We start from the raw sequence: 57,671 nt of genomic DNA on the forward strand, positions 1-57,671 counted from the left end.
CCGCCGACGACAAGCCCAAGCTCGACGCTCCCACTACCGAAGACGCGGCCACACCACCCTCTAAACGCCGTTGCAGTACTAGGCCCCGCGAAGGCCCGGTCTATATCGGTGACAACGAGACCGGGCTGCCGGCGGGGCGGGCCGGTGATTCGGCGGGCGCAAGACCTCCTCACCGATTACCTACGGGTGCCGACCACCTCGCCCCTCGAACGGGTCGCGCGGCATCAGACACCCGGTGCTGGAGATTCGCCTATCTCCAGACGCGGCCAGTCGGCGAGGTCGCGCAGCAGCTGCCGGTCGTGCGTGGCGACGACGACGGCGGCGCTCGTGTCGCGGATCGCGTCGGTCAGCTCGTCGACCAGCGCCGACGACAGGTGATTGGTCGGCTCGTCGAGCAGGATCAGCCCGGGCCGCCCGGCCAGCGCCAGCGCCAGGTCGAGGCGCCGCCGCTGCCCCTGCGACATCCGCCCGAACGGCGTGCGCATCGCATCGGAGTCCAGCAGCCCAAGCGCCCCGAGCGGGACGGCGTCGGCGTCGCGCAGCGCCCCGCGGGCCACCAGCCGTCCCACATGGCGGGCATACACCTCGCGGGCGGTGAGTGCGGGGTCCTGCTCGGCGGTCTCCTGGGTGACCCGGGCGATCCGTGCCCCCTGCGCCGTCCGGACGTGCCCGTCGGTGGGCTCGAGCGAACCGGCCAGCACCGCGAGCAGTGTGGACTTCCCGCCGCCGTTCGGTCCGGTGATGAGCAGCCGGTCGCCTCCGTCGAGGGTGAGGTCGACCGGACCGGCCAGCCGCCCGTCGACGGCGACGCCGTGCGCGCGCAACTGCGGCGCCCCCGGCCGGACGCCCAGGTCCGGCCACCGCAACGCCGGCGGCGGCTCCGGCACGTCGATCCGGTGCGCCCGCAGGGCCTCCTGCTGCCGGTTCAGGGCCTGCACGACGCCCGGTGCGCGGGACTGGCGCTGGTGCTTGCCGGTCCCCTTGTCCGGCCGCCAGCCGGTGGAGAGCCGGTCGCGGGCCTTCGACACCGCCTCCCGCAGCCGCCGGTGCTCGGCCTGCTGCTGCTCGTGGTCCTGCTCCCAGCGCTCGCGCTCGCGACGCCGGGCGTCCTGCCAGGCGTCATAGCCGCCGGCGTACAGCCGCGGCTTGCCGTCGCGGGTCGGGTCGAGGTCGAGGAAGCGGTCCGCGACGTCGCGCAGCAGCGCCCGGTCGTGGCTGACGACGGCGAGGCCGCCATCGTGCTCGCGCAGCCTGCGGGTCAGGAAGTCCAGCCCGCCGGCGTCAAGGTGGTTGGTCGGCTCATCGAGCAGCAGCACGTCGTGCCGCGCGCCGAGCAGGCACGCCAGCCGCACCCGGTAGCGCTGCCCGACCGACAGCGTCACCAATGGACGGTCGCGGTCGGTGCAGGCGCCGAGGGCCTCGAGGGCGACGTCGACGCGGCGTTCGGCGTCCCACGCGTCGAGCCGGGTGGCGGCGTCGAGCGCGGCGGCGTAGCGGTCGTCGGCAGTGGGATCGCCCTCGGTCATGGCGAGGGTCGCCTCCTCCAGCGCGCCGAGGGCCGCGAGCGACGCGGCCAGCGCCTCGGACGTCAGGGTGGCGACGGTCTCACCGTCTCGCCCCGACAGCTCCTGGCGGGCCAGGCCGATCGCGCCGGCCCGGTGCGCGGTGCCTTCGTCCGGCGTGATCAGTCCGGCCAGGACGTGCAGCAGCGTCGTCTTGCCACGGCCGTTCTCGCCGACGACGGCGACCCGCGACCGGGCGGAGACGGTGATCGAGACGTCGTTCAGGACACGCCGGGACCCGCGGGTGACGGTGACGCTCGTGGCGCGGACGTGCGCGCTATCGCCCGCCTCGACGGGCAGGGACATGGTTTCGGGGCTCGGGGTGAGGTTCAACGGTGCTCCGCAGCTCGCAGTGGAGCCGGGCAGCGGCAATCGGCCGCCCGGCGGGAACCGGGACGGCGAGCGCGGATTCAGCAGAAAGAAGGCGCCGCCGTCAGCGGGCGGAGCGGATCTTCTGCGACCAGATACCTCGTGCCATGACGGTCACGTTAGCAGCCCCTATGCCCCCGGCTCCTCTGGATTTCGCCCGCTCGTAGCGACACGGGGGGACCGTGGAGCGACACAGATGGACCGATGGATCGCGAAGTTCCTGACGCTTCATGATCTCAAAAAGGGTGCCGTGCCTGTCCTGACTCATCGCCTGCCCGCGCGCCAGGGCGGAGGCGCCGGCGACGTCGAGCGCGCCGGGAGAGCGGATGGAGCCGGGCGCGTGACGCGGTTCGGTGGCCGTGGCCCGCTCGACTCCGCGACGGTGCGTCGAAGGGGAGAGTTTGACCGCACGCGCGGCCGCCCGCGTTTTCGCCCGCCGGTCAGCCGCGCAGCCGAGCCCTGCTTCGCCCCCGGCCGTGGCCATGGAAGTCCTGGGCCGCGGCCGGTATGTCACTTGTACCGGTTATCACGAAATCGTATAGTCCGATATCGTGATACTTGACCCCGTACCATCCGGGTGGTCGGCACTGCTCGCACTGCAACGCGCCACCCATGCCACCATGCAGGTGCTCGCCGCGGAGCTCGTCGACCTGGACCTGACCGCCTCCGAGATCAACGCGCTGGCCAACCTCGCCGACGGCCACGGCCGAACGGTGTCCGAGCTGGGCGCGGCCGTGGGCGCCCGCCCCACCACGCTGACCAGCGTGCTGGACCGTCTGGAACGGCGCGGCCACATCACCCGTGGCACCCGCCCGGGAGATCGCCGGGCGGTGCTCGTCGAGCTCACCCCCTCCGGCCGCCTGACCGCCACCACGATCCGGCGGGCCGTCACCGACCTGGAGCGCCGCGCGCTCGGCGACCTGCCCGCCGACGCGATCGCGGGTCTGCGCGCCGCCCTGCGAGCCCTGACGGAGGTGTCCTCGTGACTCCCCATCCCCAGGAGGCGTGGGACGGCGACACGACCCGCCCCCAGAAGGCGCGAAACGATGACACGACTCACTCCCAAGAGGCGCAGGACAGCGACACGACCCGCCCCCAGGAGGCGCGGGACGGCGACACGACCGCCTTCGAGGCGTTGATGGCCGAGGTGATGGGGACCGCCGAGCGGTTCGGTCACCGGGAACACGTCCACCTGACGTGGCTGGCCGTGCGGCGGTACGGCGTGTCCCCGGCGGTCGACCTGATCTGCGACGGCATCCGGCGCACCGCCCGCTACGCGGGCGCACCGCGGAAATACCACGTGACCGTCAGCCGCGCCTGGGTGGAACTCGTCGGGCACCACGCGGGCGAATCCGGCGAGGACGACTTCGCCGAATTCGCCGGTCGCCACCCCGCGCTGCTCGACAAGCGCCTGCTGACCCGCTTCTATCGTCCGGCGACGCTGGCCGGCCCGCGGGCGAGGACCGGCTGGGTCGAGCCCGACCTCACCCCCTTCCCCTGGCAGGAAGGCGACCGGCGTCTCACCGTGAAGCCATGAAGCCATGAAGCCGTGGAGCTATAAGCCATGAAGTGGGAGGTGGGAGGTGAGGGGTCACGGTGACCTCGGAGGTCACCGTGACGGCCCCGTGACGGCTCCGTGAGCCCCTCGCTCACAGGGAGGGTTCCGCCCCCGGTGCCGGGGTGACGGCCTTGGGCTCGCGGCGCAGCAGGGCCCGCAGCCTCTTCTCGATCGGATACTCGTACAGCCGGTACAGCCCCCACGACAGCAGCACGCTGACGACCAGGCCGGCCAGCGCGTACGGCAGGTGCGCCCAGGTGGGCTGCGGGAAGTCGTAGAGCGACTGCCGCCCGAACGCGTGCTTGGCGATGGGGAAGAGCACCAGGAAGTGGATCAGGTAGAAGGCGTAGGACCACTGGCCGAGCGCCACCAGGGGGCGGGAGCTCAGCAGGCTGCGCCGGCCGGCCAGGTCGTTGGTCGCCGCCGCCGCGATGAGCAGCGCGAACACCACGATGCTGCCCCGGTTGGCGGCCTCGGCCAGCGCGGTTTGCCACATGCCCGACCAGGACCACGCCCACAGCAGCGCGAAGTAGCCGACCGTGACCGCGGTCGCCGCGCGCAGCCCGACCGGGCTGCGCCAGCCCTGGCGCACGGCGGCGGCGATCACGATGCCCAGCACGAACTCGCTGACCCTGGCGATCGGCGAGTGGGTGGCGAAGTAGTACAGGTCGGAGGTGAACCAGTTCTCCGCGGTGAGCTGCGGGTTGGCCAGCCAGAGCCACACGCGCGTGCCGATGCTGATCGCGATGAGCACGGCGGCGATCATCACCATCTGGCGCAGCGTGCGCCGCACGATCGGGCGCACCACGAACGGGAAGACCGCGTAGAAGAACGCCTCGCACGACAGCGACCAGGAGACGGTGTGCGGCACGGTGTCGCTCTGGAACGACGACGGGAACCACGCCTGCACCATGAGCAGCGTCGCGACCGTCCACCACACCAGCGACGTGCCGCCCTCGGTGGGCCAGAGCTGGCCGCCGACGAGCAGCGCGACCGCCGCGACGGTGGTGATGAGCAGTGACGGCCAGATCCTGGCGAAGCGGCGCCAGTAGAACTTCGGCGCGGTGTCCCTGTCGAAGAACGTCCAGGTGAGAACGTAGCCGGACAGCACGAAGAAGAACGTCACCCCGGCGGTGCCGAGGACGAACAGCTCGTTGAGGTAGGGCAGGGGCAGCAGGATCGCGACGTGGCTGAAGAACACGCCGAACGCGGCGAACCACCGCAGCCCGGTCAGCGACTCCAGCCGCGTCCTCGGCGGTCCCTCGATCATGCCCGGTGACGGCGTGGCGGCCAGCGAGGTCATGACGCCGCCTCCTCTCCTGTGAGGCCGGCTTGCGCGCGGCGCTCGTCGATGAGCACCGCCTGTTCGCGAACGGTCGCGTGACGCAGCAGGTCGGGCAGTTCCACCTCGACGCCGAACGCCACCTCGTAGCGCAGGCTCAGCCGGGCCAGGGTGAGCGAGTGTCCGCCGAGGTCGAGGAAGCCGTCGGAGGCCCCGATCTCCTCCACGCCGAGCAGCTCGCGCCAGATCCCGGCGACGGCCTCCTCGGTGCCGCCCTCGATCGGCACGTGCCCGCCCTCGTCGCCGGGGGCTTCCGGGCTGGGCAGCTCCTCGTGGGCGAGGTGGCCCTCGACGGTCCTGGGCAGGGAGTCGAGGACGGTGACGGAGCCGGGTACCTGGTACTCGGGCAGGTGGGCGGTGAGCTCCTTGAGGTCGATCCCCTCCCCCACCACGTACGCGGCGAGCCGGTCGTGGCGCACGTCCACGGCGGCCTCGGTCACGCCGGGGCGGCCGGCCAGGGAGCGGGCCAGCTCGTCGGTGTCCACGCGGAACCCGCCGACGGTGAACATCCGGTCGAAGCGGCCGAGCAGCTCCACCGAGCCGTCGGGGAGGGTACGGCCGCGGTCGCCGGTGGCGGCGTGCCCGACGTGGATCTCCCCGGGCACGCCGGTGGCGCCTGGGCGCCCGGCCCGGTCGGCGACCTCGATCGACCTACCGGCCAGGGGTTCTCCGACGGGGACGCCCCTGCGGGGTTCGGCGAGCGGGTCGACCCGGTGGGCCGCGGCCCAGCGCTCCCCGTACAGGGTCCAGGTGGGGATCGCGGCGGCCAGTTCCCGCGCGAGGCCGGGCGGGGTGGCGGCCGCGTCGCAGAGCGCGGTGAACGGGCGGTCGGCGGGCAGGCCGTCCCGGAGCAGCAACCGCCACGCGGCGGGCGGGGCGTGCACGACGGTGGCGTCCGCGACCAGGGCCCTCAGCCGTCCGGCGTCGCGGGCGGCCTCCGGGGGCGCGGTCACCAGGTGCGCGCCGTGCAGGAGGGCCAGCAGCATGGCGTCGGCGAACGCGCCGGACGCGGGCGGGGCGAAGGTGAGCACGGTGTCGGCGACGCCCAGGCCGATCCGCGAGGCCAGGTCGGCGATCGGCGCGGCGCCCGCGCTCGTCGTACGGCCGTCGAGGACGTCCGCCTTGAGGTGGGCGTAGCGCCAGACGGCGGGGTCGGGGCTGTCGGCGGCCGGGGCCTCGGCTCCCCTGCGCACGGCGGGCACGAGGGACTCGGCGCGCGCGTCGAGCTCGGCGTACGTCAGCGTGACGGCGGAGGAGGCGCTCGCGGAAGACGTGCCCGGAGAGGACGTGCCCGGGTGGGCGGTGACGGCGGGCGAGCCGGGGGCGAGCCGGACCCGCTCGGCCAGGACGGCGGCCGGTCCCTCGGCGCCGCCGGTCCCGGCCTCCGGGAGCCCGGGGGCGGGGGGCAGGGAGAGGTCGCCGACCGGCCGGTCCGGGTGGACGCAGGCCTCGGCGACCAGGAGCGCGAACTGCTCGGCGAGGACCTCGACGGTGGCGGGGTCGAACAGGTCGTCGTTGTAGCCCCAAAGGCCCGCCATGCCGTCGCCGTCGACGCTGAAGTCCACCATCAGGTCGAAGTGCGAGACCTCGACGTCGGGAACGAACTCCGAGGCCCGCACGCCCGGCAGGTTCAGGAAGACCCCGTCGTTGTCGCGCACCCCGAGCCCGGCCTGGAACAGCGGCGTGTGGCTCTGGGGCCGCTGCGGGTGCAGCTCGCGCACCAGCTCCTCGAAGGGCATCTCCTCGTGGTCGTGTCCCTCGACGGAGGCGTGGCGCACGCGGCGCAGCAGCTCGCGGAAGGTGGGCTCCCCGCGCAGGTCGAGACGGAGGCAGATGATGTTGATGAAGCACCCGACGAGCGCTTCGAGCTCGGGCCGGATGCGCCCGGCGGCGGGTACGGCGGTGACGATGTCGGCCTGGCCCGCGTAGCGCGACAGCAGCACGCCGTAGGCGGCCAGCAGCACGGTGAACGGGGTGGTGCCCTCGTCACGCGCCACCGCGCGCACGGCGGCGACGACGTCGCCGGACAGCCGGGAGCGGTGGAAGCGGCCCGCGCGGCGCCGGTGCGGCGGCCGGGGCCGGTCGGAGGGCAGGTCGAGCAGGCGGGGGACGCCGTCCAGGGTCCGCCGCCAGTAGTCGACCAGGCGCGAGCGCACATCCTCGGTGCGCAGCCGCTCGCGCTGCCACACGGAGAAGTCGGTGTACTGCAGGTCCAGGTCCGGCAGGCCCGCCCGCCCGTCACCGGCCTCGCCGCCGGCCTCGGTGTAGAGGGCCTCGACCTCGCGCCCGACGATGCCGAAGGACGGGTCGTCGAAAACGATGTGGTGGAAGGTCAGCACGAGCACGTGGTCGTCGGGCCCCAGCCGGAGCAGCAGTGCCCGCCAGAGCGGCCCGTGGCGCAGGTCGAACGGGGCCAGGATGTCGTCGGCGGCCATCCGCGCGGCCTCGGCCTCGGCGTCGGGTTCGTCGCCCAGGTCGACGGAGCGCAGCACGCTCGCGGGCGCGTCGCCGACGCGCTGCACGGGCATGCCGTCGACCTCCTCGACGGTGGAGCGCAGGATCTCGTGCCGCCTGATCACCTCGCACAGCGCCCGGTCGAGGGCTCCGGCGTCAAGGGGGCCGCGCAGCCGCAGCGTGGCCGGCACGTGGTAGAACCCGAAACCCGGATTGAACATCTCGCCGAACCAGATGCGCTCCTGGGTGGAGGAGACCGGCACCCCCGAATCGGGCACGGCGTGTCGCGGGATGCGATCTCGCTCGCGCCGCCGCCGGGCGATCAGGTCGTGCACATTGTCCGCGCTCTTGGAAATCGTCATGTGAATGGTGTCCTCACGTCTGTGGGGGTGCAGCGTGAATGCAGAATTTTGCGTCAGGATATGTCTTGATAAGCGAGAGCATTTACCCTCTATTGCGAAAAGGCGGCGAAACGGATATGGAGCTGCAGGGTGTGACGGCGCTGGTCTCGGGGGCCGGCGGAGGGCTGGGCGCCGCCACCGCGCGCGAGCTCGCCAAGGCCGGCGCGCACGTGGTCGTGGCCGACCTGGACACCGGTACGGGAGGCCCGGTGGCCGACGAGGTGGGCGGCACGTTCGTGGAGACCGACGTGACCGACGCGCGGTCGGTCGAGCGCGCCGTACAGGTGGCCGCCGGGGTCGCGGGGCCGCTGCGCGTGGCGGTGAGCTGCGCGGGAGTCGCGCCCGCCGCCCGTACGGTCGGCCTCGACGGCAGGCCGCACGACCTGGAGACCTTCGAACGGGCGCTGGCGGTCAACGTGGTCGGCACCTTCAACGTGATGCGCCTGGCCGCCGCCGCGATGGCCGCGACCGAGCCGCTGGAGGACGGCGAGCGGGGCGTGGTCGTCAACACCTCCTCGGCCGCCGCCGAGGACGGTCAGGCGGGCCAGGTCGCCTACGCCGCCTCCAAGGGCGCGGTCGCGGCGCTGACCCTGCCGGCCGCCCGCGACCTCGCCTCGGTCGGCGTGCGGGTGTGCGCGCTGTCACCGGGCCTGTTCGACACCCCGCTGTTCGCGGCGATCCCGCCGGAGTTCCAGCGCCCGCTGGTACGTCAGATCGTCTTCCCGCCCCGGCTGGGAACGCCCGAGGAGTTCGCGCGGGCGGTCCGCGCCGTGTGCGAGCTGGGCTATCTCAACGCGGCGGTCGTCCGCCTGGACGGCGGCCTGCGCCTGCCGAACACCTGAGGTCCGAGTACGGAATCTCCGAGCAGATCATCGAACCCGTGAACGCCGGGACGTCTCGCCGGCGGGATGCGGGGTAGCGTTCCCGTACGTTTCCATGGTCACCGATCGAGGGAGATGAAGAAATTGCTCACCCCACCCGACGGAATGCCGAGAATCACCCCCGTCATCTTCTACTCCGACGTCGAGAAAGCCATCGAATGGCTCATCGAGGCGTACGGATTCGAAAAGCGCAAGGTGCTGAACGACGACGACGGCTCCGTCGTCCACGCCGAGCTGTCGTTCGGCGAGGGTGTCGTGCAGCTCGCCGGGACGGGCGACGGCCGCAAGCACGAGCCGCAGGGCGAGGGTGAGCTGCGCCAGAGCCTGTACGTTTTCGTGGACGACGTGGACGAGCACTACAAGCGCGCGAAGGCGGCCGGAGCGGTGATCCGCGACAAGCCGGACACGCGCTTCTACGGCGACCGCAACTACACCAGCGAGGACCTGGAGGGTCACCACTGGGTCTTCGCGCGCCGGGTCAAGGAGATCCCGTACGAGGAGATCGACGCCCCATGAGCGCCGTCGAGCAGGTCAGGGAGCTGTACGAACGCTACCCGTGCCCGTCGCTGACCGTCGGCGACGACCTGATCCTGGACCTGGCGCTCGGCATCGGCATGGTCGCCAGGGACAAGACCCTGGCGGGCAAGCGGGTGCTGGACGCCGGGTGCGGCACCGGGCACCAGCTTCTCGGGCTCGCCTCGCAGTATCCCAAGGCGCACTTCACCGGCATGGACCTGTCGCAGTCGTCGCTCGACGTGGCCGAGGAGCTGCGCGAGCGCAACGGGCTGGCCAACGTGGAGCTGGTGCGCGGCGCCATCGGCGGGGACGGCTTCGAGGGGCCCTACGACCTGATCGTGATGACCGGGGTGCTGCACTGTCTCGACGACCCTCGCGCGGGCCTGGCCTGGCTGGCCGAGCGGCTGTCGCCCGGCGGGCTGATGTACCTGTGGCTGTTCCACAGCTTCGGCGAGCACCAGCGGCTGATCGACCGCGAGCTGGTGCGGCTGCTGTCGGGCGGCGACACCGGCGAGGAGGGCCTGTCGGTGGTGCACCGGCTGGGGTTCGGCCGCTCCGCGGGCCGCTACGGCACGGGCACGTCGCCCGGGGCCGACCCGCGCGACCAGGACGTGCTGGACGCCGACGCCTACCTGCACCCGGTCATGCGCACCCACCGCTTCGGCGACGCGGCCCGCCTGTTCGAGGACATCGACGGGATCGGCTGGGTCGCGCTGAACGGCGTCAACTGGGACGGCGGCGGCAAGATCCTGGATCTGGGCCGCCGCCACCCCGCCTCTCCGGTGTTCCTGTCGGACGCCGACCTGTTCGACGACGAGGAGCTGCTGGCGCGCTACGCCGGGCTGCCCGTCGCCGAGCGGGCGGCGGTGATGGAGCTGCGGCTGGCGCCGACCGGCTTCACCGTCGTGGCCGGGGCCCCGGAGGCGGAGAGGCTGTGCGAGTCCAGGATCTCGGGCAACGTGCTGCTGCGGAACCGGGCGGCCACGCCCGGCGGGATCGGAGGGTGACCGCCACACACCACACCGCTCCCGGAAGCGAGACCGGAGACGAAAGGGGAACGCCCGCTCACCGGACAGGCCGGAGCGGGCGTTCCCCGATCCGTCACCCGGCCAGGCCCCCGAGATCGGCCGGCCGAGTTCAGGAGTGGCGCGTCTCGGATCCGGCCGTGGCCCTTCCGCCGAGCCGGAGCAGGATCACGCCGAGCACCTGATCCGTCCGGACGGCACCGAAGTGCCGGGAGTCCCTGCTCGCCTCGGGGTTGTCGCCGAGGAGCACGACATGCCGGGGCGGGACGACACCGGCGGGCCACCGGGCCCAGGAGGGCAGGCAGGCGGGCTCCGGATCGCCCGGCACCGCGGCGACCCGCTTGACCACCCACCGGGAGCCCCGGGCCCCGGTCGGATCGCCCGGCCGGCAGGGGCCCGTCTCCTCGACGACCGCGATGTCACCGTTGCGCAGCCGCTCCCCCGGCGTCCGGCGGACCAGCACCCGGTCGCCGGGGCGTAGCGCCGGCGCCATGCTCAGCCCGCTGACCGACAGCACCACGAGGTGCCCGCGGAGCAGGACGGCCGCCATGGTCACGGCCACGACGGCGAGCGTGAGCCCCAGCGCCACGCCGGCGCCGGTCAGAACGGCGCTCACCCGACCCCCTCCGGCGCCGAGGAGCGGTAACCGGCCGCCTGCAGCTCGAAGAGCCTGGCGTACGCGCCGCCGCCCGCCAGCAGCTCGTCGTGCGTGCCCCGTTCGGCGATCCGCCCGCCGGACAGCACGACGATCAGATCGGCTTCGCGCACGACGCCCAGCCGGTGGGAGACCAGCACGCTCGCCAGCCCGCGCCGGTGCTCGCGGAGCCGGGCGTGCACCTCGTGCTCGGCCTCGGCGTCCAGGGCGGAGCTCGGCTCGTCGAGGACGAGCAGGTCGGGCCGGTCGAGGACGAGGCCCCGGGCTATCGACAGCCGCTGCCACTGCCCGCCGGAGAGGACGACCCCGGTGTCGGGGTCGGCGCGGTCGGCCTCGGAGAAGAAGATCCGGGTCAGCAGCGTCTCGTACCCGCGCGGGAGGGCGGCCAGGACGTCGTGCACACCGGCGCGATCCGCCGCGCCCTCGATCCGGCCGTCGTCTCGCAGGGCGGTCAGGTCGCCGATGGCGATGTTCTCTCGCGCCGTGAGGTCGTAGCAGGTCGCGTCCTGGAAGACGGCACGAATCCGGCGTCTCAGCTCCGCGGGGTCGAGGTCGCGCAGGTCGACGCCGTCCCAGAGCACCGCCCCGCGCGTCGGGTCGTAGAGCCGGCACAGCAGCTTCACCAGCGTGCTCTTCCCGGCCCCGTTGAGCCCGACCAGGGCGGTCGAGCGCCCCGCGGGGAGCGTCAGGTTCACCCCGCGCAACACCCACGGCTGGTCATCGGCGTAACGGAACCACACGTCGCGCAGCTCGATCCCCTCTCGCAGGGACGTCACCGGCAGGGGCCTGTCGCGGACGGGCAGCTCCGGCCCGGCGTCGACGACGGCCAGGTAGTGGCCGAAGAGCAGCAGCGCCTGGTGCACGGACACGACCTCGGTCACCAGGGCGGCGAGGGCGCCCTGCACCGAGCCGGTCGCGGCGACGACGAGCACCACGTCACCGACGGTGAGGGTGCCCTCGGCCGCGGCGCGTACCGTCCACAGCAGCAGACCGGCCGCCACCGCGGCGCCGAGCACCGCCAGCCCGCCCTGGATCCTCAGCTCCCGCCGGTCGATCCGGCGGTGCGCGCCCTGGATCGTGCGGATCTCCGTGGCCATGCGCTGCCACAGGTATGGTCCGGCGCCGAACAGGCGCAGTTCCTTGGCCGCCTGCGGGCTGGTCAGCAGGCCGGAGTAGAACAGCTCCCGCCGCTCGGCCTGCCCGGTCTCGACCATCATCGCCGCCCGGCGCCTGCTCAGCGCCAGCTCGGCCAGCAGGGCCGGTACGGCGGCGAGCAGGACCGCCACCGCCACCCAGGGCCCGAGCAGGAGGAGGGAGCCGGCGAAGGCGGTGATCGTGAGCGCCGCCTGGACGACCCCCAGCCCGCCGTCCACCACCATTCCCGGGCTGTTGACCCCGCTGGACCGGGCGACCTGGAGGCGGTCCAGGAAGACAGGGTCCTCGAAGCGGCGCAATCCCACGAAGCGGTCCACCGAGGCGTACAGGCGCGAGGTGGCGAGCAGGTACACCCGCCGCTCGCTCTCGGCCCGCAGGTAGCGGGTGGCGTGCGGTGTCAGCGCGGCGGCCACCCCGACGGCACCGAGCGCGACGGCCGGTCCCAGCAGGCCGGACCACCGTACCGGCCCGGCCGCCAGCCGGTCGATCACGATTTTGGTCAGCCAGGCGACCGAGGGCGGCGCGAGCCCGCCCAGCAGCGTCACCGCCAGATAGACGGCGATCTGCGCCGGGGCGGCGTGCCGGGCCAGCGTGAGGGCGCGCCCGGCGGCGCGGAGCGACATCGGCGCGGCGGGTCAGCCGGCGGCCGGGAGGGCCACGGCATCGCGGTCGACGACGGGAGCGAGGTCGAAGCCGGACGCGGACACCACGCCCTCCTCGACGAGGACGAACGCGGGGAAGCCGCTCACCCCGAACGCCCGCTGCACCGGGCCCTGGTCGGATTCCACCACGACGGTGGCCACCGGCCCCAGAAGCTCGGCCAGCGCCGCGGTCTCCTCACGGGTGCCAATGGTCACGGCCAGCACGGCGTCGCGTCCTTGGGGCCGGGTCGCGGCGTACTCGACGAAGGAGGGCAGCTTCTCCTTGCACGGCTGGCAGTTCGGGGAGAAGAAGCCGACCAGCGGGCGCTCACCGAGCGTCGCGAGGCTGACCGGCAGATCCGCCACGCTGGTGGCGTCGAATCCGCCCACCGGCGTTCCCGCGGGCATCGCGACGTCGACGTCGAGGCCGCCGGAGCCGCCGCCGCGCAGGGCCGCCAGTTCGGCGGTGTGCTCACGGAGCCGGCGTACGACGCCGACGGTCAGGATCAGGTTGGTCACGACCAGCAGTCCGAGCAGGACCGCGGCCGCGGCTACGTACGCCATCAGGTCTCCTCAGGGAGGTGGGGGTGGGTGCGAAGAGCGCGACGAGGTCGTCCAGCACGGTGACCAGCAGGCCTGCGAGGCCTCCCGCGAGCAGGACGGCGATGGACCACGGCGACGGGTGCCGGTCGTCCGGCCCGACGAGCCCGGCCAGCGCGACGGCGGTGAGCAGGAGGTTGCGGACCAGGTGCCGGCCCGACAGCGGGGTGGACGAGGCGCCGAAGCAGCGGCACGGTTGCGCGCCGCCCCGGGCGAGCACCACCGCCACCCCCGAGGTGAGGACGACGAGCAGCGCGGTGGCCGCGGCGAAGCCGGCGTCCCGGGTGGGCGGGACCACCAGCAGCAGCACCACGACCGCCTCCGCCGCGGCGACCGCGACCGCCACTGGCAGGGCACGTTCGCCGCGGATCGGGAGCATCGAGGCCAGGGAGGTCGCGAAGGCGCGCAGGGCCCGCCCGCCACGCAGTTTGCTCGCCGCGGAGGCGAGGAAAACCACCACGAGCAGGCCCTGACACGCCGGTACCAGATACGTCATTCAGCACGCACGGCTGTGGTACCTGCAGGGGCCGCAGGCCTCGAAGTCACAGCAGGTCTTCTTGTACAGCTCTATGCCCCTGCAGTAGCAGGAGACGCTGTAGCAGGCCGCGGCGGCGTGCGCGGTCGCCTTGGGAACGAGGCCGTCGACCATGCGGTCGGCGAGGGCGGTGAGTGTGCGGGTCATGGCGTCCTCCTCCGTGCCGGCCGCCGGATGCGGGCCGACGAACCCATCGAAACCTGGAGTTGACCAACCGACCAGGATCTTGCACCGGACGTTGGACCGGACGTCCGGTACCCTGCCGAGGGGATCAAGGGGGGCCGCTCTTGGGAAACGTGTTCGGAACGCTGCTCCGTCGTCATCGGCTACACCGTCAGCTCACCCAGGAGACGCTCGCCGAGCGGTCCGGCCTCAGCTCCCGCTCGATCCGCGAGATGGAACGCGGCCCCGGGCGCAGCCCCCGGCCGCAGACGGTCGAGCGGCTCGCGACGGCGCTGGAGCTGACCGGAGACGAGCGGGCGGAGTTCACCGGCGCCGGGCACGCGCTCTTCTGGGCCAACCGCGCCGGACGGTCCGGCGGGAACATCCCGCCGGGCGAAAGCGTCCGCGCCGTCGATCCGCCCTGGCAGCTGCCCGCCGATCTCCCCGACTTCGTCGGCCGCTGCGAGGAACTCGCCCTGGCCCACAAGGTGCTCGACCCGGCCGTCGGCGGCGCGAGGCTGGTGGTGGCCTCCGGTCCGCCGGGCGTCGGCAAGACGGCACTGGCGATACACGCCGGCCACCGGCTCGCGCCGCTGTTTCCCGACGGGCAGCTGTACGCGAGGCTGCGCGGCGCCACCGGCGACCCCGCCGATCCGGCCGAGACGCTGGCCCAGCTGCTGCGGATGCTCGGTGTGGACGGATCGGCCCTGCCCGCCGGAGTGGACGCCCGGGCGAGCCTGCTCCGGATCCGGCTGGCGGGACGGCGGGTGCTCATCGTCCTCGACGACGCCGGCGGATACCGTCAGGTGGAACCGCTGCTGCCCGTCGAGGGCGTCGCGATGATCGTGACAAGCCGTCTGCCGCTGACCGGGCTCCCCGGGGTGACGGCCATCGACCTGCGCCCGCTGCCCGACACGGCGGCCGTCGACCTGCTCGCCCGGGTGGCCGGCGCGGAACGGGTGCGCGCCGAGCCCGCGGCCGCCATCGAACTGGTCACGGTGTGCGGCGGACTGCCGCTGGCGGTCCGGATCGTCGCGGCCCGGCTGGCCGCGCGGCCGCACTGGGCGGTCGGCGCGCTCACGGAACGGCTGACCGACGAGCGCCATCGGCTCGACGAGCTGCGGCACGGTGACCTCGCGGTGCGTCCTGGACTGCAGCTCGCCTACCGGGGGCTCACCCCGGCCACCGCCCGGGTGTTCGCGCTGCTCGGCGGCCTGGACGTCCCCTCGTTTCCGGAGTGGCCGGTGGCCGCGTTGCTGGACGCCGGGCCGGCCGCGGGGGCCACCGCGCTGGAGGAGCTGCTCGACGCCCGGCTGCTGGACGACCTCGGCCCCGACCGGGCGGGCCAGTCGCGCTACCGGTTCCACGCGGTCACCCAGTTGTACGCGCGCGAGCGCCGGGAGGCCGAGATCGACCGGTCCGAATGGGTCGCCGCGCTGGCCAGGACCGCCGGCGGCTGGCTGGCCCTCGCCCGGCAGGCCCAGGACCGCCTGCACAGCGACCGGTTCTACCTCGACGGCAGGAGCGCTCCGGCGGCCGTCGCCGACCCGCGCGCGGCCGCCGTCGCCGCCCAGCGGCCCATCGAATGGTTCGAGGCCGAACGGGAGAGCATCGCGGTGCTGGTCCGGGCGTGCGCCGAGACGGGCCTGGCGGCCACGGCGCGCGGCCTGGCCGGCTGCGGCGCCGACTTCTACGACTTCCAGGGGTACTACGACGACCTGCGGCGAATCCTGGAGACGGCGCTGGCCGCCTGCCGGCAGGCCGGCGACCGCCTCGGCGAGGCGGCGATGCTCCGGGGGCTCGGCAACTGCCTGGTCGAGCTCGACGACATGGACGAGGGCCTGTCCATGCTGCACGCCGCGCGCGTGCTGGCCGAAAGGGTCGGCGATCCCTCCGGGGCCGCGCTGACCCGCCGGTACATCGGTTTCACCCTGGGGCTGATCGGCCGGCTCGACGAGGCCGAGGCGGAGATACGCGCCGCGATACGGGAGCTGCGGCTCACCGGGCAGCGGTCCGCCGAGGCCGTCGCCCTCTCCAACCTCGGGTTCGTGCTGCGGCAGCGCGGTGACGGCGCCGAGGCCGTCGACGCCCTTCGCGCGGCGTCGCTCATCGCTCGATCGTGCGGTGACCGGTTCGCCCAGGCCTGCAGCTCGCGAGGCATCGCCGGGGCGTTTCTGGCCCAGGGGCGGGTCCAGGAGGCGCAGCGGGCGGCCCGGCGGTCCGTCACGCTCTTCGACCAGATCGGTGATGTGATCGGCACCGCCCAGAGCCTGCGGGTGCTCGGCGAGACACTCTCGTGCGAGCCGCACAGGCGGGCCGAGGCCGAACGGGTGCTGGGCGGCGCGGCGGCGCTGTTTCGCGAGCGGGGGCACAGCTGGGGGCTGGCCCTCACCGAGCTGAGCCTCGGCGAGGTGGAACTCGGCCGTGACGCCGAAGGGGCCACCGACCGCCTGCGCCGTTCCCTGCGGTACTGGACCGACAACCAGGTGCCGGCCCTGCGGGCGCGTACGCTCGTCGCGCTCGCGTCCGCGGCCGAGCGGGCGGGCTCCCCCGACGCGCGGGGGCTGCTGGCGAGCGCCCATCGGATCTATCGGGAGCTGGGAATGCCGGCCGCGGACGAGCTCGCGGCGCGCCTCAGTGCCCTCGACGACACCGCGCCGCCCTGATCCTGAAAAACGACGACGTGGGAAACGACGACGTGGGACACCGGCGTCCGCTCGCCGGGCATGTCCCGCCCCGGCGCCGCGCCGGAGGCGGACGACGCCGGGATCCTCCGGACCGGGAACGGCCGGGCCGGCCTCGCGTGGCCGGCCCGGACGCCACGATCAGACCAGGTCGAACCGATCGAGGTTCATCACCTTGACCCACGCCGCGACGAAGTCGTTCACGAACTTCTCCCTCGCGTCGTCACTCGCGTAGACCTCCGCGAGCGCGCGCAGCTCGGAGTTCGACCCGAAGACGAGGTCGGCGCGGCTGCCGGTCCACCTGACCTCGCCCGTGGCGAGATCGCGGCCCTCGAACGTCTCCGCGTCCTCGGACGTCTCCTTCCACCTCGTGCCCAGGTCGAGCAGGTTGACGAAGAAGTCGTTGGTCAAAACCCCGGGGGTCGCGGTGAGGACGCCGAGCGGCGACTGCCGGTGGTTCGCGCCCAGGACGCGAAGGCCGCCGACGAGGACCGTCAGCTCGGGGGCGCTCAGGGTCAGCAGGTTCGCCCGGTCGATCAGCAGGTACTCGGCCGGCAGCCGGTTGCCCTTCCCGAGGTAGTTGCGGAACCCGTCGGCGACCGGCTCGAGCGCGGCGAACGACTCCACGTCGGTCTGCTCCTGCGACGCGTCCACGCGGCCGGGCGTGAAGGGGACCTCGACGTCGAAGCCGGCGTCCTTGGCGGCCTTCTCGACGGCCGCGCCACCGGCGAGCACGATCAGGTCGGCGAGCGAGACCTGCTTGCCGCCGCTCCTGGCGGCGTTGAAGGCCACCTGGATCTCCTCCAGGGTGCGCAGCACCGTGGCCAGCTGGTCGGGGTCGTTGACCTCCCAGCCGCTCTGCGGCTCAAGGCGGACGCGCGCGCCGTTGGCGCCGCCGCGCTTGTCGCTGCCGCGGAAGGAGGAGGCCGACGCCCACGCGGTGGACACGAGCTGGGACACCGACAGGCCCGAGGCGAGGACGCGCCCCTTGAGGAAGGTGACGTCCTCGGCGTCGACGGGCTCGTACGTCACCGCAGGGAGGGGGTCCTGCCACAGCAGCGTCTCGGCCGGGACCTCCGGGCCGAGGTAGCGTACGACCGGGCCCATGTCGCGGTGGGTCAGCTTGAACCACGCCCGGGCGAAGGCGTCCGCGAACTCGGCGGGGTTCTCGAGGAAGCGTCGCGAGATCTGGTTGTAGACCGCGTCCACTCGGAGCGCGAGGTCGGTCGTCAGCATCGTCGGGGCGTGGGTCCTCGACGGGTCGTGGGCGTCGGGGACGGTCCCGGCGCCGGCGCCGTCCTTCGGCTTCCACTGGTGGGCGCCCGCGGGGCTCTTGCTCAGCTCCCACTCGTAGCCGTACAGGATCTCGAAGAAGCTGTTGTCCCACGTCACCGGGGTGTTCGTCCACGCACCCTCGAGACCGCTGGTGATCGTGTCGCCGCCCTTGCCGGTGCCGTAGGTGTTGTTCCAGCCGAGGCCCTGCTCCTCGATCGAGGCGGCCTCGGGGTCGTCGCCGACGTGGTCGGCCGGGCCCGCGCCGTGGGTCTTGCCGAAGGTGTGACCGCCCGCGATCAGGGCGACCGTCTCCTCGTCGTTCATCGCCATCCGGCGGAACGTCTCGCGGATGTCGCGGGCCGAGGCGAGCGGGTCCGGGTTGCCGTTCGGGCCCTCAGGGTTGACGTAGATGAGACCCATCTGGACCGCGCCGAGCGGGCTCTCGAGCTCCCGGTCGCCGGTGTAGCGCTTGTCGTCGAGCCAGGTGGTCTCGGGGCCCCAGTACACGTCCTCCTCGGGCTCCCAGACGTCCTCACGGCCGCCGGCGTAGCCGAAGGTCTCGAAGCCCATCGACTCCAAAGCGACGTTGCCGGCGAGGATCAGGAGGTCGGCCCACGAGAGCTTCTGGCCGTACTTCTTCTTGACCGGCCACAGCAGGCGGCGGGCCTTGTCGAGGTTCGCGTTGTCCGGCCAGCTGTTGAGGGGGGCGAAGCGCTGCTGGCCGGCCCCCGCGCCGCCGCGGCCGTCGCTGATCCGGTACGTGCCCGCGCTGTGCCACGCCATCCGGATGATGAACGGGCCGTAGTGGCCGTAGTCGGCCGGCCACCAGTCCTGCGAGGTCGTCAGCACCTCGGCGATGTCCCGCTTCACGGCCGCGAGGTCGAGGGTCTTGAACGCCTCGGCGTAGTCGAACCCCTCGCCGAGGGGGTTGGCCACGGCGGGGTTCTTGGCGAGGATTTTCAGGTTGAGCCGCTCCGACCACCACTGGCGGTTTCCGCCGCCCTGAGTCGGGTGCGGGGCGCGCTCGTGCGCGACGGGACAGCCGCCCTCGCCCTCCGCCTTCGCGTCGGTGACGATTGCATCATGGTTCTCAGACATGGAAATCCTTCTGGATCTTCTGTGTTAGGGGATCGCTCAAGAACTGCGAGTGGTGGAACAGCCGGGGCACAGGCCCCAGAAGATGACCTCGGCCTCGTCGATCGAGAAGCCGTGGTCGTCGGACGCGGTCAGGCAGGGCGCCTCGCCGACCACGCAGTCGACGTCGGCGACGACACCGCACGACCGGCACACGACATGGTGGTGGTTGTCCCCGACGCGTCCCTCGAACCGGGCCGGGCTGCCGGCCGGTTCGATGCGGCGGACGAGCCCGGCCGTGGTGAGCGCCTGGAGGGCCTCGTACACGGCCTGAAGGGAGACGTGGCCCACGCGATCGCGCACCCCGGAGGCGATCGCCTCGACGTCGAGGTGGTTACCGTCCCGCACGGTGTCGAGCAACGCCACGCGGGCGGCCGTCACCCGCAGGCCTGCCCCGCGCAGCTCCTCGGCGGTGGCCGAAGTCTTGGGTGCGGTCATGGCGCCCAACCTAACGCCATAAACACGAACTATCCAAGACAATGAATGATGCAAATCTAGTGTCGCACCAGGCGATCCCCGTCCCGGCCGCCCCCGGCGGGGAATCGGCGACTCCCCGCACCTGACCCCTCACCGGTTCGCGCGAAGCACCCATCTGGACGCCCCGGCCCCTCGCCTTCAGGTGGGGAGGATCGAGAGGCCGGACTGGGCGACGATGGCCTGGAGGGCGGCGACGTGGCCGGTGTAGGCCGCGCGCCCCTCGCGGGTGAGGCTGAACCATGTCCTGGGGCGCTTGCCGACGTGTCCCTTGCGGATTTTCACGTAGCCGGCCGCCTCCAGCGCGCTCGCGTGCTTGGACAGCACCGAGTCGCTGATGCCCAGGTTGTCGCGGACGAAGGCGAACTCGGCCTCATCGGCGGCGGCCAGCAGCGAGACGATCTGCAGCCGCGTCGGCGCGTGGATCGCCGGGTCGAGTCGCGGCGTCATCGATTCGCCGCCTCCGCCCTGCGGGCGGTCCGCCCGGACATCCACCGGGCCAGCAGAGGCGATGTGATCGCCACGATCACAGTCATGATCACACCCATGAGGGTACGCGGGTAGGCGACGTCCAGCTCCTTGAGCCACAACTCCAGCGGGAGGGCCACCAGACCGGTGGCGACCAGCCAGCCGGTGAAGCCGACCCACGCCCACGGGTCCATCACGGAGGGATGAGGGCGCAGGCTCGCGTTCCTGACGTCTCTCACGAACTTGAGGACGGCGACGGCGAGGCCGGCCGACAGGGCCGTCACGGCGATCCAGAGCCACCAGGCGGGCGGGATCTCGGTGACGAACTGTATCCCGGTGACGAAGACCCAGACCGCCACCGGATACCAGGCGGGGAACATCGGCGGTGCGGCGCGCAGGACCCTGCGCTGCGTCTCGTGGACCTGCGCCAGCGTCCGCTCGGCCTCTTCGGGGGTGATGTCCATGGCCAGTTCCCTTTCTCTTTCCTAGTTGGAAAGTACTTTCTCCTTTCCATATCGTCAAGTACTTTCCAGGATGGACGCGGACGGGCGCCGTGGAGCCTTTCCCGGCCGGCCGCGAAGGCCGTCGCCGGTGAGACAGGCGCCAGGGGTGTGGCTAGATCGGGAAGCGGCCGCGGCGGACCTGCCAGTGGCGGCCGGCCTTCAGGTGGTCGACGATCGCGCGCTGGAGCGCGGTGCGGCGCGGCAGCCGGTCGAGCGGCGTGGTCAGGGTGCGGAACACGAACCGCAGCACCTCGACGTCGGCGTCCAGCCCTTCCGGCTCCTCGTAGGGCTCCAGCTCGAACCTCCGCTGGAACCGGACGATGTTGGAGTCGCCCGGCAGGTACTCCAGCAGCTGCGGGTCGAGCAGCCACGAGCCGCAGGAGAACGTCGCGTAGCGCTCGTCGGGAAAGTGGCGCGGGAAGAACGAGCGGGCCTCGTCGAGCGACGCCGCGACCGCCTCCGGGGTCATCGGCCCCGACTCGGGGATGTGCAGGTCGATGGTGGTGCCGCCGCGGTGGTACTGCAGCCGGCCCAGCTCGTAGATGGCGCCGCGCGCGTGCAGCGTCAGCCAGCTCTGCATGACCGGCCAGCCCTCGCGGCGCATCCGCCGGTCGATCGCGAGGTTGCGGCCCAGGTCCGCGAGGGTCGTCCACGACACCGCGTCGGCGACACCGTGGTCGCGGTGGTACCCCGTGACGACGTCGGCCAGGGCCAGGTACGCGTACACGTAGAGATGCCGCCAGGCGGGGCCCCGCTCGCGGGGCAGCTCCGGACCGGGCACCAGCCAGCCGTGGCCCCCGAGATCGGCGCGGACCAGGGCGATCGAGCGGTCGAGCAGCCAGCGCAGCTCCGGAGTCCACAGTGGAGAGCCGGGCTCTGGCCAGCCCGCCATGATCTCGGCGGCGTCGTCCGGCCGCACCGCGAGCCGGTCGAGGATCGCGGGCGCGTCGGCCTTGGCGGGCAGCGGAGCCGACGGGCGGTCACCGGCGAGCCGGTGCACGCGGTCGACGTCCTCGAGGGGTACCCCGAGCCGGGCGGCGGTGGCGTCCAGATCCACACGGATGATCCTACCGGCCGGCCGCGGCTCGCCGCCGAGGTGTCCGGCGGATCGGGAACACGCTTCGGTGAGGCGGCCTCTCCCCGCCAGGAGGCCGCCTCACGATGTGCGCCCAGTCAGGCGAGCAGCTCCGAGAGCCTGGTCTCCGGCTCCACCACCGCCCGGGTGAGCAGCGCCGCCACCCGCTCCAGGCGGTCCTCGACCTCCTTGCGGTCCCACAGCTCGACGGCGTACTCCAGATCCAGCACGACCCGCTCCCCCGCCATCCCCGCGTACATCTCCAGCTCGTAGCGGTTGGCCCGGGTGTGCACGTAGTCGAACCCGACCTCGCACCCGGCCAGCTCCGGGATCGCGGGCCCGTCGCCCGCCCAGTCGGACGTCACCTGGAACAGCGGCATCCTGCGCGGATCCGGGTGGATCCTCAGTGCCCGCACCACCTCGTTGAACGGGGTGCTCTGATGGGCGTACGCCTCCAGCACGGCCCTGCGGACCCGCCCCGTCAGCTCGGCGAAGGTGGGATCGCCGCCGCAGTCGACGCGCAGCGCCACCATGTTGACGAAGCAGCCCACCACACCCTCCAGGCCGGGCAGCGGCCGGTTGTCGGCGGTGGTGCCGATCACCACGTCGTCCTGGCCGCTCCACTGCGCCAACATCGCCGCGAACGCGGCCGTCACCAGCATGTAGGGCGTGGCCCTGCTCTGCCTGGCCAGCGCGAGCAGCCGCCGCGACTCCGCGTGCGGCAGGTGGTGGGCGATCATCTCGGTGTCGCGGCTCTCGCGCCGACCGTCGCGCGTCCTGGGCAGGGTCAGCTCGGGCGCCTCGCGCAGCCGCTCCCGCCAGAAGCGCTCCGACGCCGCCGCCTCGGGCCCGCCGAGCCAGGCCTGCTCCCAGGCCACGTAGTCGGCGAAGCGCAGGTGCGGCGCGCCGGGCGCCGCGTCCCGCTCGGAGTACAGGCGGCCCAGCTCGCCCACGAGCAATCCCATGGACACGCCGTCGGTGACCAGGTGGTGCTGGACGAGCGCGAGGACGTGGTCGTCCTCGCCGAGCCGGTAGAGGACGGCCCGTACGAGCGGCGCGGTGGACAGGTCGAAGCCGGCGTCGGCGTCGCGCGCGGTGCGGCGGGCCGCCTCCCGCGCCCGTTCCTCCTCCGGCAGGCCGGTGAGGTCCTCGACGGGCAGCTCGACGCGCACGCCGGGGTCGAAGCGCAGCACCGGCACGTCGCCGACGAGCGCCACGCGGGCGCGCAGGTTCTCGTGCCGCGCGACCAGCGCGTCGAACGCGCCGCGCAGGGCGTCCACGTCGAGCGGGCCGCGCACCCGGTAGGTGACGGCGGCGATGAAGTCGCGGGCGTCACCGCCCGCCAGCTGCTCGTTGATCCAGATCTGCAGCTGCGCGGTGGACAGCGCGCTGGTGTCGGGCTCCTCACCGTCCCGCTCGATCTTCCCGGGCTCCCCGATGGGGACCGTACGGCCCGCGCGACCGGCGCGGCCCGCGTCGCCGAGCGTGTGCTCCAGCGCGGGGTGCTTGGCCGCCATGTAGTCGGCCAGGTCGGCGGGCGTGCAGTTCTCGAACAGGGCCATGAGCGGTACGCGCACGGCCAGCACGGAGGCGATCTCGCGTACCAGCCGGGCCGCCAGCATCGAGTGGCCGCCCAGGGCGAAGAAGTCGTCGTCGGGCTCCACCTCGTCGAGGTTCATGACGCGCGCCCAGATGACGCAGAGCGCGGCCTCCAGGGCGGGCAGCTCGGTCCGCTCGCCGCGCTCGCCCGCGTCGGGCAGCCTGCCGGTCTCGACGCGGCCGTCCTCGGCGCGCGGGATGTGGTCCACCGGCACGATGACGGCGGGCACCATGTACTGCGGCAGCCGCTCGACGAGGGTGGCGCGCAGCGCGTCGGGCGGCGGCCCGGCGACGGTGTAGGCGACCAGCTCGCGGCCCGCGCCGCCCTCGACCGCCACGACGGCGGCGTCCCGTACGACGGGATGGGCGCGCAGGACCTCCTCGACGTCCTCCAGCTGCACCTGGAACGGGCCGATGCCGACCAGCCGGTCCTCGCGCCCGCGCTCGACCACCCGCCCGTCGGGCCTGCGGATGGCCAGGCGGCCGGTGGGACCGGACCTGTTCTCGCCGCCGGGGCGGCGGACCAGCTGGCCGACGGCCCCGGCGGGCAGCACGTTGCCGTCGTGGTCGAGCACGGTCACGTCGCCCTGGGTGAGGGTGGCCCGCTCCTCCGGGGTGATCATCGGGATGTCCGCCAGGGGCTGGGCGGGGTCGTCGGCGACCGCCCGCAGCACCCGGTCGTAGTGGCGCATCACGCGGGCGATCGTGGCCTCGTGGAAGAGGGCGTCGTCGTACTCGACGAAGAGGTCGACCCGGTCACCCCGGCGCACGGCCTCGACCGCGACGTCGAAGCGGGACCGGCCGCGCGTCACCTCGACCTCGGCGGCGGGCACGCCGCCGATGGAACGCTCGGCCGCCCCGGCGTCCCACATCGTGAAGACGACCTGCACGAGAGGGGTGTGCCCGGCGTCGCGCTCGGGCTGCAGGAACTCCACGAGCTTCTCGAAGGGCACGTACTGGTGGTCGAAGGCGTCGAAGGCGGCCTCGCTGACCGCGTCGGCCAGGTCGGTGAAGGGCATCTCGCCTGCGGGGCGCAGCCGCACGGGCACGATGTTGGCGAAGAAGCCGAGCGCGCCGTCGAATTCGTGCCCGGGACGGCCGGGGGCGCCGGTGCCGAGCACCATGTCGCCACGCCCCGTGTAGCGGTAGACGGTGGCGGCGAAGGCGGCCAGCAGCACGGTGAAGACGGTGCCGCCGACCCGTTCCGCGACCTCGCCGAGCGGGCCCGTCAGGGCGGGGTCGAGCGGGAAGCGCTCGCGCCTGCCCGCGCTGGCCCGGCGGCGCGGCCTGGGCCGGTCGGCGGGCAGTTCCAGCACGGTGGGCGCGCCGTCGAGCTCGCGCCGCCAGTGGTCGACGTCGGCGGCCAGGCGGCCCCCGGCGAACTGCTCGCGCTGCCAGCGGGCGAAGTCACCGTACTGGGCGGGCGGCTCGGCGGAAAGTTCGCCCCGGTAGGCGGCGTCCAGCTCGTCCAGCAGCAGGTTCATCGAGAACCCGTCGCTGATGATGTGATGGACCCCGAGCACGAGCGCCTGCCTGCCCGCGCCGAGCGTGACGAGCGAGGCGCGCAGCAGCGGCCCCGAGGCCAGGTCGTAGGGGGCCTCGGCGACCTCGCGGGCGTACTCCATGAGCGCCTGCTCGCCGCCGACGGCCGCCTCGCGCAGCACGGGGCCCCGGTCCCAGACCGCCTGCACCGGTTCCGCGCCCTGGTAGACGAAGGTGGTGCGCAGCACGTCGTGCCGCGCGACCACCTGGTCCAGCGCCCGCCCGAGCCTGGCGGCGTCGAGCGCGCCGTCCAGGACGAGCACCTTCAGCTCGTTGTACGAGCCGTTGCCCGGATCGTCCTGCTCGACGAACCAGAGCTGCTCCTGGAGGTAGGACAGCGGGGCGGTGCGGACGGGCAGGCCGGTCACGACGGCCCCTCCGTCTTTCTCGCGATCACCCAGAGGAAGCGCGACTCCCCGAGCGGTGTCCGCTGCGCCACGACCTCGTCGCGCTCGGAGACCAGGCCCGCCTCGCGCAGCAGGCGCAGGTTCTCCTCGGTGGGGAATCCCGAGAAGAACATGGTCGAGCCGAACCACTCCTCCACCGCGCCGGGGATGTCCTCGGTCATGAGCGTGGCCAGCAGCAGTCCGCCCGGTTTCAGCCAGCGGGTGATGCCCTCCAGCAGGGTGGGCAGCTCCTCCCTCGGCAGGTGGGTGAGGGTGTAGATGGACACGACCGCGTCGAAGGAGGCGTCGGGGAACTCCGCCTCGGCCATGTCGGCCTGGACGAGCGTCGCGCCGGGCAGGGTCTTCTCGGCGAGCTTGAGCTGCTCGGCGGAGATGTCCACGGCGGTGAGGTCGTGCGCCTCGGCCAGGCGGCGCGACGACTCGTGGCCGCCGCCGACCCCCAGCTCCAGCACGGCCGCGCCCTTCCCGGGCAGCATCCCGAGCAGGTGGTCGGTCCAGGTCATGCGGGGGCCGTCGGAGAACTCCGACTGGAAGGCGGCGTAGCGGTCGGCGATGTCGTCCCAGCCCTCGCGGACGATGTCCTTGATGTCGGAGCGGACCTCGGAGTCGACGGCGTCGGCGACCCCGGCGATGGTGGGCCGGTCGAAGAACTCGACGACCGGCACCTCGATGCCGAAGATCGTGCGTACCCTGCCGAGGAGCTGGATGACCTGGATGCTGGTGCCGCCCAGCTCGAAGAAGTGGTCGTGCGGGCCGAGGGAGTCGACGCCGAGCAGCGGTTTCACGATCTCCTCGGCCACCCTGCGCCGGGTCGGCGTCCACTCGGCGTCCTCGGTGCTGCCCGCGCTGCCCGCGCTGCCCGCGCTGCCCGCGCTGTCGGCGCCACCCGCGGTGCCGGTACGCCGCCCCCTGGCCTCGGCCAGGGCGTCGCGGTCGACCTTGCCGGTCGGGGTGAGCGGGATCTCGGGCACGTGGACGAACTCGTTGGGCACCAGGGGGGCCGTCAGCCACCGGGCCGCGGTCTCGCGCAGCTCGGTCACGCCGGGCGGTTCCTCGGCGGTGGAGACGACGTAGGCGATCAGGCGGGCGTCGCCGTCGTCGCGCGCCTCCGCCTCGACCACGGCGTGCGCGATGTCCGGGTGCCTGCAGAGGGTCGCCTCGATCTCCTCCAGCTCGACGCGGACGCCGCGGACCTTGACCTGGCGGTCGGCCCGCCCGGCGAAGACCAGCTCGCCCTCGGGGGTCCAGCGCACCAGGTCGCCGGTGCGGTAGAGCCGCTCGCCGGGCGTGGTGGCGAACGGGTCGGGGACGAAGGAGGCCGCGCTCGTGCCGGGGCGTCCCAGGTAGCCGCGCCCGAGGCCGGGGCCGCCGACGTACAGCTCGCCGACCGTGCCGATCGGTACGGGGCGCATCGACTCGTCCAGCGCGTAGGCCCGATGGTTGGGCATGGCGCGGCCGATGGGCGGCGACGCGTCCCAGCTTCCCTCGCACTCCTGGGTGATGACGCCGACGGTGGTCTCGGTGGGCCCGTAGCTGTTGACGAACCTGCGTCCGGCCGCCCAGCGGGTGGTGAACTCGCCCGAGTAGCTCTCGCCGCCGACGGCGATGACCCGCAGGTCGGGGAAGTCGCCGGGCTCCAGCAGCCTCAGCACGCCGGGGGTGCCCATGTAGACGGAGATGCGGCGCTCGCGCAGCAGGTCGCGGAAGCGCTCGGAGGAGGTGCGGGTCTCGGTGGAGGCGACGTGCAGGGCGGCTCCCGACAGCAGCGCCCCGAAGGCGTCGAAGGTGGAGACGTCGAAGGCGATCGAGGAGAACTGCACGAAGCGGTCCCGCGGCGAGAGCCCGTACAGGTGCTGGGCGCCCCGGACGAACGCGGTGACCGCGCGGTGCTCGATGAGGACGCCCTTGGGCACCCCCGTGCTGCCCGAGGTGTACATGACGTAGGCCAGGTTGGCCGGGTGCAGCGGCACGCCGGGGTCGCTCTCGTCGCCCCCCGGGTGGTCGTCGACGTTCACGACGCACCACGGGCCCGGCGGCACCTCGGCCTCGGTGGTGGAGTCGGCCAGCACCACGGCGGTGCCGGCGTCGCGCAGGATCGCCTCGACCCGCTCGGGCGGGTTGCCCTCGTCGACCGGCACGTACGCGCCCCCGGCGGCCAGCGTCCCGAACATGGACACGACCATGCCGGCCGAGCGGCGCTGGTAGATGGCGCAGCGGTCCTCGCGGCGCAGGCCGAGGCCGAGCAGGTGCCCGGCCAGGCGGTTGGCGGCGCGGCGTACCTCGTCGTAGGTGAGGGCCGTGCCCTCCTCGTCCGTCAGCGCCGTGGCAGCGGGCGACCTGGCGACCTGGGCGGCGAACCGTTCGATGACGGTCGCCGGCTCGTCGGCCAGCTCGGTGCGGTTCCACTCCTCGACGACCAGGCGCGCGTCGTGCTCCTGGATCGTGTCCATCGGCTCCTCCTTAAGGGGACCGTCCTCGGGGGACCGTTCGTCGGCGGGCCTGCGGGTCAGGACCCGTCGCCGTCCATCCAACGGCGCAGGCTCAGGGGGCGCATGTCCGTCCAGACTTCCTCGATGTGGGCCAGGCACTGCTCGCGGGTGCCGCTGTGCCCGACACTCCGCCAGCCCTCGGGAATGTCACGGTCGGCCCACCATATGGAGTACTGCTCCTCGTGATTGCGCACCACTGTGTACTCGGCGGTCTCCACTGACTCGGCCATTCGAGTCTCCTTTGCTTCATTCGCCATTCGACACGACGTTGCAATCAAACAATGCCATGGTCAAGCAGAAGCGATTTAACGCACTTTCCGGAAAATGTTAGGGTTTTGAAGGGGAGCTATGTGTGGAATAGCCGGCGTATCTGTTCTCGACGGGACCGCCGGGCAGCCGGCCTTCGACGGGCTCGTCACCCTGCAGCACCGCGGCCAGGAGTCGTGGGGCATCGCGGTGGCCGGGCCGGGCGGCGTGGAGGTCCGGCGGTCGCTGGGATTCGCCTCGCGCTCGGACTGCGGTGACTCGGCCCGCGACGACTGGCCCGCCGGGAGGCTGGCGGTCGCCCACACCCGTTACTCGACCACGGGCGCCACGCTGCTGGAGAACTCCCAGCCCTTCGTCCACGAGGCGCGGCGCATCGCGCTGGCGCACAACGGGGACCTCACCAACGCCGCCGACCTGCGCGCCCGGCTCGGCCGCGAGGGCTACGGGTTCCGCTCGACCAGCGACTCCGAGGTCATCCTCGCCCTCCTCGCCGGCACGGCCCCCGCTCTCGGCTCGTCGAGCCCCTCCCTGAGCCTCCCCGGCTCCCCGGACGCCCGGAACGGCGGCCTCTCCGACGCCGGCCCGATCGTGGCGGCGGTCGCGCGGGCCATGCGGGTGCTGCGGGGCGCGTACTCGGTGGTGTGCGCCGTCGGCGACCGGCTCGTGGCCTTCAGGGACCCGCACGGCATGCGCCCCCTGGTCGCGGGGTTCGCCGAGGGCAGGGCGGTCGTCGCCTCGGAGACCTGCACGCTCGACGCGCTCGGCTGTTCCGAACAGCGGGAGGTGGAGCCGGGCGAGCTGCTGATCCTGCGCGACGGCCGCCTGACCGGGACGCATCGGGTGGCCGACCCCGCCCCGCGCAGCTTCTGCGTGTTCGAGCACCTCTACCTGACCAGGCAGGACTCCAGGATCGACGGCGCCAGGACCGGTGCGACGCGGGTGGCGTTCGGCGAGCGGCTGGCACTGGAGTCCCCGGCGGACGCCGACCTGGTCGTGGCCGTCCCCGCCTCCGGCGTGCCCGCCGCCCGGGGGTACGCGCGGGCGGCCGGGCTTCCGCTGGCCGGGGCGCTGGTCCGCGACGAGCAGGTGGGCAGGACGTTCATCGAGCCCGACCAGCGGCGGCGTGAGCGCAAGCTGAGGCGCAAGTTCTCCATCGGCTCGCCGGTGGACGGGGCCAGGGTCGTGGTGGTCGACGACTCGATCGTGCGCGGGTCCACCATGCGGCGCATCGTCACGCTGCTGCGCGAGTCGGGGGCGAGCGAGGTGCACGTGCGCATCGCCGCACCGGCGTTGATCGCGCCCTGCCACTACGGGGTCGACATCGTCGACACCGGCGAGCTGGTGGCGACCGGCCGCGAGGTCGAGGAGGTCTGCCGGATCATCGGCGCGACGAGCCTGGCGCACCTGTCGGTGGCGGGCATGCGCCACACGGTCGGGAGCACCGCGGGCGAGGGACTGTGCGAGGGCTGCATCACCGGCGAGTACCCCACCCCGGTGGGTCCTGGGCGCGACAAGTTGAAGCTCGTACCCGCACAGGCCCCGCGGCACGCGGCGCCTCCGGCGGCCGTCCACCCCCGTTGACGGTGATCAAGGCCGCGCCTAGCCTCCGCCAAATGGGACCTAACACACAGCCGAACGGCTACGACGACGGTGGTTGCGACGCCCGCTACACCAGGACCGCCTGCCTGTGGGGACGCAGGCCGGACCAGATCTCCGACGCCCTGGGGGACGCGCTCTCCCTGCCCGCGGCACCCGAGGAGATCGGCCCGCCCGCCACTCCGCCCGGCGCGGGCGCGCCCGCCGTTCTCGACGTGGGGTGCGGCGAGGGGCGCAACGCGGTGCGGCTCGCCCAGCGGGGCGCGCGGGTGCTGGCGATGGACGTGTCGGCCGCCGCGCTGGAGAACGGCGCGCGGGCGTGGGGCGACGCCGGTGGGATCGAGTGGCGGCAGGGCGACGCGCGCACCGCCGGGCTGGAGCCCACCTCGCTCGACGGGGTGCTGGCGTGCAGCGTCCTGCACTGGCTGGAGGACGAGGAGCAGGTCGCCGACGTCGTCGCCAGGCTCCAGGCCGCGACCAGGCCGGGAGGGGTCAACGCCCTGCTGATGTTCAACCGCGGCCACGCCTACCTGCCTCCCGCCGGCGAGATGCGCATGCCGGTCCTGCTGCCCCACGACTGGTATCTCGCCAGGTACGCCGGGTGGACCGTGCTGAGCGCCACCGACACCGACTCCACGCACACGCACAAGGGCCACGAGGAGCCGCACACCCACGCGGTGACCAGGCTCGTGGCCCGCAAGGGGGGCGGCGCGTGAGCCCGCTGGGACCCGGCCGCGCGGACGCGCGGGGGACCGGGTTCACGGGCGCGCGAGGGACGCGGGGCGTCGAGCTCGGGAACCGCGCCGAGGACGGGCCGCTCTCCCCCGGCCCTTCGCACCCGCTCGAATGGCCGGTCTACGACGACGGCGTGGCGGCCAGGGTCGCCGAGCTGGTGACGCTGGGGCGCACGTTCGACTACGACTACGGTCCCGAGCTGGCCGAGCTGGAGCGGTCGTTCGCCGAGCGGCACGGCCGCGCCCACGCGCTGGCGCTCACCTCGGGCACCGCGGGGCTGCTGGCCGCCTACTTCGCGCTGGGCGTCGGGCCCGGCGACGAGGTGATCGTCCCGGATCTCACGTTCTTCAGCACCGCCTCGCCGCTGTTCCTGCTGGGCGCGGTGCCGGTGCTCTGCGACGCCGGCGACGCCAGCGGGAACGTGGCCGCGGCGGACGTGGAGGCGCTGGTCACCCCCCGTACGGTCGCGATCGTCGTCACCCACCTGTGGGGCCACAGCTGCGACATGGACGCCCTGCGCGCGGTGGCCGACCGGCGCGGGCTCGCCCTGGTCGAGGACTGCTCGCACGCCCACGGCTCCACCTTCCGCTCCCGGCCCGTGGGTTCCATGGGCGACATCTCGATCTTCAGTGTGGGCGGCAGGAAGCTGATCTCCGGGGGCATGGGCGGCATGCTCCTCACCGACTCCGAGGACGTCTTCGCCCGCGCCTGCCTGCTGACCAACTTCCGGCACCGCACCGACCTGACCATCGACGCCGTCCGCTACAAGCCGTTCCTGCTGACCGGTCTCGGCGGCAACTTCCGCATCTCCACGCCGGGCGCCGTGCTCGCCCAGAGCCACCTCGACCGCCTGGACGAGCTGGTGGAGCGCAGGGTGACCAACATGTCCGCCCTGGCCGCGGGGCTCGGCGAGCTCCCTGGCGTGCGCCCCTCCCCCGTCGCCGAGGGCGTCACGATGGGAGCGTGGTACGACGGTGTCGTCGAGGTGACGCCGGAGTGCCCGTTCAGCCGGGACGGGCTGGTGGCGGCCGGTCAGGAGCGCGGCCTGAAGGTGCGCGCCCCGGCCACCAGGCCGCTGCACGTCTTCCCGCTCTTCCAGGGCACCGCGCCGGACTGGTCACCCCAGGTCGCCACCGCGGTACGGGCGGCGGCGGCGGTGAACGACCGGCCGTTCCCGCGTTCCACGGAATTGTTCTCCCGGTGGATGAAATTGCCGGTGAATTTTCTCTGGGAAGCGAACTCGCCGCTGGTCGGCGCGTATCTCAAAGCGTTCGACGACGCATTCTCGATGGCGCGCACCGCGTAACGTCATTCCTGTTTCCAGCGTCGATTCCGGAGTAATCCACATGAGCCGACAAATGTCTCCCGTCATCCACGCCGTCGCCCCCACCAGCCTGGAGAGCTGGTTCGGCCATTTCGTCGACCTCGGCCCGCGGGACCGGACCGTCTTCACCGGCGAGGACCCCCACGTCGACCTGGCCCCGCTGCTCGACGCGATCGGCGGGGCGCCACGGGCGACGGTGGTCTTCCACTCCAGCCACACGACACTCGGCCGCGACCAGCTGCTGGCCTTCCGGCTCCGCGAGCTCGGCCACCAGGCCGAGTGCCAGTCGCGGCTGTGCGCCTCGCTGGGCAGCGACAAGATCCTGATGAAGGAGTTCTTCGACCGCTACCGCCTGGTCTCCCCGCCGTGGGCGCGGGCCGGCGAGCCGATGCCCGAGGCGGACCCCGACACCCCCGTGGTCATCAAGGACCGGCACGGCACGCAGAGCGTCGGCACCCGGCTGGCCCGCGCGGACGAGTGCCACCTGGCCCCCAACGAGCTGGGCGAGCTGTACGTCGACGGGGTCGAGTACTCGGTGCTGATCTACCGCGACGAGCACGGCACGGCGACGTTCCCGCCGGTGTGGAAGGGGGCGACCTCGCCGGACCTGGTCCCGCCGTGGCAGCGGCTGCGGCTGTGCCCCAGCCCGGCGCTCGGCGGCACGTGGGAGCGCAAGCTGCGGGCCGTCGGCAAGCGGCTGGCCGACCTGGCCGAGGCGCACGGCTACCTGGAGGTGGAGTTCCTGCTGACCGGGACCGGCGAGGTGCACCTGCTGGAGATCAACCCCCGGGTGTCGGGCACCATGCGGCTGGCCGCGATGGCGACCCAGCTGCCGATCTTCTCCCTGCACGCGCGGCCCGAGCTGCGCGACCACCTCTGCGCCGCCCGCTTCAGCGGCGAGGTCCCCTACAGCGGCGTCCCGATCACCGACGCCGACGGCGAGGTGTTCGCCACGTCCCGGCTCACCGTCGCCGGGGAGAGCCCCGACGAGGTCCGCGCCAAGCTGCGCGAGCTGGGCACGGAGCCCCGGGCGCTGCCCCGCGCCTCCTGACACCGTCCTCAGGCGGATCGGCGCACCGCCCCCGCTCCCTCGGGCTCTCCCGGCTCCCCCGGCCTCCCGTCCCGCGCCTCCCCGTCGCGCCGCGCGTCCCACCGGTCCAGCAGCCCCAGCAGGGGCGCGGTCGCGGCCGTGGAGACCAGGGCGACGATCACCAGCATCGTGAACAGCACCTGGGTGATGATGCCGAGGCTGAGGCCGATGCTCAGGATCACCAGCTCGGTCACCCCCCGGCAGTTCATCAGCACCCCGAGCCGCATGGCCTCCCCTCCCGGCACGCCCATCGGCCTGGCGATGACCAGCACGCCGCCGACCTTGCCCACCACGGCGACGACGAGGATCAGCAGGCACCAGCTCCACATGGTCAGGTCCTGGCTGAGCAGCCCGATCTGGGTGTTGAGCCCGACGAAGGCGAAGAAGGGCGGCAGCAGGAAGGAGGTGGTGAAGTCCTGGGTGCGCTCGCGCACCCGCCGCAGCCGCACGTCGCCGTCACGCGGGAACAGGGCGCCGAACAGGAACGCGCCGAAGATGAGGTGGATGCCGATCAGCTCGGTCAGCAGCCCGGAGACGAGCAGGCCCACGATGACGATGGGCAGGGTCGCCTCCTGGGAGAGCCCCCGGCGCAGCAGCCGGGTCAGCAGCGGCCGTACCACCCAGACCATGACGGCGGCGAAGGCGACGGTCAGGCCGAGCGTGCGCAGCGCCTCGGCGGGCGAGGAGCCCTTGGCCATGGTGACCGCCACGGCCAGCAGCAGCCACGCGGTCACGTCGGCGATGGCGGCGCAGGTGACGGTCAGCGCCCCGGTCGGGGTGTGGAAGAGGCCGCGTTCCAGCAAGATCCTGGCCAGTACGGGAAACGCGGTGACGCTCAGCGCGGCGCCGATGAACAGCGCGAAGACCGGGAACTCGACGGGCGCGGTCGCCAGCGGCGTGTAGATCAGCAGGGCCAGCGCGACCCCGAGCACGAACGGGATCGCCACGCTCGCCTGGCCGCAGAGCACCGCGACACGGCCCCGCCCGCGCAGCAGGTCGCCGCGGAGTTCCAGCCCGACCAGGAACATGAAGAAGGCCAGCCCGAACTGGGCCAGCAGGTTCAGGTACGGCATGACGGCGCTGGGGAACAGCGCGCGGTAGACCTCCGGCCACACGGCACCCAGCAGGGAGGGGCCGAGCACGATGCCCGCGGCCATCTCCCCGATCACCCGGGGCTGGCCCAGTCTCCGGAAGACGGCCCCGCCCAGATGGGCCAGCGCGACGACCACGGTGATGGACAGCAGCAGCAGGGGCGTGGCCGGCACCCTCTCCTCCCGTCCCGGCTCCACCGAGGGCACGGGGACGGGGCCGGTGGCCGTCCCCGGGTCGAGCGTCAGCATCAGCAGCGCGAGCACGGAGGGCAGCACGACGGCGAGACCGTACGCGATCAGGGAACGACGGAGCGTGCCCGTATTCGCGGACCGAAATCTTGTATACGTCATGGATCAATTCCATTTCCGAGAGGTTGAATTCCGAACCGGCGCGTATATCACAGAGCAAAAAAAATTGCCAAGCTGATTGAAGACTCAGCTGGTCAACGGCCCGATCCCCTCTTTCCGTTGTACATCAGGACGGCCAGACGAAAATTACTCATGATCGAAAGTGCGCTTCCGGAAACGACGGGTAAGGGATGAGCCTGACTCACTCCAAGTGCATAGAAATCCGGAGGAACAGTCGCATGCAGGTGCTCTCCCCCAACCGAGAGGCGAACCGCCAAGCCCCGCCCTCCAGTGATGAGAGGCCCCCCGTCCCGGCCCCCCGGCGCACCCCGTCCCCGGGCTCCAAACTGGCCCTGGACGCCTCCGCCAAGCCGCGGCGAACCGGGCTCCAGCTCCCGTCGAGCCTCCCCTTCGACACCTGGCGGCGGATCGGCCACCAGATCTCCCTGATCGCCGACTCCTCCGCCTGGTGGCTCGGCGACTGGCTGGTCTACGGCGAAACCGAATACACCGACCGTTACAAGAGAGCGGTCGAAGAGAGCTCTCTGGATATCCAAACCCTGCGCAATTACGCCTGGGTCGCGCGGCGATTCCCGGTATCCCGCCGGCGAGACAAGCTCAGCCTTCAGCACCACGCCGAAGTGGCCGCGCTTCCCGAGCACGAGCAGATGCTCTGGCTCGACCGCGCCGAACGCTTCAGCTGGTCCAGAAACCGTCTGCGCAGTCAGATAAAGGCACACCGCACCGCCGCCCTGTCCGCCTCGGGCCGGGAAGCGGAGGCCGCCAAGGAGAAGGCCGTCATCCACATCGACGTACCGGTCGACCAGGAGCAGTCGTGGCGTGACGCGGCGCGCCGGATGAACCGCAGCGTGGAGGAGTGGGCGAGGCTCATCCTCAACCAGGTCGCCACCGGCCAGATCCCCGCTCGCGGGATCCCCGACGCCAAGGCCGGGTGAGGAACGGAGGACAGGTGGACACCGTCCACACATTGTTCGAGAGAAAGGCGTCCGAGGCACCCGACAGGACGGCCCTGGTTTCCGGGGCCGTCCTGTTCACATATCAAGACCTCGACGCCCGTGCCAACGGCCTCGCCCGGTCGCTCCTGCGACGCGGCGTCGGCCCCGAGACCCTGGTCCCCCTGCGGCTGGACCGCTCCCCCGACCTGCTCGTCGCGCTGCTCGCCGTCTGCAAGGCGGGCGGCGCGGCGGTGCTGCTCGACCCCGGCTGGCCCGAGGACCGCGTCGCCGCGGTCCTCGACGGCGCTCCCGTGGTGATCGACGGCCCCCTCGACGCCGAGCCCTCCGCCGAGAGCCCCGGCATCCCCGTGCACGAGGACCAGCTCGCGTACGCGGTGCACACCTCCGGGTCGACGGGGCGGCCCAAGCTCGTCGGGGTGACCCACCGGGCGATCGCCCACCGGGTCGCCACTCACACCGAGGCGTACCGCATCACCCCCGCCGACCGCTCCAGCTGGCTGGCTCCCCCGGCCTCGTCGGTCTCGGTGGTGGAGCTGTGGCCGTACCTCTGCTCCGGCGCGAGCGTGCACGTCGCCGACGCGGCGACCGCGGGCGCGCCACCGGAACTGCGTGACTGGATGGTCGCCTCGGGGATCACCCGCGCGTACGTGAACATGCCGCTCGCCGAGCTGCTGTACGGCCTGCCGTGGCCCGGGGAGACGGCGCTGCGGCTCATGACGGTCGGCAGCGACGCGGTACGCGTGTGGCCCTCGCCCGGCCTGCCGTTCGAGGTCGCGGTGGAGTACGGCTCCGCCGAGGCCAACGGGGTGACGAGCTGCCTGGTCCCGCTGGAGGACCGCTGCACCTCGGCCACGGCCGACGAGGCCGCCAGGCGCGTCCGGCCCCCCATCGGGCGCGCCTGGCCCGGCGTCGGCGTCCCCGTCCTGACCTCCGGCCTGGAGCCGGTCGCGGCGGGCGAGGTCGGCGAGCTGTTCGTGTCCGGGCCCGAGCTGGCCCGGGGCTACCTGGGCGAACCGGCCCGCACCGCGGAACGCTTCCTGCCCGACCCCTCGGGCGGGGGCGGCCGCGTCTACCGGACCGGCGACCTCGTACGGGAGCGGCCGGACGGGCGGCTGGAGCACCACGGCCGCGTCGACCAGCAGGTCAAGATCCGTGGCCACCGGGTGGAGCCGGCGGAGGTGGAGGCCGTGCTGCTCGGACACCCCGCGGTGCGCGAGTGCGTCGTGACGGGTGTGCCCGGTCCCGGCGGCGACCTGAGACTGTGCGCCTACGTCGTCTACGCCGTCACCCCCGACGGCACCGCGAACGGTGCCGCGGACGGTGCCCTGGGCGGTGCCCTGGGCGGTGCCGCGGACAGCGCCGCGGACGGTGCCGCGAACGCCGCGGGCACCATCGCGGACGGCACCGAGGGCGGTGTCATGAGCGGCACCACCGGCGGCACCGCGAACGGCACCGAGGGCGGTGCCACGCGCGGGCCCCGGGCGGCCGGGGAGCTGCGCGCCTTCGCCGCGGCCCGGCTGCCCGGTCCGATGGTGCCGACCGCCTGGACCTCGATGGAGCGGCTGCCGCTGAACTCCAGCAACAAGGTGGACCGCCGCGCGCTGCCCGCGCCGTCCTGGGGCGATCACCCGGGAGCCGACGGCACGAGGCCCGCTCCCCCGGGAGCCGGCGGCACGAGGCCCGCTCCCCCGGGAGGCGACGGCGTGAGGCCCACTCCCCCCGGAGGCGGTGAGCGCGGGGAGAGCGCCGACCCGGTCACCGCCGGCGTGCTGGAGCTGTGGGAGCAGGAGCTCGGGGCGCGCGGCGCGCTGGGCGACCACTTCATCCGCTCCGGCGGCGACTCCCTGTCGGCCACCCGCCTCGTCGACCGGATCGGAAGCCGCTACGGCGTGCGGATCCGGTTGCGCGACTTTCTGCGGGCGCCGACCCCCGAGACCCTCATCCGGAACATCAAGGCGGAAGGAAAAGCGGGATGACCGAGAGGAAGCGGAGGAAGAGCCGCCCCACGTGGCTGCTGCGCACCCCCGACCCCGGGGCGAGGGCCAGGCTGTGGTGCCTGCCGTACCCGGGGTCGGGGGCGTCGATGTACCACGGGTGGCCTGCCGAGGTGGACGGGATCGAGCTGTGCCCCGTGCAGCTGCCCGGCAGGGAGAACCGGCTGCGCGAGCCGCTGTTCGAGAGCTACGCGGCCGTCGCCGCCGAGATGCTGGAAGGGCTGGAGCCCTACCTGGACCGGCCGTTCGGCTTCATCAGCCACTGCGGCACGGTCTTCATCGGCTACGAGGCGACGCTGCTGCTCATGGAGCGCGGCGGCCCGCTGCCCGGCCACCTGTTCGCCTCCTCGATGGTCCCGCCGCACCGGGCGTCGTGGCCGAGCATCCTCAAGCTCGACGAGGAGCAGGTGGGCGCGCTGGTGTCGGACCTCATGCGGGCGCGCGGGGCGGAGCCGCTGCCCGAGCTGGTGGAGATGGCCGCGGACGTCATGCGCGCCGACGTGGCCGCCTACGGCCGCTTCGACAAGACCGACCCGGTGGAGCTGCCGTGCCCGATCACCGCGATCGGCTGGGCGGGCGACACGCAGATCCCCCCGGAGCAGATGGCCGGATGGGAGTCCTACGGCGAGGCCCGCTACACCGTGCTGGACGGCGGGCACTGGAGCTACCTCCAGGCGCCCGCCGCCCTGCTGGACGAGATCTCGCGGAGCATGTCCGCCCGCATCCCCGGCTGAACAGATCGAACGGGTCGAACGGTTGACCTCAGGCGTCCTTGCCGTCCTTGCGCCCGCCGGGTCCATCGGCCTCGGCGGGCTCCTGGATGTCCTGCAGGAGCTCGGCGTCCTCGAGCCTGCGCAGGTTCGGCACCGGCGACAGGAACAGCAGGATGATCCACGGCAGCAGGAACGCGGCACCGACGTAGATGGCCGGCTTGACGCCGATCAGCTCGCCCAGCACCCCGGCCAGCATCGCGGCCAGCGGCAGGATGCCGAGGTAGACCGCGCGGCTCGCGCCGATGACCCTGCCCCGCAGGTGGTTGGGGATCACGTACTGGAAGAGCGTGAGCTGGCCGATGTTGCCGGCCACCACGCCGAACACCGTGACGAACCAGATCACCGAGAACAGGGTGATCTGCAGCCACTGCGGACCGGCCACGAACGGCGTGAAGCACAGCACCCGGAAGGCGATCAGCGCGGTCATGATGCCGCGCCCGTAACCGATCTTCTCGAACAGCTTGCTCGCGAAGACGGCGCCGACGACGCCGCCGATGCTGCCCACGGCGTAGATGAAGCCGATCCAGGTGCCCGACATGCCGAGTTCCTTGGCCGCGTACAGGATGAACAGGGTCAGGATCATCATCGACCCGAAGTTCGCCCCGGCGGAGTTGAGGATCAGCGGCCTGGCGTAGTCGTTGCGGTAGGTGACCTTCAGGCCGTGCTTGATGTCGTGGAGCATCGCCGCGACGGCGCCCCGGCCCTGGCTGCTCTGGCGCTCGACGGGCGGCTCGACGTGGCGGATGCGCGACAGGGCGAAGGCGGAGACGAGGAAGGAGATCGCGTCTCCCAGCATCACGTACGCCGGCCGGAACAGGTCGATGAGCACGCCTCCGGCGCTGGAGCCCGCGATGGCGCCCACCGACTCGGTCGCCGCCATCCGGCTGTTGCCGTCGACCAGCTGCTCCTCGCTCAGCAGGGTGGGCATGTAGGCGGCATAGGCGATCTCGAAGACCACCGAGAGGCCGCCGACCACGACAGCGACCACGTAGAGCACCCACATGTCCATGAAGCCGACGAAGGCCGCGATGGGGATGAGGGCCACGACCACGGCACGCCCGATGTCGGAGCCGACCATCAGGGGCCTGCGGCGGTAGCGGTCGATGAGCACGCCGGCGATCAGTGTCAGCAGGAGCGCGGCGATCGTGCGCATGGTGTTGAGCAGGCCGACCTCGAAGGAGCTGGCCTGCAGCATGAGGATCGCGGTCAGCGGGAGTGCCAGGGTGGTCAGCTCGGAGCCGAGGACCGAGATCGACTGACCGGCCCAGAGCCGGTTGAAGTCGGGGTTTCGCCAGAGAGAGGGCGGCTTTTCCCCCGGCGCCCTGACTTCCGTTCTCTGAGTGTCCATAAGATCGTTCCGTCCTTGTCGGGTTTCACCTCTGGTTGACTGTAATAAGGTTTTTGTTAAGGGTGATGATATGCGAAATCACCCGAGAGGCACACTGGAAAACAATCAGCGAGTACGCCAGATGACACTCCCCGACGGTCATGTGGTATTCCAGCTCAATCCCGCCGAGACCAGCCTGCAGTATCGCAGTATCGTGGGCGACAGAAGCTACTTCAGGCATGACGTGCGCCTTGAACCGGGAATGACGGTGTTCGACGTGGGCGCTAACATCGGAATCGCCGCCCTGGCGTTTCATTGGGAATGTCCGGGCACGCGGATTCTCGCGTTCGAGCCCGCCAGGCCGCTTTACGACGCGCTGTGCGCGAATCTGGCCGCCCACGGCCTGAACGCCAAGGCGTTCGACTGCGCGCTCTCCCATACCCCGGGTACGGCGGTTCTCACCGTCTACCCGGAGACCACCGCGATGTCGGGGATGTACACCGACGTCGACCACGACGCCGAGGTGACCAGAACGTTCCTGGCCAACAGCGGTTTCGCCCCCGAGGACGTGACCGACATGGCCGAGGGAAGACACGTCACGGAAAAGCAGGAGTGCCAGGTGCGGACGATCTCCGAGGTGATGGCCACCGAGGGCGTGGATCGCATAGGACTGTTGAAAATCAACGTCGAGAAAGCCGAATGTGATGTCCTGGACGGAATCGCTCCCGGCGACTGGGAGGCGGTCGACCAAATCGTCATGCAGGTCCACGACATCGACGGCAGGCTCGCGTCCGTGCGCGACGATCTCACCGGTCGTGGATTCCAGGTCGACATCGGCCAGGACCCCCTGCTGAAGGACACCGACATCTTCGACGTGTACGCGCGGAGGAATTCCCCATGACAGTGGACACGACCGTGAATCTGAACGATCTGGATCTGGCCGATCCGGACATCTACACGGCCCCCGACTCCGGTCTCGGCGTCCTGCATTACCTGCAGGAGCACCGGCCGATGTTCTGGAACAAGAGGTCCGAGGGGCCGAGCTTCTGGGCTTTCACCAAATACGCGGACGGCGTCGCCGTCTATCTCGACAAGACGAATTTCACCTCCGAGCGGGGCATGCAGGTCGGGCAGACCGAGTCCGCCGCCCGCGCCGCCGCGGGCAAGATGCTCATCGTCACCGACGGCCGCCACAGCCAGCTGCGCGACGTGATGAACCCCGCGCTCACGCCCCGGGTGGTCCGCCGCCTGGAGGGCGCGATGCGCGAGACGGTGGGCGGGATGCTGGAGGAGAACGCCCAGAAGGACTCCTTCGACTTCGTCGACACGGTGGCGGGCAGGCTCCCGCTGTCGGTCATCTGCGAGTTGCTGGGCGTGCCCCGCGCCGACTGGGACCTGATGATCCAGTGGACGCGCACCGCGTTCGGCTCCGCCACCTCCGACGACGTCATCTCCGACGCGGAGAAGGCCGAGGCGAACGCCAACATCTTCGCCTACTACGCCGATCTGCTGGCCGAGCGGCGCGACGACCTCGGTGACGACGTGATCAGCGTGCTGATCCGCGGCCGGATCGACGGGACGCCCCTCACCGACGAGGAGATCCTGCTCAACATCAACGGCCTCATCACCGGCGGCAACGAGACGACCCGGCACGCCTCGGCGGGGGCCGTCATCGCCCTGGTGGAGAACCCCGGCGAGTGGAGGCGGCTGCGCGAGGACCCCTCGCTCATCCCGACCGCCGTGGAGGAGGTGCTGCGCTGGACCGCCCCGAGCCTCAACGTCATGCGCACCGCGCTGCGCGACACGAAGATCGGAGACCAGACCATCCGGGCCGGTGAGCGGGTCAGCGTGTGGCACCCGGCCGTCAACCGCGACGAGGACGCCTTTCCCGACGCGCGCCGCTTCGACGTCGGGCGCACCCCCAACAGGCACCTCACGTTCGGCCTCGGCAAGCACCTGTGCATCGGCGCGGCGCTGGCCAGGTTCGAGCTGCGCGTGCTGCTGGAGGAGCTGACCGGCCGCGTGGCCCGCATGGAGCTCACCGGACCGGTCAAGCGGCTGCGCTCGAACCTCATGTGGGGCGTCGACCGCGTCCCCGTCCACCTCGAACTCGACCACGCCGGGCACTGATTGGAGCACCCCATGCCGGACAGTAAGACTGCGCTGTCGCCGATCCAGGAGAGCGGGTGGAGGTCCTACCGGGCAAAACCCGCCGGTGACCACACCGACCAGGTCACGCTCGCGGCGCGGCTGCGCGGGCCTTTGGACGAGAAGGCCCTGACCGCCGCGCTGGAACACGTGCTGGAAGCGCGCGAGGACCTACGGCCGGCGTCGCCCGGCGGCTCCGGGGCCGAGCCCCGGCCCGTCACCGTCCCCCCGCCGGTGGAACTGAGCAGGCACGACGCGAGCCGCCGCGAGGAGGCGCTGGCACGGCTCGTCTCCGAGCAGGTCAACCGGGGCCTCGACCTCGAAACCGGCCCGCCGGTCCGGATCGCCCTGGCGCGGATGGCCGACGACGACCACGCGCTCGTCGTGACGGCGCACCGGCTCGTGGCCGACGAGCGCGTCCTGGCGGGCCTCGCCGAGGAGATCTCCCGGGCGTACGAGGAGGCGTCGGGCATCCAGCGCGCCGTCTCTCCGAACGGCTCCCCCAACGGGCACAACCCCTCGAACGGCTCCTCGGGCGACCACCGCCCGGCACACGCTCCCGCCACTGACGTCGGCGGCGGCGACAACGGCGACGGCGGCGGGGAGGCCGCCGACCTCGCCTACTGGCGTGACCGGCTCGACGGCACGCCCCCCGCCCTGGACCTGCCCGCCGACCGGGGCCGTCCCGCCGTACCCGGCTTCACGGGTGCCCGGGTGACCTTCACCGTTCCGCCGGAGACGGCCGCGCGGGTCGAGGCCGTCGCACGCGAGGCCGGCGCGGAAAGCGTCACCCGGGCGGCGCGGGCGATGGCGCTGTCCCGCTGGTCGGGCCAGGACGAGACCGCGCGGGAGGCGGGCTCCGACACCGGGGCCGTCACGCTGGCCGCGTGGGCGGTCGCGCTGTGCCGCTGGTCGGGACAGGACGAGGTCGTGGTCGGCGTCCCCGTGCCGGACAGGGGGCGGGCTCCCGCGTTCCCGATCCGGATCGGCTGCGGGGGCGATCCCTCGTTCGCCGCCGTCGTCGCCCAGGTGCGCGACGCGCTGGACGAGGCGGCCGCGCACGGCTCCTACCCGGCGCACCGGCTGGCCGAGGAGCTGGAGCTGGACGTCTCCAGCGGCGTGCAGCCGCTCTACCAGGCGGAGTTCGACCAGGTGGCCCCGGCCTGGAGCGCGCTGCGGCTGCCGGGCGTACGGACCTCGGAGCTAACGGCCGGCCGTTTCCCGCTGGCCTCGGACCTGGCGCTGGTCCTGGTGCCGGGCTCGCTCGACGGGGAGATGCGCTACGGGCTCGACCTGTTCGACGAGCCGGGCGCCCGCACCAGGGCCGAGCAGTACGTCACCCTGCTGTCCGACGCCGTGCGCGACCCCGGGCGGCCCATCTCGTCGCTGTCCCTGCTGGACGCCGAGCAGTTGCGGCTGGTGGTCGAGGAGTGGAACCGCACCGAGACCCCGTTCGACGAGGGGGCCGGCGTCGGCGCCCTGTTCGAGGCGCGCGCCGCCGCCGCCCCGGACGCGCTCGCGGTCCTCGCCGGCGAGCGGCGGCTGACCTACCGGGAGCTGGACGAGCGCGCCAACCGGGTGGCCCACCGGCTGATCCGCGACGGGGTGCGGCCCGGCCACGTCGTCGGCTCGATGACCGGCCGCTCGGCCGAGGCGCTCGTCGCCTTCCTCGGCATCGTGAAGTCCGGCGGCGTCTACCTGCCGCTGGATCCGGCGCTGCCGCCCGACCGGCTGGGCTACATCCTCGACGACAGCGGCACCCGGCTCGTCCTCACCGGGGCCGAGCACTCCGGCCGGGTGCGTGACGACCGGGTGCGCACGATCGAGCTGGACGCCGAGTGGCGCACGATCGAGGCGGAGGAGCCGGGCACGAGCCCCGGCCTGACGCCCGCGCCCGACGCGCCCGCCTACCTCATCTACACCTCGGGCTCGACCGGGCAGCCCAAGGGGGTGGAGGTGCCGCACCGCGGCGTGAGCAACCTCGCCTCCACCCTGTCGCGGGAGTTCTCCCTGGCGCCCGACGACCGGGTGGCGCTGTTCGCCTCGCTCAGCTTCGACGCCTCGATCTGGGAGATCACGATGGCGCTGCTGAACGGGTCGGCGCTGTGCGTGCTGGACCCGTCGGCCATGACCCCGCAGGAGACGGCCAAGGCCATCCGCGACCAGGGGGTGACCGCGGCCACCTTCCCGCCGACGTTCCTCAGCACGCTCAGGGGCGACGAGCTGGACACGGTCAGGCTCATGGTCGTCGCGGGCGAGCAGTGCCCGACCGGGCTGGTGCGGACCTGGGGTCCTGGCCGTGTCTTCGTCAACGCCTACGGGCCGACGGAGACGACCGTGTGCGCCACGATGGGGGCCTGTGACCCCGCCGCCGCGTACGCGCCGCCGATCGGCCGGCCGCTGGCCAACTTCAGGACCTACGTGATGGACCGCTGGCTCAACCCGCTCCCCGCGGGCGTGCCCGGCGAGCTGTACGTCGGCGGCACCGGCCTGGCCCACGGCTACCGGGGCAAGCCCGGCCTGACCGCGCAGTCGTTCATGCCCGACCCGTACGGCCCTCCCGGCGCACGCCTCTACCGGACCGGCGACCTGGTCCGCTACCTGCCCGACGGCCGCCTGCAGTACGTGGGCCGGGTGGACCACCAGGTGAAGATCCGCGGTTTCCGGGTGGAGCTGGCCGAGATCGAGGCCGCGATCACCCGTTACCCGGGGGTGCGCGAGGCGGTGGTCAGCGTGCGCGACGACCGGCTCGTCGCCTACGTCGTGCTCGACGACGCCTCCAGGATCATCGCCGAGCGCAGCGGCCTGACCGGCGAGCTGCACCGGTTCCTGCAGGGCTCGCTGCCCGCGTACATGCTGCCCTCCTCGTACGTGACGCTGGACGCGATGCCGCTGACCTCCTCGGGCAAGGTGGACCGCCAGGCGCTGCCGGAGCCCGGCCTGGACGGTGGCGGGGACGGCGGTGACGACGACTTCGACGCGCCGCAGACCCCGACGGAGCAGACGATCGCCGGGATCTGGGCCGAGGTGCTGAAGCTCAAGCGGATCGCCCGCGAGGACGACTTCCTGGAGATCGGCGGTCACTCCCTGGTGGCCGCGCAGGTGATCACCCACGTGCGGGAGAGGTTCGCGGTGAACGTGCCGATCCGGGTGCTGTTCGAGAACCCGGTGCTCGCCGACTTCGCCGAGGCGGTGGACGGCGCCCTCGCCAAGGCGGAGGCCAAGGCCGCGGCGAAGGTCTGAGCAGGGGCTGAGCGGGGGCTCGGCCCGCCGGGCATCCCGCCGGGCGGGATGCCCGCGCATGACGAGGGCCCGTGAGGATGATCCTCACGGGCCCTCGTCATGCGCGGCCTCAGGGGGCCCCGGCGCGCCCCCGCGGGCGGCCCGGCGGGCGGCCCGGCGGGCGACTCGGCGCCGGCCGGGCGGTGCGGCGGGCGGCTCAGCGCCGGCCGGGCAGTGCGGCGGCCTCGGACTCCGGCCGCCAGGTGGGGAGATACTCCCGCAGCCGCAGCACCATGCCCTGGCAGTAGGAGGCGTTGTGCTCCAGGCTGCGCTCCGGCATGAACGGCAGCTTGCGCCCGCGCGGGTGGTCGAGCTCCAGGCGGGTGAGGTGCTCCTGGCCGGCCTCCAGGCCGGTCACGTCGAGGTCGATGAGGAGGGCGGCCAGGTCGGCGGGCATGTCCACGACCGAGGTCGTCTTCCCGCGCGCCCCGGCGCGCGACTCGACGCCCAGCTCGGTGAAGTCGTAGCGGGGCGGCTTCGGCTTGGCCAGGTAGATGTAGGGCCGGGCCAGCAGGTCGAGCTCGAACGCGGCCCGCGCCCCGGGGTCCTCCCACCAGGACTGGCCGCGGGCGAAGTCGACGAGCAGCCCGTCGAACTCCTCGCGGTGCGAATGCAGGACGAGGTGCGCGACCATCCCGAAATTATGGAAGTCGTAGTTCCAGAGTTTCTTCACCGAATCGCGGAAGAAAGTCGCGACCTCGGTGTCCGTACGGCTCTCGAAATACGTCGCCGCATCGGTGAAGAAGTCCTCGAACCTCCGGGTCCCCGTCCTCTCCAGGTAATTGGCGAGGTAATACAGGCCGCGCAGGTTGTAGAGCGAGTGGACCGCGTAGTAGAACCACGTGCCGCGCTCGCACTCCTCGCGGTTGACCCAGTTGGTGCCGACCACGACATCGGCCTCGGTGACATCACTGGGAACGCGTTCGACCTGCACCCCGAGAAGATCCCGCTTCGCGTAGATCGAGGTGTTGTGAAGGAGGAGCTGCGGATAGACGATCAGCGTGTCGGCGCGCAGCCGGCACAATTCCGCGACCCCTTCCTTGTACGAGTCCAGGGTTTCTCCGGGAAGCGGCCAGATCAGCTCGATGTAGGAACTGATGCGCTTTTCCCTGAGCGTCCTCTGGAGCTCGGTGTAGGTCGCGGGCTTGATGTTCGAGCGGTCGACCAGTTCCAGGGTCCTGGAGCTCATCGACTGCAGGGAGATGGGCTGGCTGGTCAGCAGGCCGCCCTGCACGAGGATCTCGGTGATCTCGGCCATGCGGTCGGGCTTGTTCTTGGCCGCGGCCATCGAGACCATCACCGGGTAGCCGTTCTCCTCGCTGCACTCCACCAGGTGGCGGGTCAGCTCCACGTCGCGCGGGGCCATGCCCCAGTTGGCGTCGGCGATGAAGATCGACACGAAGTTGTTCTTGCTGATCCAGGTGATGTCGTCGCGGACCCGCTGGTCCTCGAACTTGTGCACCTTGTCGTTGGTCGCCGCACCCCAGAAGCAGAAACCGCAGCTGAACGGGCATCCGCGGTTGGTCTCCAGGATGGCGGTGGTGTACTTGCCCTCCTCGAAGACGCCGGAGGTGAAGGGCGAGGGGACCTCCATGAGGTCGCGCACCCGCTCGGCGGCCTCGGTGGTGACGAGCTCCCCCGACCGCCAGAAGCTGATCCCGTGGACCTCCGCGAAGTCGGGGGCGTCGCTGAGGACCTGGCGCAGATACTGCACCATCGTCTTCTCGCCCTCGCCGTTGCAGACGACGACGTTCTCTCTCTCGGGGGCGACGTACTCGTGGGCGTGCAGCATGACCTGCGGGCCGCCGAGGATGAACTGGGCCCGCGGGAGCCGCTCGTGCAGCGCGTCCAGCACGGCGCGCGCGAACCCGATGTTCCAGATGTAACAGCTGATGGCGTACACGTCGCTGCGTTTGCCGAGGAGTTCGTCGATCACTTCCTCCCGGTCGGCGGATACGGGGGCGGAGAAGATCTCGAACTCACATCGCGGTCCCACCTCCGGGTCGTGCTGCGCGTAAGCCTGCATGTAACCGGAGGCAAGGGGCAGGATGGCCTCGAATGCAGACAGCTCGACGAATGTGACTTTGGTGTTCATGACGCTCGTCCCTGCGTAGTCTGAGTAATTGCTGAAGCCGATCGGATGGAATCCGCTCATGCTTTCACAGGGGGACGGGACGAACAACGCGCGCCATTTGCGGTCACCACTCGCGTGTTACGGTTCTGGAAACCCCGATAACCACGGACTCGATAACCACGGAGGAGAAACCGCATGCCTACTCCCAACTACGAGACCGGCCTCGGGACGCTCTCACTCGACGATCGGATCGCGGAGCATCTCGAAAAGACCTTTCAGGACCCCTGGGAAATCCGCAAACTGTCCCATGATTTCCGCAGGAACGGCTACGTCAAACTGCGGGACGTGGTCTCCGGCGAGGTCAAGAATCTCGTCTCGGACGAGGTGAACCGGTTGCTCGACCTGCATGCGCGCCGCATCGACATCAACCTCAAGGAGACCAGCAACTCCCCGAGGAAGATGAGCACGGTCAGCCAGCAGTCCATCGCCCAGGACAGCTCCCTGATCCCGGAACTCTACGACTCCTCCGCCCTGAAGGGCTTCCTCGGTCGGCTGGCCAACGAGCCGGTCGTCAACTGCCCCTGGGACGAGGAGAAGTACGTCATCATCCGCCAGGAGAAGCAGGGCGACACCCACGGCTGGCACTGGGGCGACTTCAGCTTCACCCTCATCTGGATCATGGAGGCGCCGAGCAGCGAGTACGGCGGCATGCTCCAGTGCGTCCCCCACACCAACTGGGTGAAGGACGACCCCCGCGTCCACGACCACCTCATCAAGCAGCAGATCAGCACCTACGCCCACGAGACCGGCGACATCTACTTCCTGCGCTCCGACACGACGCTGCACCGCACGGTCCCGCTCTCCGAGGACCGTACCCGCATCATCCTCAACACCTGCTGGGGCAGCGAGTCCGACGCCAAGAAGGAGCAGTCGCACGAGACCATGGAGGCGATGTTCAGCTGAGCCCCCGCCCCCGGCGGTTCCGGGACACCTGGGAGATCCGGAGCGGGCCGGGGAGCAGCCGGCGAACAGCCGGGAACACGGAAACGACGAGACGGCCCGGTCGGGTGACCGGGCCGTCTCGTCGTCCCGGCACCCCGCGTTCCAGGGGTGCCAAAAAGAGGTGGGGCCGTCCGCCGTACCCGGCGAACGGACCGGGCGTTCTACGGCGTGCGGACCAGGGTGAAGTCGTCCACGTCGAAGTCCGCGCCGGTGAACACCAGGTAGAGCCTGGCGCTGCCGGAGGGGACGCCGGTGAGCGCGGTGGAGACGTCGGCGTACGTCTCCCAGCCGGCGGTCGCCGGCACGGTGACGCTGCCGAGCAGCGGGCCGGTGGGCGAGCCGGTACGGATCTGGAAGCCGCCGCTCGGGGTGGGCGAGGCGACCCTGGCCCGCAAACCGGTGACGCCGGTCAGGTTCACCCCGTCGTAGGCGGCCCAGTCGCCGGGGTTGACGTAGCCGAGCACGGTGCCGCCGTGCGCGGGGGTGTGCGGGTAGGTCTGCACGCCGCTCGCCTCCGACCAGCTCTCCGCCTGGAGGGTGGTGTCGCCGCCGGTCGTGCCGAGCTCCTTGATCCTGATGTTGCGGAAGGACACGTCGTCACCGGCGCCGTGGTTCTGAATGCCCACGTACCCCTGCTGGAGCGAGCGGGCGGGGTCGGCGTTGGTGAAGTCGTTGATCTTCACGCCGTTGAGGAAGATCTGCAGTCTCTCTCCCTCGACCAGCAGCTCGTAGGTGTTCCACTGCCCCGGCGGGTTGAGCGCGGCGTCCCTGGCCGCCACGTCGGCGGACTTGAAACCGTAGACGGAGCCGGTGGTCCTGTCGGCGGTGTCGGTGGCGTCGATCTGGATCTCGTAGCCGTTGCCGACCGCCGAGTTGGGGTCGGTGGAGGCGGGGAAGCCGATGAAGACGCCGGAGTTGTCGTCCCCGGCCATCCTCCAGTCCAGCTTCAGCGAGTAGGAGCGGTACTCCTTGGCCTTGTACCAGAACAGGCCCATGCCGCCCTGCGAGGTCAGCGTGGCGTCGGCGTTGGCGAAGCTCCCCGGCCCCGCCTGCTCCCAGCCGGTGACGGAGCCGTCGTAGATCGGCGTGTAGCCGTTCTCCGCGCGGCAGTCGGCCTTGGCCTTGCCCGTGGCGTAGTTGATGCCGCCCAGCAGATGCTGGCGGAACGCGGGCTCGGCGAAGGCGGCGGCGGTGTGCCCGCCACCGGTGTAGAAGGACCGTCCCCCGTCATAGGCCTTGCACCAGGCGATGGGGTGGTCCGCGCCCATGCCGCCGCCCGAGTACGAGGACTCGTCCAGGGTGGCCAGCACGCGGGCTCCGGTGCGGGCGTTGGTGCGGAAGTCGTACCACTCGTCGGTACGGCTCCAGGTGGGGCCGAGGTGGGCGGTGGACGGGTGGGCCCGGTCCTGCACCCTGACGGTGGCCTGCTGGACCGCCGGGTGGGAGGCGAACCAGGCGCCGACCAGGTTGCCGTACCACGGCCAGTCGTACTCGGTGTCGGACGCCGCGTGGATGCCGACGTAGCCGCCGCCCGCCCTGATGTAGGACTCGAAGGCGGTCTGCTGGGCGGCGTCGAGCACGTCGCCGGTGGTGCTGAGGAAGACGACGGCCTTGTACTTGGCCAGGTTGGCCGTGGTGAAGGCCGCCGGGTCCTCGGTGGCGGCGACGGTGAAGCCCAGGTCCCTGATGGCCTGGACGCCCGCGGGGATCGAGTCGTGCCTGAAGCCCGCCGTGCGGGAGAAGACGAGGACGTCCCCGGCGCCCGTCCCGGGGTCGGGGTTCGTCCCGCCGGGCAGCGTCCAGTTCTGCGCGGCGCCGCCGTCGCAGGTCCTGATGACGAGCTGCGCGGCGTCGGCGCCGTCGAGGCACTTGCCGAGCGCCCTGAGGGTGGAGCCGTTCACCGTCCAGCTCTGCGCGCCGGTGCCGTTGCAGGTGTAGATCTGCACCCTGGTGCCGTCGGTGGCGACGCCGCCCGCGATGTCCATGCACTTGCCGAGCGCCCTGAGGGTGGAGCCCTCCCTGGCCCAGTGCTGCGCGGCGGTGCCGTTGCAGTCGTACAGCTGCACCTTGGTGCCGTCGGTGCTCAGGCCGCCCGCGACGTCGACGCACCTGCCGCCGACATTGGTGATCTTCCCGCCGTTCCCCCCACCGGTGAAGGTGAAGTCGTCCACGTCGAACAGCGCGCCCGCGCCGCCGGTGAAGACCAGGGTGAGGTCGGTCGTGCCGGCCGGTGCTCCGGCCAGCGGCGCCGAGACGTCCACGAAGGTCTCCCAGCCGCCGGTCGGCGCCACGGTCACCGTGCCGAGCAGGGTGCCGGTCGCCGAGCCCGCGCGGACCTGGATGGAGCCGCCCACCCCGGCCGAGGAGACCCGTGCGTCGATCTTCGTGATCGCGGCCAGCTCGTAGCCCTTGAAGGAGATCCAGTCGCCGTTGTGGACATCGCCCACCGTCTTGCCGCCGTGCGCGGCCGTCTTGGTGATGGGCGAGACGCCGGACATGGTCGCGTAGTGCTCGGCCTGGCGCTTCCTGGGCTGCAGGATGTGCTGGGTGTGGGTGGTCAGGCCGCCCTGGTCGGTGTACTCGGCGTCGAAGACCGCGAAGATGTTGGCCGCGTCGTCGTGCTCGCCGTCGACCGGGATGGCCAGGTCGCCCGAGCAGCCGTTCTTGGAGGTGATCTGGTGGCCGTGGGTGTCGTGGCCCAGCACGTAGGTCATCTTGACCTTCGCGCAGTCGACGGCGCCGTCCTCGGGGTCGGTCACCTTGATGGTGAACGGCACGGTGTCGCCCCACTGGAACAGCTGGCCCTGGCGCGGCCTCTCGATGGTCACCGTGGGCGCGGTGTTGCCGACCGTGATGGGCACGCTCGCGGTGCCGGTGGCACCGAGGGTGTCGCGCACGGTGAGCGTGGCGGTGTGGTCGCCGTTGGTCGTGTACGTCTTGACGGGGTTGGCGGCGGTGGAGGTGGTGCCGTCGCCGAAGGTCCAGGCGTAGGTGATGGCCTGCCCGTCGGGGTCGGCGGAACCGGCCGAGGAGAAGGTGACGGTGAGCGGGCTCTTGCCCGAGGTCTTGTCGGCCTTGGCCACCGCGACGGGCGCGCGGTTCACGCCCTTGATGTACTCGACGCGGTAGAGCGCGGAGTTGGCGTCGCCGCCGAAGTACCCGGAGCCGTAGTCGAGCACGTAGAGCGCGCCGTCGGGGCCGAAGGCGAGGTCCATGACCTGGGTGCCGGTCCACGGGAAGCCCGCGATGGCGCCGCGTGAGCCGTCGGCGCCCACCTCGATCGCCTTGATCCACCTGCGGCCGAACTCACCGGCGAAAAAGTGGCCGTTGAGCTCCTGGGGGAACTTGACGGTGGAGTTCAGCGCGGCGTCGTAGCGGTAGACGGGACCGCCCATGGGCGACTCGGAGCCGCCGCCGAACTCCGGCGGGGAGCCGGCGTCGCCGCCGTACCTGATCCAGGCGGCCTTGGCGGGCGGCAGCTTCGCCAGGCCGGTGTTGCGGAAGGAGTTGTTGGTCGCGCCGCCCGCGGCGCAGTCGTACTTCGCCCCGGCGGGGCCGGAGGGGAAGGTGTACTCGCCGTAGGTCTCGGCCAGGGTGTTGGTGCCGGTGCAGTAGGGCCAGCCGTAGTTGCCCGGCCCGGTCACCCGGTTGAACTCGACCTGGCCGCTGGGCCCGCGTGCGGCGTCGGTGCTGCCCGAGTCGGGGCCGTAGTCGCCGACGTAGACGACGCCGGTGGCCTTGTCGACGCTGAGCCGGAACGGGTTACGGAAGCCCATCGCGTAGATCTCGGGCCTGGTGCCCGCCGTGCCGGGCGCGAAGAGGTTGCCCGAGGGGACGGTGTAGGCGCCGGTGGCCGGGTTCACCTTGACGCGCAGGATCTTGCCGCGCAGGTCGTTGGTGTTGCCGGAGGTGCGCTGGGCGTCGTAGACGGGGTTGCGGTTGGCGCGCTCGTCGATGGGCGAGTAACCGGCCGAGTCGAAGGGGTTGGTGTCGTCGCCGGTGGACAGGTACAGGTTGCCCTGGGCATCGAAGTCCATGTCGCCGCCGACGTGGCAGCACATGCCACGGTCGGCCGCCACCTCCAGCACCGTCCTCTCGCTCGCGGTGTCGAGCGTCCAGTCGGCCTTGACGGTGAAGCGCGACAGCCGGTTGACGCCCTGCCACGCCGTCCAGTCGGTGCCGGTGGCGGGGGCGTCACCGGCGGGGGTGTTCAGCTTCGGCGCGTAGTACAGGTAGATCGTCCTGTTCGTGGCGAACCCCGGGTCGGCGGCGACGCCCTGCAGGCCCTCCTCGTCGTGGGTGTAGACGGGCAGCGTGCCGACGACGGTCGTCGCACCGGTCGCGCTGGTACGGCGCAGGTTGCCGTCGCGCGCGGTGTGCAGCACCGACCGGTCGGGCAGCACGGCCATGGTCATGGGCTCGCCCATCTCGGCGGCGCCCTTGGCCAGTTCCACGCGCTGGTAGTCGGCCGGGTCGATCGCGGCGACCGCCTGCGCGGGCACGGGCGCGGTGAGCACGGACGCTCCGGTGAAGGCCAGGAGCATGGCGCACAGCTGCGCGATCCTCCGGCGAGGGTGGGTCGATCTCCGCCTGGGGGGCATGGCGGGGGTCCCTTCGGTTGGTGATGCACGTCCCGGCTCGGAACGGGACGTATGTCCTACATGTTTCGGGACGCTAGATCGGACTTATGCCGACTGTCAATGAAAGTCCGGCGATCAAATACATAACTAGCGGGACAAAAACCCCTTATATATCTCATTCAGCATAAAAACTGACTTGCGAGGTCGAATGGGGTGGCCGATCAGGCCTCGCGAGGAGCGGAGATCGTCGCCGACCCGCGCGGGCATCGCAGGAGGACGGCGGAGTTGTGTGCGCGAGTCGCGGTGGAGATCGCGGGCCTCGGAAGTGACGTGCCCCGCGACGCGTCGGCGGCGGCGGCGACCCCGACCGGCGAGCCCGTCTGGCGGTACTGCGAGCATGTGCGGAATATCTCTGGTCACAGAGACTTTTCACAGAGGCTTTTCATAATGGCCCGGTACGACCGTGCGACACCGGGGAGTCACATGATCTCGGACGAGACACCGCTGCTGCCGGACGTGGTCCGGGCCTACCCGTTCTCCTGGGGCTCGGGCTTCGTCTGGCCACCGGAAACAGAGGAGCGCGAGGAGAGTCTGGCCTACGCGCGGGCCGTGCTCGAAGCGTGCCTGCCCCGGGCCGTGCTCGCCTCGCCCGAGCCCCCGCAGGAGCCGACCGTCTGGGATCACGAGGGCGACGAGTATCCCGAGTGGACCGGGATCCGGGCCGTTCTGCGCGGGCACATGCCCTACGCCCGGCACGCCACCGCCGGGCGCATGGCCGGCGCCAAGGCCGAGTGCGCTCGCCAGGGCATCGACACCACGGGCTTCGAGGAGATCTGGACCCGGCGCATCGTCGCCTGGATCGCCGAGCAGACCCTGAGCTGGTGCGGCCTCATGGTCGATGACGAAAAGGGGCTCACGCCCTGGCTCATGGACCTCGCGGAGTCGTACGTGCGGCGGAGGATGGCCGCCGAGAAGGCCGTGTGGGCGCTCCGCCACACCGAGGCCGTGCCCGAGAGCCGTGCGGCTCTGATGCGACTGGCCACGTACGAGGGACTGCCGGACGAGATCCGCGCGCAGATCACGGACGGACTCCGCTCACGCCCCGGCCGCCGGTCCTCGCCGCCCCCTCGCCCGTGAAAGCAGGGGTTTCAGCGCCGGCCGGAGCGGGGCGGGCGTCCACTCCCCCGCGTCACGTATCCCCGCCCGCCTCGCCCGGCCTGCTCCTGCTCACGCTGCCTGCGCCGCCGTCCCAGGAACCAGCCCACCCCCAGGATCGCCAGCCCGAACGGCGTGCGGGCCAGCCAGCGCGCCACCACGACCTTGAAGAACTTTTTCATGAGAGACCCCTGCCCGGCAGCGGTTCGATTAGGCATTCCGGCGCCGCGGGGGAACCTGTCGCCGGCTACGGGACGCCTTGAGGTCTCGGACCGAGCCGGGCGGATGTATACGAGGCGCTGACTCCGACGAGCATCGCGACCTCCTCGCGCCGCGGCCCCGAGGTACGGGATCCGCATTCCCGGGGCCGGTTGACTGGTAGTTGCACAACCAGTCAAATCAGACAAATCGGGCGTATGCTTCCTCAATGGCTAGTCAAAGGCTGCTTGGCGAGCCCCTTCGCGCCCGGCGCGCGGTCGCCACCCCCGCCCAGGCCGGGCTCCGCCGGACACCGGGTCTGCGGCGGGAGGAGGTCGCGATGCCGGCCGCGGTCAGCACCGATTACTACATACGTCTGAAACAGGGACACGAACGCCACCCGTCCAATCAGGACGCCGGAAACGAGCGCCCGGCCCCCGGGGGAGCGTCGTGCTGAGCCGGCCCCTGCCGTCGTTCCGGGCTCGCCGGACAGCGGCGACCGCCGCCGTCGCGGCATGTGTGTGCGTCGGCGTCGGCCTGCTCTTCCTGCTGTTCATCGGCGGCAGGGAGGCGGAGGTCGCCCAGAACCGCGTCACGGACGCCTGGAACCGGGTGGTGCCCCTCATCCGGCAGGGTCCGCTCCCGCCCGTCCTGCACGAAGGCGACGTCGAGGCGATCCAGGTGCTGGACGCCCAGGGCCGGGTGGCCGCGTCGACCATGGAACTCGTCGGCAAGCCGCCGATCGCCACCTTCCAGGCCACCGACCAGAACGTGCGCACCACCCGGGTGCTGTGCCCGCCGCGCGGGATGGAAGGCTGCCTGGCCGTCACCTCCTACAAGGTCTACCAGCCACAGGGGGTCTGGTTACTCTACGTGGCGACCCCGGAGGTGCCCTGGTACGGCGCGACCGCGGACCTCCTGCTGGTCGTCGGCGCGTCCCTGGCCGTGACCACCATGATGACCGCGTGGTCCTTCCGCGACCTCACCAAGGCCATGGCCCCGGTGAACGCCATCCGGGCCGAACTCGGCGAGATCACCCCCGCCGCCCTCGACCGGCGGGTCCAGGTCCCCATGACCTACCAGGAGATCAGGCTCCTGGCGGAAACCGTGAACGACACCCTGGACCGTCTCGAAAACGCCTGTACCCGGCTGCGGCGCTTCACCGCGGACGCCTCCCACGAGCTGCGCACCCCCATCACCGCCATGCGCACCCACCTGGAGGAGGCGCTGCTGTACCCGCAGGACACCGACTGGCCCAAGATGACCCACGCCGTGCTCGCCGGGGTGGACCTGCTCCAGGTGACCGCGGTCGACCTGGTGACCCTGGCCCATCTGGACGCACGCACATCCCTGCGCCGCGCTCCGACCGACCTGCGCCGGCTGGTCAACGCCGAACTGAACCGCCGGACGCACCACAACAAGATCATCGGTGACCTGGCGGGGAGCGCCTACGTCGAGTGCGACCGGCTGCGGATCACCCGGCTGCTGTGCAATCTGCTCGACAACGCCGAACGCCACGCCGCCTCGCGGATCACCGTGAGCGTCCGGGCCGAAGGGAGGTCAGTGATCATGGAAGTCGCCGACGACGGCGCCGGGATCCCCGCCGAACACCGGGAGATGGTCTTCGACCGCTTCACCCGCCTGGACTCCGCGCGCAACCGGGACGCGGGAGGGACCGGGCTGGGACTGGCGATCGCGAGGGAGATCGCCGAAGCCCACGAAGGCACACTGACCGTCGAGGACAGCGAGCAGGGCGCGCGCTTCGTCCTGCGCCTTCCCGCCCACGACGCCTGTCCGTCCGTCCGAACGGGATGAACCGCCCCCGGACCCCGGACGCTCTCCCGGCCCGGTTTCCGGACCGGGAGCCTTCAGGTGCCGGCCCTGCCCACGGTCGTCTCGATCCCGTCCAGGAGGATGGCGAGCCCGGCGGCGAAGGTGTCCCTTCCCTCCTGTTCCATGTAGGAGACGGTCTCGTCCTGGGACTCGTAGGCGCCCTCACCCGCGAGCCAGGCCGTCGTCGGGAACCGCTCGGCGAAGTCGGGCGCGACCTCCTCCAGCAGGACCGAGCGGGCGTACCACCACTCCTCGTCGGACACCCCGGTCTCCGCCGGGGCCTGCCGTGACTCCGCGACCGTCTGCGCCGCCCCGCGCACGAAGTAGAACAGCGTCCCGACGACGTACCGCAGCGCCCCGGCCTTCAGCCCGGTCTCGCGGAGGATCCGCAGCGCCTCCTCGATCATGACGTACTCGTTGGGGCCCAGCACGGGTCGCGCCTGCGACACCTGCAGCACCCACGGGTGCCGTACGTAGAACTCCCACGTCTCCTGCGCCCAGGAGCTCACCGCCGCCCGCCAGCCGTCGGCCAGGTCGTGGCGGGTGGACAGCTCGGCGAGGGCCCGGTCGTACATGAGGTCGACCAGCTCGCTCTTGCTGGGAACGTAGGTGTAGAGGGCCATGGCCGTGCGCCCGAGCCGCTCGCCCACCGCGCGCATGGAGAGCGCGGCCATCCCCTCCGTGTCGGCGACGGCGATGGCCGCGTCCACGATCAGGTCCACGCTCAGGGCGGGCTTGGGCCCGGGTCGCGCGCCTTCCGACCTCGTGGTACGCCACAGCAGCGCCATCGAGCGGCGCGCGTCGCCCTGTCCGGCGAAGACGACCACTTGCAACTCCTTACGGCATAAACTAACTTGGCCGGGCCAACTCTTTACACCCTAAGGATATCAAGTGAGAAGGTTCGTGTTCCCGTCCGCCCCACTGGCGACCGATCGCGGCACACGGCACGGCCGGGCCGCCGCGGACAGCCACGACGTGATCGAGGTCCGCGGCGCCAGGGAGAACAACCTGGCCGACATCTCGCTCGACATTCCCAAGCGGCGGCTCACCGTCTTCACCGGCGTCTCCGGGTCGGGGAAGTCCTCCCTCGTCTTCGGCACCATCGCCGCGGAGTCACAGCGCCTGATCAACGAGACCTACACGGCCTTCATCCAGTCGTTCATGCCGAGCCAAGGACGTCCCGACGTGGACGCCCTGCGCAACCTGAGCGCGGCGATCGTCGTCGACCAGGAGCGGATGGGCGCCAACTCCCGCTCCACGGTCGGCACGGCGACCGACGCGCAGACGATGCTGCGGATCGTCTTCAGCCGGATCGGCACCCCCCACGTCGGCACCTCGAGCGCCTTCAGCTTCAACAGCGCCGAGGGCATGTGCCCGGAGTGCGAGGGGCTCGGCCGGGTGTCGGACGTCGACGTCTCCCAGCTCGTCGACGTCGACCGCTCGCTCAACGAGGGGGCGATCACCGTCCCCAACTTCACCGTGGACTCGTGGTACTGGCAGGGCCTGGCCCACGCCGGGTTCTTCGACCCCGACGTCAAGCTGAGGGACTACACCCCGGCCCAGTGGGAGGACTTCCTGCACAAACCCGCCACCAAAATCAAAATCGGCACGATGAACACCACCTACGAGGGGCTCCTGGTCAAGGTACGGCGTCTCTTTCTCGCCAAGGACCGCGAGTCGATGCAGCCCCACATCCGGGCGTTCGTGGACCGGGCCGTGACGTTCACGAGCTGCCGCGCGTGCGGCGGCAGCAGGCTCAACCCCGCCGCGCTGGCCTCGAAGATCGACGGCCGCAACATCGCCGACTGCGCGGCCATGCAGATCAGTGACCTGGCCGGGTTCGTCCGGGGCATCGAGGACGCGTCGGTGGGGCCGCTGGTCGCCACCCTGCGCGACACGCTGGAGTCGCTGGTCGAGATCGGCCTGGGCTACCTGAGTCTGGACCGCGAGTCGTCCACGTTGTCCGGGGGCGAGGCGCAGCGGGTGAAGATGGTCCGCCACCTCGGCTCCAGCCTGACCGACGTCACCTACGTCTTCGACGAGCCCACGGTGGGGCTGCACCCGCACGACATCGAGCGGATGAACAACCTGCTGCTGCTCCTGCGCGACAAGGGCAACACGGTCCTGGTCGTCGAGCACAAGCCGGAGACGATCGAGATCGCCGACCACGTGGTCGACCTGGGCCCGGGGGCGGGCTCGTCCGGCGGGCGGGTGTGCTTCACCGGTGACGTGGCCGGGCTCCGGCGCTCGGACTCCCTGACGGGCCGCCACCTGGGCCACCGGGCCCGGCTGCGCGAGCGGGTACGGCAGCCTCGCGGGCAGCTGTCGATCACGGGCGCCACCCTGCACAACCTCAAGGACGTGAGCGTCG

Annotated in this window: 43 protein-coding genes (1 of these 43 running past the window's edge); 21 read left to right on the top strand and 22 right to left on the bottom strand. The window is 71.9% G+C overall.

Annotated features, from left to right (window positions below; translation table 11 throughout):
• Positions 1–224: 224 nt before the first annotated feature.
• Positions 225–1,868, bottom strand: coding sequence for an ABC-F family ATP-binding cassette domain-containing protein (locus ACSDR0_RS29310; RefSeq protein ID WP_435292196.1), 1,644 nt, complete (start codon positions 1,866–1,868; stop codon positions 225–227).
• A gap of 614 nt (positions 1,869–2,482) precedes the next feature.
• Here ACSDR0_RS29310 and ACSDR0_RS29315 point away from each other — a divergent pair.
• Positions 2,483–2,917 carry a MarR family winged helix-turn-helix transcriptional regulator gene (locus ACSDR0_RS29315; protein WP_435292131.1) on the top strand — a complete coding sequence of 145 codons (435 nt, stop codon included), beginning with the start codon at positions 2,483–2,485 and terminating at the stop codon, positions 2,915–2,917.
• Positions 2,914–3,468: a hypothetical protein gene (locus tag ACSDR0_RS29320; RefSeq protein WP_435292132.1), complete on the top strand. Its 555-nt coding sequence runs from the start codon at positions 2,914–2,916 to the stop codon at positions 3,466–3,468. Before ACSDR0_RS29315 ends, ACSDR0_RS29320 begins: the two co-directional genes overlap by 4 nt.
• A 112-nt stretch (positions 3,469–3,580) precedes the next feature.
• On the opposite strand, the gene ACSDR0_RS29325 is transcribed toward ACSDR0_RS29320, so the two are convergent.
• On the bottom strand, positions 3,581–4,792 hold the full coding sequence (locus ACSDR0_RS29325) for an acyltransferase family protein (RefSeq protein ID WP_435292133.1): 1,212 nt from the start codon (positions 4,790–4,792) through the stop codon (positions 3,581–3,583).
• A complete protein-coding gene (locus ACSDR0_RS29330) occupies positions 4,789–7,647 on the bottom strand; it encodes a condensation domain-containing protein (protein ID WP_435292134.1) in 2,859 nt (952 codons plus the stop codon). The genes ACSDR0_RS29325 and ACSDR0_RS29330 overlap by 4 nt, the downstream gene beginning before the upstream one ends.
• A gap of 116 nt (positions 7,648–7,763) precedes the next feature.
• On the opposite strand from ACSDR0_RS29330, the gene ACSDR0_RS29335 reads away from it, so the two are divergent.
• The 3 genes from ACSDR0_RS29335 (at position 7,764) to ACSDR0_RS29345 (ending at position 10,090) form a co-directional block, all read left to right on the top strand.
• On the top strand, positions 7,764–8,528 hold the full coding sequence (locus ACSDR0_RS29335; RefSeq protein ID WP_435292135.1) for an SDR family NAD(P)-dependent oxidoreductase: 765 nt from the start codon (positions 7,764–7,766) through the stop codon (positions 8,526–8,528).
• Between the two features lie 114 nt (positions 8,529–8,642).
• Positions 8,643–9,083, top strand: a complete 441-nt coding sequence (locus ACSDR0_RS29340; protein WP_435292136.1) for a VOC family protein — start codon at positions 8,643–8,645, stop codon at positions 9,081–9,083.
• A complete protein-coding gene (locus ACSDR0_RS29345) occupies positions 9,080–10,090 on the top strand; it encodes a class I SAM-dependent methyltransferase (protein ID WP_435292137.1) in 1,011 nt (336 codons plus the stop codon). Before ACSDR0_RS29340 ends, ACSDR0_RS29345 begins: the two co-directional genes overlap by 4 nt.
• Before the next feature lie 130 nt (positions 10,091–10,220).
• On the opposite strand, the gene ACSDR0_RS29350 is transcribed toward ACSDR0_RS29345, so the two are convergent.
• From ACSDR0_RS29350 to ACSDR0_RS29370, 5 genes are read right to left on the bottom strand one after another with little or no spacing between them, the layout of a single operon-like run.
• Positions 10,221–10,724, bottom strand: a complete 504-nt coding sequence (locus ACSDR0_RS29350; RefSeq protein ID WP_435292138.1) for a S26 family signal peptidase — start codon at positions 10,722–10,724, stop codon at positions 10,221–10,223.
• Positions 10,721–12,541 carry an ABC transporter ATP-binding protein gene (locus ACSDR0_RS29355; RefSeq protein ID WP_435292139.1) on the bottom strand — a complete coding sequence of 607 codons (1,821 nt, stop codon included), beginning with the start codon at positions 12,539–12,541 and terminating at the stop codon, positions 10,721–10,723. Before ACSDR0_RS29355 ends, ACSDR0_RS29350 begins: the two co-directional genes overlap by 4 nt.
• Positions 12,542–12,553: 12 nt before the next feature.
• Positions 12,554–13,123, bottom strand: a complete 570-nt coding sequence (locus ACSDR0_RS29360) for a hypothetical protein (RefSeq protein WP_435292140.1) — start codon at positions 13,121–13,123, stop codon at positions 12,554–12,556.
• Entirely contained in the window at positions 13,032–13,655 is a 624-nt protein-coding gene (locus ACSDR0_RS29365) for a MauE/DoxX family redox-associated membrane protein (RefSeq protein WP_435292141.1), read from the bottom strand. Before ACSDR0_RS29365 ends, ACSDR0_RS29360 begins: the two co-directional genes overlap by 92 nt.
• Positions 13,656–13,841, bottom strand: a complete 186-nt coding sequence (locus ACSDR0_RS29370) for a hypothetical protein (RefSeq protein WP_435292142.1) — start codon at positions 13,839–13,841, stop codon at positions 13,656–13,658.
• Positions 13,842–13,990: 149 nt separating this feature from the next.
• Here ACSDR0_RS29370 and ACSDR0_RS29375 point away from each other — a divergent pair, with 149 nt between their 5' ends.
• Positions 13,991–16,522 carry an ATP-binding protein gene (locus ACSDR0_RS29375; protein ID WP_435292197.1) on the top strand — a complete coding sequence of 844 codons (2,532 nt, stop codon included), beginning with the start codon at positions 13,991–13,993 and terminating at the stop codon, positions 16,520–16,522.
• A 159-nt stretch (positions 16,523–16,681) separates the two neighbouring features.
• Here ACSDR0_RS29375 and katG read toward each other — a convergent pair whose 3' ends face one another.
• From katG to ACSDR0_RS29415, 8 genes are all read right to left on the bottom strand, one after another.
• The gene (gene katG, locus ACSDR0_RS29380) at positions 16,682–18,913 is read right to left on the bottom strand and encodes a catalase/peroxidase HPI (RefSeq protein WP_435292143.1); all 2,232 of its coding nucleotides are present in this window, start codon (positions 18,911–18,913) and stop codon (positions 16,682–16,684) included.
• A gap of 36 nt (positions 18,914–18,949) precedes the next feature.
• Positions 18,950–19,387, bottom strand: a complete 438-nt coding sequence (locus tag ACSDR0_RS29385) for a Fur family transcriptional regulator (RefSeq protein WP_435292144.1) — start codon at positions 19,385–19,387, stop codon at positions 18,950–18,952.
• 177 nt (positions 19,388–19,564) lie between these two features.
• Positions 19,565–19,873: a winged helix-turn-helix domain-containing protein gene (locus ACSDR0_RS29390; RefSeq protein WP_435292145.1), complete on the bottom strand. Its 309-nt coding sequence runs from the start codon at positions 19,871–19,873 to the stop codon at positions 19,565–19,567.
• Complete coding sequence (locus ACSDR0_RS29395; RefSeq protein ID WP_435292146.1) at positions 19,870–20,355, bottom strand: hypothetical protein; 486 nt, start codon at positions 20,353–20,355, stop codon at positions 19,870–19,872. The genes ACSDR0_RS29390 and ACSDR0_RS29395 overlap by 4 nt, the downstream gene beginning before the upstream one ends.
• Before the next feature lie 151 nt (positions 20,356–20,506).
• The gene (locus ACSDR0_RS29400) at positions 20,507–21,451 is read right to left on the bottom strand and encodes an acyltransferase domain-containing protein (protein WP_435292147.1); all 945 of its coding nucleotides are present in this window, start codon (positions 21,449–21,451) and stop codon (positions 20,507–20,509) included.
• Between the two features lie 116 nt (positions 21,452–21,567).
• Positions 21,568–24,978 (bottom strand): condensation domain-containing protein, encoded by a 3,411-nt coding sequence (locus ACSDR0_RS29405; protein ID WP_435292148.1) that lies wholly within the window; start codon positions 24,976–24,978, stop codon positions 21,568–21,570.
• Entirely contained in the window at positions 24,975–27,467 is a 2,493-nt protein-coding gene (locus ACSDR0_RS29410) for a non-ribosomal peptide synthetase (protein ID WP_435292149.1), read from the bottom strand. Before ACSDR0_RS29410 ends, ACSDR0_RS29405 begins: the two co-directional genes overlap by 4 nt.
• A gap of 56 nt (positions 27,468–27,523) precedes the next feature.
• Complete coding sequence (locus ACSDR0_RS29415) at positions 27,524–27,736, bottom strand: MbtH family protein (protein WP_435292150.1); 213 nt, start codon at positions 27,734–27,736, stop codon at positions 27,524–27,526.
• A 118-nt stretch (positions 27,737–27,854) separates the two neighbouring features.
• Here ACSDR0_RS29415 and purF point away from each other — a divergent pair, with 118 nt between their 5' ends.
• Genes purF through ACSDR0_RS29435 form a run of 4 tightly spaced genes read left to right on the top strand, consistent with a single transcriptional unit; the run spans position 27,855 to position 32,479 of the window.
• The gene (gene purF / locus ACSDR0_RS29420) at positions 27,855–29,354 is read left to right on the top strand and encodes an amidophosphoribosyltransferase (protein ID WP_435292151.1); all 1,500 of its coding nucleotides are present in this window, start codon (positions 27,855–27,857) and stop codon (positions 29,352–29,354) included.
• 32 nt (positions 29,355–29,386) lie between these two features.
• A complete protein-coding gene (locus ACSDR0_RS29425) occupies positions 29,387–30,085 on the top strand; it encodes a class I SAM-dependent methyltransferase (RefSeq protein WP_435292152.1) in 699 nt (232 codons plus the stop codon).
• On the top strand, positions 30,082–31,410 hold the full coding sequence (locus ACSDR0_RS29430; protein WP_435292153.1) for a DegT/DnrJ/EryC1/StrS family aminotransferase: 1,329 nt from the start codon (positions 30,082–30,084) through the stop codon (positions 31,408–31,410). The genes ACSDR0_RS29425 and ACSDR0_RS29430 overlap by 4 nt, the downstream gene beginning before the upstream one ends.
• Positions 31,411–31,462: 52 nt before the next feature.
• Entirely contained in the window at positions 31,463–32,479 is a 1,017-nt protein-coding gene (locus ACSDR0_RS29435) for a hypothetical protein (RefSeq protein ID WP_435292154.1), read from the top strand.
• Positions 32,480–32,487: 8 nt separating this feature from the next.
• On the opposite strand, the gene ACSDR0_RS29440 is transcribed toward ACSDR0_RS29435, so the two are convergent.
• Positions 32,488–33,960, bottom strand: a complete 1,473-nt coding sequence (locus tag ACSDR0_RS29440) for a cation:proton antiporter (RefSeq protein WP_435292155.1) — start codon at positions 33,958–33,960, stop codon at positions 32,488–32,490.
• A gap of 236 nt (positions 33,961–34,196) precedes the next feature.
• On the opposite strand from ACSDR0_RS29440, the gene ACSDR0_RS29445 reads away from it, so the two are divergent.
• From ACSDR0_RS29445 to ACSDR0_RS29455, 3 genes are read left to right on the top strand one after another with little or no spacing between them, the layout of a single operon-like run.
• Positions 34,197–34,913 (top strand): LmbU family transcriptional regulator, encoded by a 717-nt coding sequence (locus tag ACSDR0_RS29445; RefSeq protein WP_435292156.1) that lies wholly within the window; start codon positions 34,197–34,199, stop codon positions 34,911–34,913.
• 14 nt (positions 34,914–34,927) lie between these two features.
• Positions 34,928–36,910 carry an AMP-binding protein gene (locus ACSDR0_RS29450; RefSeq protein WP_435292157.1) on the top strand — a complete coding sequence of 661 codons (1,983 nt, stop codon included), beginning with the start codon at positions 34,928–34,930 and terminating at the stop codon, positions 36,908–36,910.
• On the top strand, positions 36,907–37,662 hold the full coding sequence (locus ACSDR0_RS29455) for a thioesterase II family protein (protein ID WP_435292158.1): 756 nt from the start codon (positions 36,907–36,909) through the stop codon (positions 37,660–37,662). Before ACSDR0_RS29450 ends, ACSDR0_RS29455 begins: the two co-directional genes overlap by 4 nt.
• A gap of 28 nt (positions 37,663–37,690) precedes the next feature.
• Here ACSDR0_RS29455 and ACSDR0_RS29460 read toward each other — a convergent pair whose 3' ends face one another.
• Positions 37,691–39,049 carry an MFS transporter gene (locus tag ACSDR0_RS29460; RefSeq protein WP_435292159.1) on the bottom strand — a complete coding sequence of 453 codons (1,359 nt, stop codon included), beginning with the start codon at positions 39,047–39,049 and terminating at the stop codon, positions 37,691–37,693.
• 70 nt (positions 39,050–39,119) lie between these two features.
• On the opposite strand from ACSDR0_RS29460, the gene ACSDR0_RS29465 reads away from it, so the two are divergent.
• Genes ACSDR0_RS29465 through ACSDR0_RS29475 form a run of 3 tightly spaced genes read left to right on the top strand, consistent with a single transcriptional unit; the run spans position 39,120 to position 44,419 of the window.
• Positions 39,120–39,929, top strand: a complete 810-nt coding sequence (locus ACSDR0_RS29465; RefSeq protein WP_435292160.1) for an FkbM family methyltransferase — start codon at positions 39,120–39,122, stop codon at positions 39,927–39,929.
• The gene (locus ACSDR0_RS29470) at positions 39,926–41,158 is read left to right on the top strand and encodes a cytochrome P450 (protein WP_435292161.1); all 1,233 of its coding nucleotides are present in this window, start codon (positions 39,926–39,928) and stop codon (positions 41,156–41,158) included. Before ACSDR0_RS29465 ends, ACSDR0_RS29470 begins: the two co-directional genes overlap by 4 nt.
• Positions 41,159–41,170: 12 nt before the next feature.
• On the top strand, positions 41,171–44,419 hold the full coding sequence (locus ACSDR0_RS29475) for a non-ribosomal peptide synthetase (RefSeq protein ID WP_435292162.1): 3,249 nt from the start codon (positions 41,171–41,173) through the stop codon (positions 44,417–44,419).
• Positions 44,420–44,615: 196 nt separating this feature from the next.
• On the opposite strand, the gene ACSDR0_RS29480 is transcribed toward ACSDR0_RS29475, so the two are convergent.
• Positions 44,616–46,553 carry a B12-binding domain-containing radical SAM protein gene (locus ACSDR0_RS29480; RefSeq protein ID WP_435292163.1) on the bottom strand — a complete coding sequence of 646 codons (1,938 nt, stop codon included), beginning with the start codon at positions 46,551–46,553 and terminating at the stop codon, positions 44,616–44,618.
• A gap of 174 nt (positions 46,554–46,727) precedes the next feature.
• Between ACSDR0_RS29480 and ACSDR0_RS29485 the strand changes: the two genes are divergently transcribed.
• The gene (locus ACSDR0_RS29485) at positions 46,728–47,495 is read left to right on the top strand and encodes a HalD/BesD family halogenase (RefSeq protein WP_435292164.1); all 768 of its coding nucleotides are present in this window, start codon (positions 46,728–46,730) and stop codon (positions 47,493–47,495) included.
• Positions 47,496–47,695: 200 nt separating this feature from the next.
• On the opposite strand, the gene ACSDR0_RS29490 is transcribed toward ACSDR0_RS29485, so the two are convergent.
• Positions 47,696–52,135, bottom strand: coding sequence for a ThuA domain-containing protein (locus ACSDR0_RS29490; protein WP_435292165.1), 4,440 nt, complete (start codon positions 52,133–52,135; stop codon positions 47,696–47,698).
• A 462-nt stretch (positions 52,136–52,597) separates the two neighbouring features.
• On the opposite strand from ACSDR0_RS29490, the gene ACSDR0_RS29495 reads away from it, so the two are divergent.
• Positions 52,598–53,251 carry a hypothetical protein gene (locus tag ACSDR0_RS29495; RefSeq protein WP_435292166.1) on the top strand — a complete coding sequence of 218 codons (654 nt, stop codon included), beginning with the start codon at positions 52,598–52,600 and terminating at the stop codon, positions 53,249–53,251.
• A gap of 11 nt (positions 53,252–53,262) precedes the next feature.
• Here ACSDR0_RS29495 and ACSDR0_RS29500 read toward each other — a convergent pair whose 3' ends face one another.
• Positions 53,263–53,451: a DUF6203 family protein gene (locus tag ACSDR0_RS29500; RefSeq protein ID WP_350977490.1), complete on the bottom strand. Its 189-nt coding sequence runs from the start codon at positions 53,449–53,451 to the stop codon at positions 53,263–53,265.
• Positions 53,452–53,696: 245 nt separating this feature from the next.
• On the opposite strand from ACSDR0_RS29500, the gene ACSDR0_RS29505 reads away from it, so the two are divergent.
• Together ACSDR0_RS29505 and ACSDR0_RS29510 are read left to right on the top strand one after the other, a co-directional pair.
• Complete coding sequence (locus ACSDR0_RS29505; protein ID WP_435292167.1) at positions 53,697–53,924, top strand: hypothetical protein; 228 nt, start codon at positions 53,697–53,699, stop codon at positions 53,922–53,924.
• Positions 53,918–55,282 carry a sensor histidine kinase gene (locus tag ACSDR0_RS29510; protein ID WP_435292168.1) on the top strand — a complete coding sequence of 455 codons (1,365 nt, stop codon included), beginning with the start codon at positions 53,918–53,920 and terminating at the stop codon, positions 55,280–55,282. The genes ACSDR0_RS29505 and ACSDR0_RS29510 overlap by 7 nt, the downstream gene beginning before the upstream one ends.
• 53 nt (positions 55,283–55,335) lie before the next feature.
• Here the strand turns inward: ACSDR0_RS29510 and ACSDR0_RS29515 are convergent, their stop codons facing one another.
• Complete coding sequence (locus ACSDR0_RS29515) at positions 55,336–56,127, bottom strand: TetR/AcrR family transcriptional regulator (RefSeq protein WP_435292169.1); 792 nt, start codon at positions 56,125–56,127, stop codon at positions 55,336–55,338.
• 94 nt (positions 56,128–56,221) lie between these two features.
• Here ACSDR0_RS29515 and ACSDR0_RS29520 point away from each other — a divergent pair, with 94 nt between their 5' ends.
• Positions 56,222–57,671, top strand: partial view of an ATP-binding cassette domain-containing protein gene (locus ACSDR0_RS29520; protein ID WP_435292198.1) — the 5' portion only. Its footprint extends 923 nt past the window's final position; the window shows 1,450 of its 2,373 coding nt (coding positions 1–1,450); the start codon lies at positions 56,222–56,224; its stop codon lies beyond the right edge, outside the window.

Source organism: Streptosporangium sp. G11, assembly GCF_051192615.1.
Lineage (GTDB): Bacteria > Actinomycetota > Actinomycetes > Streptosporangiales > Streptosporangiaceae > Streptosporangium.

Coding starts and splice junctions, on each gene's coding strand:
- ACSDR0_RS29310 (WP_435292196.1), bottom strand. CDS start 1,868: ATGTCCCTGCCCGTCGAGGCGGGCGATAGCGCGCACGTCCGCGCCACG.
- ACSDR0_RS29325 (WP_435292133.1), bottom strand. CDS start 4,792: ATGACCTCGCTGGCCGCCACGCCGTCACCGGGCATGATCGAGGGACCG.
- ACSDR0_RS29330 (WP_435292134.1), bottom strand. CDS start 7,647: ATGACGATTTCCAAGAGCGCGGACAATGTGCACGACCTGATCGCCCGG.
- ACSDR0_RS29335 (WP_435292135.1), top strand. CDS start 7,764: ATGGAGCTGCAGGGTGTGACGGCGCTGGTCTCGGGGGCCGGCGGAGGG.
- ACSDR0_RS29340 (WP_435292136.1), top strand. CDS start 8,643: ATGAAGAAATTGCTCACCCCACCCGACGGAATGCCGAGAATCACCCCC.
- ACSDR0_RS29345 (WP_435292137.1), top strand. CDS start 9,080: ATGAGCGCCGTCGAGCAGGTCAGGGAGCTGTACGAACGCTACCCGTGC.
- ACSDR0_RS29355 (WP_435292139.1), bottom strand. CDS start 12,541: ATGTCGCTCCGCGCCGCCGGGCGCGCCCTCACGCTGGCCCGGCACGCC.
- ACSDR0_RS29360 (WP_435292140.1), bottom strand. CDS start 13,123: ATGGCGTACGTAGCCGCGGCCGCGGTCCTGCTCGGACTGCTGGTCGTG.
- ACSDR0_RS29365 (WP_435292141.1), bottom strand. CDS start 13,655: ATGACGTATCTGGTACCGGCGTGTCAGGGCCTGCTCGTGGTGGTTTTC.
- ACSDR0_RS29370 (WP_435292142.1), bottom strand. CDS start 13,841: ATGACCCGCACACTCACCGCCCTCGCCGACCGCATGGTCGACGGCCTC.
- katG (WP_435292143.1), bottom strand. CDS start 18,913: ATGTCTGAGAACCATGATGCAATCGTCACCGACGCGAAGGCGGAGGGC.
- ACSDR0_RS29385 (WP_435292144.1), bottom strand. CDS start 19,387: ATGACCGCACCCAAGACTTCGGCCACCGCCGAGGAGCTGCGCGGGGCA.
- ACSDR0_RS29390 (WP_435292145.1), bottom strand. CDS start 19,873: ATGACGCCGCGACTCGACCCGGCGATCCACGCGCCGACGCGGCTGCAG.
- ACSDR0_RS29395 (WP_435292146.1), bottom strand. CDS start 20,355: ATGGACATCACCCCCGAAGAGGCCGAGCGGACGCTGGCGCAGGTCCAC.
- ACSDR0_RS29410 (WP_435292149.1), bottom strand. CDS start 27,467: ATGGACACGATCCAGGAGCACGACGCGCGCCTGGTCGTCGAGGAGTGG.
- ACSDR0_RS29415 (WP_435292150.1), bottom strand. CDS start 27,736: ATGGCCGAGTCAGTGGAGACCGCCGAGTACACAGTGGTGCGCAATCAC.
- purF (WP_435292151.1), top strand. CDS start 27,855: ATGTGTGGAATAGCCGGCGTATCTGTTCTCGACGGGACCGCCGGGCAG.
- ACSDR0_RS29425 (WP_435292152.1), top strand. CDS start 29,387: ATGGGACCTAACACACAGCCGAACGGCTACGACGACGGTGGTTGCGAC.
- ACSDR0_RS29435 (WP_435292154.1), top strand. CDS start 31,463: ATGTCTCCCGTCATCCACGCCGTCGCCCCCACCAGCCTGGAGAGCTGG.
- ACSDR0_RS29440 (WP_435292155.1), bottom strand. CDS start 33,960: ATGACGTATACAAGATTTCGGTCCGCGAATACGGGCACGCTCCGTCGT.
- ACSDR0_RS29445 (WP_435292156.1), top strand. CDS start 34,197: ATGCAGGTGCTCTCCCCCAACCGAGAGGCGAACCGCCAAGCCCCGCCC.
- ACSDR0_RS29455 (WP_435292158.1), top strand. CDS start 36,907: ATGACCGAGAGGAAGCGGAGGAAGAGCCGCCCCACGTGGCTGCTGCGC.
- ACSDR0_RS29460 (WP_435292159.1), bottom strand. CDS start 39,049: ATGGACACTCAGAGAACGGAAGTCAGGGCGCCGGGGGAAAAGCCGCCC.
- ACSDR0_RS29465 (WP_435292160.1), top strand. CDS start 39,120: ATGCGAAATCACCCGAGAGGCACACTGGAAAACAATCAGCGAGTACGC.
- ACSDR0_RS29470 (WP_435292161.1), top strand. CDS start 39,926: ATGACAGTGGACACGACCGTGAATCTGAACGATCTGGATCTGGCCGAT.
- ACSDR0_RS29475 (WP_435292162.1), top strand. CDS start 41,171: ATGCCGGACAGTAAGACTGCGCTGTCGCCGATCCAGGAGAGCGGGTGG.
- ACSDR0_RS29480 (WP_435292163.1), bottom strand. CDS start 46,553: ATGAACACCAAAGTCACATTCGTCGAGCTGTCTGCATTCGAGGCCATC.
- ACSDR0_RS29485 (WP_435292164.1), top strand. CDS start 46,728: ATGCCTACTCCCAACTACGAGACCGGCCTCGGGACGCTCTCACTCGAC.
- ACSDR0_RS29490 (WP_435292165.1), bottom strand. CDS start 52,135: ATGCCCCCCAGGCGGAGATCGACCCACCCTCGCCGGAGGATCGCGCAG.
- ACSDR0_RS29495 (WP_435292166.1), top strand. CDS start 52,598: ATGATCTCGGACGAGACACCGCTGCTGCCGGACGTGGTCCGGGCCTAC.
- ACSDR0_RS29500 (WP_350977490.1), bottom strand. CDS start 53,451: ATGAAAAAGTTCTTCAAGGTCGTGGTGGCGCGCTGGCTGGCCCGCACG.
- ACSDR0_RS29505 (WP_435292167.1), top strand. CDS start 53,697: ATGGCTAGTCAAAGGCTGCTTGGCGAGCCCCTTCGCGCCCGGCGCGCG.